Annotated in this window: 47 protein-coding genes (2 of these 47 running past the window's edge); 11 read left to right on the plus strand and 36 right to left on the minus strand. The window is 42.8% G+C overall.

Going from position 1 to position 57,671, the window contains the following annotated elements; translation table 11 throughout:
- The 14 genes from GGR07_RS05035 to GGR07_RS05100 all read right to left on the minus strand — a co-directional run.
- Positions 1 to 119, minus strand: the beginning of a protein-coding gene (locus tag GGR07_RS05035; protein ID WP_021645617.1) for an endonuclease/exonuclease/phosphatase family protein. 733 nt of this gene lie to the left of the window's left edge; 119 of the gene's 852 nt are visible here — the first part of the coding sequence; its start codon is at positions 117 to 119; the stop codon falls past the left edge of the window.
- A 72-nt stretch (positions 120 to 191) separates the two neighbouring features.
- Positions 192 to 1,922 carry a RagB/SusD family nutrient uptake outer membrane protein gene (locus tag GGR07_RS05040; RefSeq protein ID WP_021645616.1) on the minus strand — a complete coding sequence of 577 codons (1,731 nt, stop codon included), beginning with the start codon at positions 1,920 to 1,922 and terminating at the stop codon, positions 192 to 194.
- Between the two features lie 17 nt (positions 1,923 to 1,939).
- A complete protein-coding gene (locus GGR07_RS05045) occupies positions 1,940 to 5,335 on the minus strand; it encodes a TonB-dependent receptor (protein WP_039972643.1) in 3,396 nt (1,131 codons plus the stop codon).
- Between the two features lie 35 nt (positions 5,336 to 5,370).
- Positions 5,371 to 6,306: a FecR family protein gene (locus GGR07_RS05050; protein WP_021645614.1), complete on the minus strand. Its 936-nt coding sequence runs from the start codon at positions 6,304 to 6,306 to the stop codon at positions 5,371 to 5,373.
- 64 nt (positions 6,307 to 6,370) lie between these two features.
- A complete protein-coding gene (locus GGR07_RS05055) occupies positions 6,371 to 6,976 on the minus strand; it encodes a sigma-70 family RNA polymerase sigma factor (RefSeq protein WP_021645613.1) in 606 nt (201 codons plus the stop codon).
- A 230-nt stretch (positions 6,977 to 7,206) separates the two neighbouring features.
- A complete protein-coding gene (gene galE / locus GGR07_RS05060) occupies positions 7,207 to 8,241 on the minus strand; it encodes a UDP-glucose 4-epimerase GalE (RefSeq protein ID WP_034542483.1) in 1,035 nt (344 codons plus the stop codon).
- 112 nt (positions 8,242 to 8,353) lie between these two features.
- Complete coding sequence (gene rsxA, locus GGR07_RS05065; RefSeq protein ID WP_021645611.1) at positions 8,354 to 8,926, minus strand: electron transport complex subunit RsxA; 573 nt, start codon at positions 8,924 to 8,926, stop codon at positions 8,354 to 8,356.
- 34 nt (positions 8,927 to 8,960) lie between these two features.
- On the minus strand, positions 8,961 to 9,545 hold the full coding sequence (gene rsxE, locus GGR07_RS05070) for an electron transport complex subunit RsxE (RefSeq protein WP_021645610.1): 585 nt from the start codon (positions 9,543 to 9,545) through the stop codon (positions 8,961 to 8,963).
- A gap of 17 nt (positions 9,546 to 9,562) precedes the next feature.
- Positions 9,563 to 10,279 (minus strand): RnfABCDGE type electron transport complex subunit G, encoded by a 717-nt coding sequence (locus GGR07_RS05075; RefSeq protein WP_021645609.1) that lies wholly within the window; start codon positions 10,277 to 10,279, stop codon positions 9,563 to 9,565.
- The gene (locus tag GGR07_RS05080; RefSeq protein WP_021645608.1) at positions 10,276 to 11,268 is read right to left on the minus strand and encodes an RnfABCDGE type electron transport complex subunit D; all 993 of its coding nucleotides are present in this window, start codon (positions 11,266 to 11,268) and stop codon (positions 10,276 to 10,278) included. The genes GGR07_RS05075 and GGR07_RS05080 overlap by 4 nt, the downstream gene beginning before the upstream one ends.
- A gap of 6 nt (positions 11,269 to 11,274) precedes the next feature.
- Positions 11,275 to 12,612 carry an electron transport complex subunit RsxC gene (gene rsxC, locus GGR07_RS05085; RefSeq protein WP_021645607.1) on the minus strand — a complete coding sequence of 446 codons (1,338 nt, stop codon included), beginning with the start codon at positions 12,610 to 12,612 and terminating at the stop codon, positions 11,275 to 11,277.
- A gap of 76 nt (positions 12,613 to 12,688) precedes the next feature.
- Positions 12,689 to 13,567: a Fe-S cluster domain-containing protein gene (locus GGR07_RS05090; RefSeq protein WP_034542395.1), complete on the minus strand. Its 879-nt coding sequence runs from the start codon at positions 13,565 to 13,567 to the stop codon at positions 12,689 to 12,691.
- A gap of 12 nt (positions 13,568 to 13,579) precedes the next feature.
- Positions 13,580 to 14,002, minus strand: coding sequence for a SoxR reducing system RseC family protein (locus GGR07_RS05095; protein ID WP_021645605.1), 423 nt, complete (start codon positions 14,000 to 14,002; stop codon positions 13,580 to 13,582).
- A 10-nt stretch (positions 14,003 to 14,012) separates the two neighbouring features.
- On the minus strand, positions 14,013 to 15,443 hold the full coding sequence (locus GGR07_RS05100) for a DUF3078 domain-containing protein (protein WP_021645604.1): 1,431 nt from the start codon (positions 15,441 to 15,443) through the stop codon (positions 14,013 to 14,015).
- A 185-nt stretch (positions 15,444 to 15,628) separates the two neighbouring features.
- Here GGR07_RS05100 and GGR07_RS05105 point away from each other — a divergent pair, with 185 nt between their 5' ends.
- The 7 genes from GGR07_RS05105 (at position 15,629) to GGR07_RS05135 (ending at position 27,599) form a co-directional block, all read left to right on the plus strand.
- Positions 15,629 to 17,251, plus strand: coding sequence for a CTP synthase (locus GGR07_RS05105; RefSeq protein WP_021645603.1), 1,623 nt, complete (start codon positions 15,629 to 15,631; stop codon positions 17,249 to 17,251).
- Positions 17,252 to 17,270: 19 nt separating this feature from the next.
- A complete protein-coding gene (yidC, locus tag GGR07_RS05110) occupies positions 17,271 to 19,136 on the plus strand; it encodes a membrane protein insertase YidC (RefSeq protein WP_021645602.1) in 1,866 nt (621 codons plus the stop codon).
- A 482-nt stretch (positions 19,137 to 19,618) separates the two neighbouring features.
- Positions 19,619 to 20,527, plus strand: coding sequence for a HEAT repeat domain-containing protein (locus GGR07_RS05115; protein WP_147298153.1), 909 nt, complete (start codon positions 19,619 to 19,621; stop codon positions 20,525 to 20,527).
- 129 nt (positions 20,528 to 20,656) lie between these two features.
- Complete coding sequence (locus tag GGR07_RS05120) at positions 20,657 to 22,078, plus strand: glycosyltransferase family 2 protein (protein WP_021645599.1); 1,422 nt, start codon at positions 20,657 to 20,659, stop codon at positions 22,076 to 22,078.
- Between the two features lie 14 nt (positions 22,079 to 22,092).
- A complete protein-coding gene (locus GGR07_RS05125; protein ID WP_081724004.1) occupies positions 22,093 to 24,918 on the plus strand; it encodes a YaiO family outer membrane beta-barrel protein in 2,826 nt (941 codons plus the stop codon).
- Entirely contained in the window at positions 24,860 to 27,067 is a 2,208-nt protein-coding gene (locus GGR07_RS05130) for a DUF4838 domain-containing protein (RefSeq protein WP_081691766.1), read from the plus strand. Before GGR07_RS05125 ends, GGR07_RS05130 begins: the two co-directional genes overlap by 59 nt.
- Before the next feature lie 7 nt (positions 27,068 to 27,074).
- Complete coding sequence (locus GGR07_RS05135) at positions 27,075 to 27,599, plus strand: DUF1573 domain-containing protein (protein ID WP_021645596.1); 525 nt, start codon at positions 27,075 to 27,077, stop codon at positions 27,597 to 27,599.
- A gap of 20 nt (positions 27,600 to 27,619) precedes the next feature.
- Here the strand turns inward: GGR07_RS05135 and GGR07_RS05140 are convergent, their stop codons facing one another.
- The 5 genes from GGR07_RS05140 to GGR07_RS05165 all read right to left on the minus strand — a co-directional run bounded on the left by GGR07_RS05140 (position 27,620) and on the right by GGR07_RS05165 (position 32,761).
- On the minus strand, positions 27,620 to 28,669 hold the full coding sequence (locus tag GGR07_RS05140; protein ID WP_021645595.1) for a mannose-1-phosphate guanylyltransferase: 1,050 nt from the start codon (positions 28,667 to 28,669) through the stop codon (positions 27,620 to 27,622).
- Between the two features lie 710 nt (positions 28,670 to 29,379).
- Positions 29,380 to 29,799: a RipA family octameric membrane protein gene (locus GGR07_RS05150; protein WP_021645593.1), complete on the minus strand. Its 420-nt coding sequence runs from the start codon at positions 29,797 to 29,799 to the stop codon at positions 29,380 to 29,382.
- Positions 29,800 to 30,138: 339 nt separating this feature from the next.
- Positions 30,139 to 30,894 carry a phage Gp37/Gp68 family protein gene (locus tag GGR07_RS05155; RefSeq protein WP_021645592.1) on the minus strand — a complete coding sequence of 252 codons (756 nt, stop codon included), beginning with the start codon at positions 30,892 to 30,894 and terminating at the stop codon, positions 30,139 to 30,141.
- Positions 30,891 to 32,009, minus strand: coding sequence for a three-Cys-motif partner protein TcmP (gene tcmP / locus GGR07_RS05160; protein WP_034542398.1), 1,119 nt, complete (start codon positions 32,007 to 32,009; stop codon positions 30,891 to 30,893). Before tcmP ends, GGR07_RS05155 begins: the two co-directional genes overlap by 4 nt.
- Positions 32,010 to 32,416: 407 nt before the next feature.
- Positions 32,417 to 32,761, minus strand: a complete 345-nt coding sequence (locus GGR07_RS05165) for a hypothetical protein (protein WP_021645589.1) — start codon at positions 32,759 to 32,761, stop codon at positions 32,417 to 32,419.
- A gap of 506 nt (positions 32,762 to 33,267) precedes the next feature.
- Here GGR07_RS05165 and GGR07_RS05170 point away from each other — a divergent pair.
- From GGR07_RS05170 to GGR07_RS05185, 4 genes are all read left to right on the plus strand, one after another.
- Positions 33,268 to 35,610 carry a DUF3987 domain-containing protein gene (locus tag GGR07_RS05170; protein WP_122056610.1) on the plus strand — a complete coding sequence of 781 codons (2,343 nt, stop codon included), beginning with the start codon at positions 33,268 to 33,270 and terminating at the stop codon, positions 35,608 to 35,610.
- Positions 35,611 to 35,999: 389 nt separating this feature from the next.
- Entirely contained in the window at positions 36,000 to 36,497 is a 498-nt protein-coding gene (locus GGR07_RS05175; protein WP_034542487.1) for an HU family DNA-binding protein, read from the plus strand.
- 150 nt (positions 36,498 to 36,647) lie between these two features.
- The gene (locus GGR07_RS05180) at positions 36,648 to 36,746 is read left to right on the plus strand and encodes a smalltalk protein (protein ID WP_148727201.1); all 99 of its coding nucleotides are present in this window, start codon (positions 36,648 to 36,650) and stop codon (positions 36,744 to 36,746) included.
- An 11-nt stretch (positions 36,747 to 36,757) separates the two neighbouring features.
- The gene (locus tag GGR07_RS05185; protein ID WP_039973022.1) at positions 36,758 to 37,216 is read left to right on the plus strand and encodes an N-acetylmuramoyl-L-alanine amidase; all 459 of its coding nucleotides are present in this window, start codon (positions 36,758 to 36,760) and stop codon (positions 37,214 to 37,216) included.
- Here the strand turns inward: GGR07_RS05185 and GGR07_RS05190 are convergent.
- From GGR07_RS05190 to GGR07_RS05270, 17 genes are all read right to left on the minus strand, one after another.
- Positions 37,198 to 37,422, minus strand: a complete 225-nt coding sequence (locus GGR07_RS05190) for a DUF4248 domain-containing protein (RefSeq protein WP_027324879.1) — start codon at positions 37,420 to 37,422, stop codon at positions 37,198 to 37,200. The two genes, GGR07_RS05185 and GGR07_RS05190, sit on opposite strands and share 19 nt — an antisense overlap.
- Before the next feature lie 146 nt (positions 37,423 to 37,568).
- Entirely contained in the window at positions 37,569 to 38,510 is a 942-nt protein-coding gene (locus GGR07_RS05195; protein WP_034542405.1) for a BsuBI/PstI family type II restriction endonuclease, read from the minus strand.
- 1 nt (position 38,511) lies between these two features.
- A complete protein-coding gene (locus GGR07_RS05200; protein WP_034542489.1) occupies positions 38,512 to 40,068 on the minus strand; it encodes an Eco57I restriction-modification methylase domain-containing protein in 1,557 nt (518 codons plus the stop codon).
- 151 nt (positions 40,069 to 40,219) lie between these two features.
- Positions 40,220 to 42,595: a GumC family protein gene (locus tag GGR07_RS05205; RefSeq protein WP_122056611.1), complete on the minus strand. Its 2,376-nt coding sequence runs from the start codon at positions 42,593 to 42,595 to the stop codon at positions 40,220 to 40,222.
- A 20-nt stretch (positions 42,596 to 42,615) separates the two neighbouring features.
- Positions 42,616 to 43,410, minus strand: coding sequence for a polysaccharide biosynthesis/export family protein (locus GGR07_RS05210; RefSeq protein ID WP_034542406.1), 795 nt, complete (start codon positions 43,408 to 43,410; stop codon positions 42,616 to 42,618).
- A 12-nt stretch (positions 43,411 to 43,422) separates the two neighbouring features.
- Positions 43,423 to 44,574 (minus strand): DegT/DnrJ/EryC1/StrS family aminotransferase, encoded by a 1,152-nt coding sequence (locus GGR07_RS05215; RefSeq protein ID WP_034542409.1) that lies wholly within the window; start codon positions 44,572 to 44,574, stop codon positions 43,423 to 43,425.
- Positions 44,575 to 44,608: 34 nt separating this feature from the next.
- Complete coding sequence (locus tag GGR07_RS05220) at positions 44,609 to 46,474, minus strand: hypothetical protein (RefSeq protein ID WP_218567090.1); 1,866 nt, start codon at positions 46,472 to 46,474, stop codon at positions 44,609 to 44,611.
- A complete protein-coding gene (locus tag GGR07_RS05225) occupies positions 46,471 to 47,538 on the minus strand; it encodes an NAD/NADP-dependent octopine/nopaline dehydrogenase family protein (RefSeq protein WP_172545194.1) in 1,068 nt (355 codons plus the stop codon). The genes GGR07_RS05220 and GGR07_RS05225 overlap by 4 nt, the downstream gene beginning before the upstream one ends.
- Positions 47,535 to 48,776, minus strand: a complete 1,242-nt coding sequence (locus GGR07_RS05230) for an ATP-grasp domain-containing protein (RefSeq protein WP_034542416.1) — start codon at positions 48,774 to 48,776, stop codon at positions 47,535 to 47,537. The genes GGR07_RS05225 and GGR07_RS05230 overlap by 4 nt, the downstream gene beginning before the upstream one ends.
- Before the next feature lie 11 nt (positions 48,777 to 48,787).
- Positions 48,788 to 49,399, minus strand: a complete 612-nt coding sequence (locus GGR07_RS05235) for a sugar transferase (protein WP_034542419.1) — start codon at positions 49,397 to 49,399, stop codon at positions 48,788 to 48,790.
- A gap of 8 nt (positions 49,400 to 49,407) precedes the next feature.
- Positions 49,408 to 50,613, minus strand: a complete 1,206-nt coding sequence (locus GGR07_RS05240) for a glycosyltransferase family 4 protein (protein WP_034542421.1) — start codon at positions 50,611 to 50,613, stop codon at positions 49,408 to 49,410.
- Positions 50,614 to 50,617: 4 nt separating this feature from the next.
- Positions 50,618 to 51,802, minus strand: coding sequence for a non-hydrolyzing UDP-N-acetylglucosamine 2-epimerase (wecB, locus tag GGR07_RS05245; protein ID WP_034542424.1), 1,185 nt, complete (start codon positions 51,800 to 51,802; stop codon positions 50,618 to 50,620).
- A 12-nt stretch (positions 51,803 to 51,814) separates the two neighbouring features.
- Positions 51,815 to 52,960: a capsular polysaccharide biosynthesis protein CapF gene (locus GGR07_RS05250; protein WP_034542427.1), complete on the minus strand. Its 1,146-nt coding sequence runs from the start codon at positions 52,958 to 52,960 to the stop codon at positions 51,815 to 51,817.
- Positions 52,961 to 52,966: 6 nt separating this feature from the next.
- Complete coding sequence (locus tag GGR07_RS05255) at positions 52,967 to 54,022, minus strand: polysaccharide biosynthesis protein (RefSeq protein WP_034542429.1); 1,056 nt, start codon at positions 54,020 to 54,022, stop codon at positions 52,967 to 52,969.
- Positions 54,009 to 55,316 (minus strand): glycosyltransferase family protein, encoded by a 1,308-nt coding sequence (locus tag GGR07_RS05260; protein WP_147298154.1) that lies wholly within the window; start codon positions 55,314 to 55,316, stop codon positions 54,009 to 54,011. The genes GGR07_RS05255 and GGR07_RS05260 overlap by 14 nt, the downstream gene beginning before the upstream one ends.
- A gap of 4 nt (positions 55,317 to 55,320) precedes the next feature.
- Positions 55,321 to 56,451, minus strand: coding sequence for a hypothetical protein (locus GGR07_RS05265; protein WP_218567091.1), 1,131 nt, complete (start codon positions 56,449 to 56,451; stop codon positions 55,321 to 55,323).
- On the minus strand, positions 56,435 to 57,671 hold the 3' portion of the coding sequence (locus tag GGR07_RS05270) for an oligosaccharide flippase family protein (protein ID WP_034542436.1). Its footprint extends 83 nt past the window's final position; only the last 1,237 of its 1,320 coding nucleotides appear in the window; its start codon lies beyond the right edge, outside the window — the gene reads right to left on this strand; the stop codon is at positions 56,435 to 56,437. The genes GGR07_RS05265 and GGR07_RS05270 overlap by 17 nt, the downstream gene beginning before the upstream one ends.

Here is a 57,671-nt window from a genome sequence, read left to right on the forward strand (position 1 = left end):
ACCTTTTCCTCCGGATCGTCATCCCAACCGTTTCCGCCTGGAATCTCTTTGTCATTACCGCTTCCGCATCCAACCAAAGCACAACAAAAGTAAGTTACTGCTAATAAAATCTTTTTCATAGCTGTTTGATGTTTTAAATCGTCAAGCCTACATTTCTGCAGACTTGACTCTTAAATTTAATAATATACATTTTATTCCTCCCACCCGGGATTCTGTCCCAAAAGAGGATTTTTTGCCCGTTCTTCATAAGGTACAGGCCAAAGATAATGCTTCTTCGGATCAAAATAACGGACTCCACCCTCGGCTGTCGATTTTTCATGGATAACATCTCCAAATTCATCCAAGCCGGTATCCGGATACGGATTCTTGCCCAAGTCATTGAGACATACAGTTTCACTGGGACCGGTAATGGCACGTCCAAAACGAAGTTCTCCTTCTTTCCAACGTATAATATCGGCGTAGCGCATACCGTCAAAAGTCATCTCGATACGGCGTTCACGCTTCAGCTCTGTCCAAAGATCCATATTCCAACGTTTTAATTCATCCAGATTCATGCGATGCATTCCCACACGATCTCGCAACTTATTTACCGTATTATCAATCTCAGATTGTGTAAGAGTACCATTTAGTTTATAAAGCGCTTCGGCATACGTCAAGAGAATTTCCGGAAAACGTATCACATTCAAGTTATTATGTGCTTTATTGACCCCGGTCATACCCATTACACTGTATTTTTTAAAATAAAAACCAGTATAAGAATTAGCTCCATTTCTATTATTTCCACTCAATGAAGCAAATCGAGGTAAATTGAAAATTGTATTTATTTTATTAATATCAGGGTCTCCGTCATCTCCACCCGGCCATTTGTTACCTGGAGTATAAAGAGTCATTTTCATACGCGGATCCCTATTCTTAAAATAGTCTGCATAATGATTTTCAGGATATGTATACAAATCGGATGTAACTACATTGTCATTCTTGTAATACTCCAATCCTGTTTTCGCCGGTTTGCCATCAATACACAAATAAGCATCTACCAATGTTTTAGAAGCCATAAAGCGCACATAGTCAACAGGTGCGCAGATTTCCCTTGACGCATTATGCATACGCACATCTTTTATATATAGACTATATATAATCGATTCATTGTTGGAAGGATTAATTTCCACATCTCCTTCAGATTGATAAAGCTTTGCATAATCATACAACCCATAAGGACTATTCTTGATAATTTCTTCACAAGCAGCTTTCGCCACTTCATAGCGTTCGTTCTGAAGGGCAATACGCGCTTTCATCGCCAAAGCTCCCCAACGGTCAATACGCCCCACATTTCTGCCCGACTGTCTTTCAGCAGGCAATTTTTGTACAGCCCAATCCAAATCAGCTAATACATAATCTATGACTTGCTCTCTCGGATTACGTGGAACATAAGCTTCGTCCGCTGTAATGACGTGATCTACCCAAGGCACATCACCGAAAAAAGTAGTTAGCATAAAATATTCAAAAGCGCGAATTACCTTCACTTCAGCAGCATATGTATCTTTCACAGACTGATTGACTTTCGCTGTATTATAATTATCTAAAAAATTGTTGCAGATATAAATATATTCATATGCGTTCCTCCAATAAGAAGAAAACGGAAATCCGTCGGTATAAGTATGCTTTCCTCCCGACACTTTGCTCAGTCCGCTCGTAATATTGCCCCACATCACAGTTTCAGCAGTAGATTCTGCCCACTTGATCAATGTTTCATAATCGAAAGCGTTGTAACAAGGATATAAGGCAGCTCGCAATTGTTCCTCATTTTTCCAATAAGTTTCATTGGTCACCGAATCCTGAGGATATTTGTCCAAGAAGTCCGAACACGACGAACTTATAAACAAGCCCATCAATAATACTCCTATACAACTATATTTTTTCATAATATTCTGATATTTAATTAAAACGTTACAGACATACCAAATACATAAGTTTTCACCTGAGGATAAGAGGCTCCTGATGTTTCCCGTACCTCCGGGTCGTAAGCGCCGAAATAATTGGTAAAAGTCAATAAATTATCGGCAGAGACGTATGCCCTCAAATTAGAAATACCCAAACGGACCAGCCATTTTTTTGGAAAAGTATAACCTAACTGTATATTTTTCAGACGAAGGTAAGAAGCGTCTTCCAACCAATAATCGCTAAATAATAAATTGTGGGTCTGCCCCTGATAAAGTCTTGGGTAAGAAGCGCTCGGATTGTTGGGTGTCCATCTGTCCAAGTGTTCAACCTTCGGAGTAGAATAGTCATTAATAAAGCAATGGCGTGCCTCTTCTTCCAAATACCCGTTTACCTTTCCCACACCTTGCAAATAGAAGCTGAAGTCCCATCCTTTCCATGATAGATAACCTTTGAAAGAGTAAGTGTAATGAGGAAACGGATCACCGAATACAACCTTATCGTATTCATCAATTATTCCATCAGGAATATTTTCCGGACCACTGATATCTCTATATTTAATATCACCCGGTTGTACGATACCTGTGCTCGTTTTAGGAACTACAAAGTTCGGATTAATATATTTACCGTCATCGTTCTTTCCTTCAAAATCTGAAATTTGAGCCAATCCATCAGTCAGATAGCCATAATAAGCACCGATCGCATCTCCTATTCTACGGATCTTATTGCCTAAAGTCGGCTCACTGGATCCCAAATCCGTAATTTTATTTTTTGAATCGGATATATTAAAATTGGCGCCATATTTTACCTGTCCTATGCGGTCACGCCAAGCGAGGTCGATCTCCCATCCCCTATTTTCGATTTTACCCATGTTTTCAAAAGGCAGAAAAGCAGATTTAGTCACACCCACAATGGTAGGATATACAGGTTTTACCAAAGCATTCACATTCTCTTTCTTAAACCAGTCAAACGACATAATAAGTCGGTTATTCATAAAATTCAAGTCCACACCCGTATTCAGCATACGGATTGTTTCCCACTTGATGTTTTTATTACCGAGTTTTTTCTGCACGAATCCTACATTGTTAAGTCCACCTATAGGATATGACTTTTCAACACGTTCAATTGGAGTAAGATACGGATAGAAACTATCACCTACATTCTGGTTACCCAATTCACCCCATGATACTCTCAGTTTTCCCGATTCCAGAACAGGTTTGGCAAATTGCATAAAACTTTCTTTGGTAAAGTTCCATCCTGCGGAGAATGAAGGGAAATATCCCCAACGGTTATTCTTCGCAAATCGAGAAGTACCATCTATACGCATATTAGCTTCAAATAAATACTTTTCATCGTATGCATAGTTGAAACGTCCAAAATAAGATTGAAGTGCCCAATCTTTTTTATTACCTCCATTGGTCAGATCCTCAGTCCCGGTATCCAGAACAAAAATATTGTCTAATAGAATATTCTTGCGACTTCCATCCAACTCGCTATAGTCATACCACTCTTGGGAGTATCCCAACAAAGCTCCAAGTTCATGTTTCTTGATGTTTTTTTTATAGTTCAGTGTCAGTTGCAGACTTTGTGTCAATGCGTCTTGATGACCTTGATACACATAATTTTTCATTGCCTCATTATCCGGATCAGGCACCCCGTTCGGATCGAATTCCGGCAAAGTAGGACGAAATTGGTCGGTCTCCCGGAAGTAATAATTGGCTGAATATTGACCATTCAGATAAAGATCCTCAATAATCTTGAGATTGGCTTCTACGATAGCGTTTAATGTTCTTGACTTTCTGCTTTCTGTTCCACCTTCATAAGCTACATATAGGGGATTTATCACAGAACCGGTCGCCCAATAAGAAGTATCATGCCACACCCCGTTTTCATCTTGCTTTTTCCACTTAACGGGCAACAATGGCGACATACGTTGGGCCAACCTAAACACCCCGGATGTTCCGGAAAATCCGGATGTAGTCCGATAATAATCCACAAAACTGACTGCCCCATTCAAATTCAGCCGATTATTCAATTCTGTATTTACGCTGATGCGTGCATTATGGCGTCTCGACTTAAAGGCATCCCCTACTACTAAACCGTCTTGATTCAAATAACCGTATGACATGAAATAGCCGCTTTTCTCGCCGCCTCCCCTTACACTGACAGAATGTCCCGTCTGCAATGCGTTCTTTTTAAAAAGTTCATTTACCCAATCGGTATTCGAATATTCATTGGGAGATTCTCCCGAATCGTACTTTGCAAAAGCATCTTCACCGTAAGGTTTAGAGAAACCCGCAGCGCTCATCGCCTCGTTGTATAATTCCATATATTGTCTTCCGTTCACCTCCTCCGGTAATGCGGTAGGTGCTTGGAATCCCACATAGCCTGTATAGATTATCTGCGCTTTCTCCTGTTTGCGACCTTTCTTGGTTGTTATCAAAATCACGCCATTGGCTGCACGAGCTCCATAAATAGCTGCCGAAGCCGCATCCTTGAGTACCGATATACTTTCAATATCGCTCGGATTCAGCAGGTTCATATCCCCGCCGGCTATTCCATCAATTAAAATCAAAGGCGAGGTACTGCTATTAATGGTATTTACGCCGCGAATCTTAATATCCGGAGCAGCACCGGGTTGACCGGATGAAGAAGTAACGGTTACTCCCGGCAGAAGACCTTGCAAACCCGAACTCAGATTGGGCACCGGACGGTCTTCCAGGGCATCGCCCTTTACCATTGATACGGCGCCTGTCAAGTTTACCTTCTTTTGAACGCCATAACCCACTACGACTACATCATCCAGTGTCACAGCATCCTCTGTAAGAACGACATCCAACACTCCTTCTTCACGAACTTCCCGATTAAAATCCGCATATCCTATGTAAGAAAATGTAACCGTACTTCCCAAAGGCACATTTAGTGAATAATTACCGTCAATGTCGGTTGTGGTGCCATGCGATGTTCCAGGCACAAAAACGGTAACTCCAATAATAGGTTCACCTGTTTGTCTATCGGTTACCCTGCCTTTAATACGCACCCTATTCTTATCATCTAATCTACCCTTCTGTACCACCTTGTTAAAAAGTAAAATGCAACTCTCCTGAAAGCGGAATCCCACATTTGTGTTTTGAAACAAATCCCGAAGCACTTTCTCAAGAGTTTTATTTCTCACATTCAAGCTAACCTTAAGGTTAGGATCTACAAACTCTTTACTGTAAGCCACATCCATCGAAGATTGTTTGCCAATAATTTGCATGGCCTTTTCCAAAGAAACATCCCGCATTTTTACAGAAATTTTCTGGCTCTGAGCCAAGGCGGAAAGCGGAATGAAAAAACAAAATCCGCCTACCATACACCACAATCGGATGTATGAAAAAAAGTGTTTTTTTTCCATGAATAAAAATTTTGTAATTATTAGATTTATGGACTTTATTTTATCACATACGCGTATTCTGATTTTTTTATGATTCGAACAGGAGTAATAGACTCCATCATCTTCAACACATTGCTAAGATCCCCTCCTTTGGTTGACAAATTATACGTATAGCCTCGTATCTTATCGTTTTCAATCTCGAACGAGACATCAAACTGTCTGGAAAGCACTTTCAAAACAGATTCCAAGGTGGCATTTCGAAATGTCAGGCGATTTTCCTTCCACCCAGAAGCTTCCTTATAATATTCATTCTTTGAAATCTTACAGCTACCATGCACTCTGTTGTATACTGCAGTTTGTCCGGGCCTCATGATATGCAAAGCCGCATTCTCCATAAAACGCCCTATACTGATTTTCCCCTCATCCAAAGTTGTAATAACCTCCTCATCGCTTGGGTAAGCCGAAATATTGAAGCTTGTTCCTGTCACCTGCACTTGCAAATCTCCGGCAGTTACATAAAAAGGATGTTCGGGATCACTCTTTACTTCGAAATAAGCCTCGCCTTCGAGAGCTACCCTCCGCTCATTTCCCACAAACTGTTCCGGATATGTCAGCTTGGTATCCGAATTCAGCCACACACGACTTCCGTCGGTCAACATGACTATTATCTTATCTCCTTTCAAAACTGCTACTTCCCGGCTTAGAGGCTTTTTCGAGCGACCCGCAAAGTTGTAAGTAAAATACCCGACATTACCGACCACCAGCAAAACAACTGCAGTCCATTTCAACAGAAAAGCCAACGAATGACGCTTCCTTTTTTTCATCCGTGCATAAATATGGTCGTACGCCTCAAACTCGTCAAATTCCGGCAGACTCTTTTTGCCCAGATCCAAAGGTTTGTTTTCCAATATCAAATTCACATCTTTGTCAAGATAACGTTCGATGTAATCTATGATTTCACTGTCTATACTATATTTCTTCCCTCTCTGCATTTTATCAGCTCTTTATACATAATACACAAAGGAAACTCAAAAGTATGATATGAAAATAAAAAAATTATAGAAGGAGCAAACATAATGTAGCGGCTTCCCGAATCCAAAACTTAATTTGCTTGAGCGATTGGCTGTATTGAAATTTAATTGTGTTCACCGAAAGTCCCAGTACATCGGCAATTTCCTGATTAGAATATTTTCCGGATATTTTCATAAAAAAGATTTTCTTTCTCTGGGGCGAAAGTTTATCCACTACATGCTTAATCAACTCCAGTTGTTCTTGTTCCAGCTCTTGCTCTTCAACATCGCCGCCATCAATATAGTTCAACATCTCAAGGCAGTCTTCCAATACAAAAATGTTGGTTTTCGAATCACGTAAAATATTCAGCAAATCATTCTTTAGCATAGTAAACAGCAGATGGTTGATAGGAATATCCTCTTGCAGATCTTCCCGCTTAAGCCATAACTTCATAAATAAGTTTTGAACGGCATCTTCCGCCAATGTCTTATTACAAAGATACTTAAAAGACAAGATGTAAGCCTGCCGGGCATATTTCTTGTAAATCACAGTAAAAGCAAGGCAATTGCCACGCTTCAGCTGTGCCACTAACGCTTTTTCCTCTATCGATAACATCTCTTTCATATCCAAGCCACTATCAAACCAACTCATTTGCTTTCTCCACAAAGATAATGAATATCTCCCTACAAAAAAACGATACTCCGATTCACATCGGAGTACCGTCACAACACAAACACAAAATAAAACACGACAAAACTACTACTCAATCGGGACGTTCGTGCCGGGGAGGCACAGCTACCTTCAACACATATTCACATACACACTGACGGTCCGATCCCGATCGGTTACAAGAGCCAAGGGCTCTTATTCTGCTGAAATTATTATTGTATACCTCTTTCACGAAGTTTCAATTGCCAATCCCACGCAGACCGCAACGTATCTTCCAACGTTTCTACCGCTTTCCACCCGAGCTCGTTATTGGCAAAGTCCGGATTGGCCCACACCTTCTCGATATCTCCCGCACGACGGCCTACAATCTGATAATTCAGTTTTACTCCGGTAGCTTTCTCAAATCCCCGGATCAACTCCAATACGGAAACTCCGCGTCCCGTACCGATATTGAAGACTTCCACTTTCTCTTTCTGGGCCTTCTCCAAGATGCGGCGGATAGCTATCACATGTGCTTTTGCCAGATCCACCACATTGATGAAATCGCGGATGCAAGACCCGTCGGGGGTGTTGTAATCATCTCCGAACACACTCAGTTTTTCACGGATACCGATCGCCGTTTGAGTGAGGTAAGGAACAAGATTCTGTGGCACTCCACTGGGAAGCTCGCCCAGCAATGCCGTGGGATGCGCGCCGATCGGATTGAAGTAACGCAGCATGATCGCGTTTATCGGAGCCCCCGAAGCCACCGTATCGCGAATAATTTCCTCATTGATCTGTTTCGTATTTCCGTAGGGAGATTCCGCTTTCTTAATCGGCGCTTTCTCCGTTACCGGCAATTCATCAGGCTGACCGTATACCGTGCAGGAAGAAGAAAAAACAATTCCTTCCACTCCATGTTTGGGCATCAATTCGAGCAGGTTGATCAGAGAAACCAAATTGTTTCGATAATAAAGCAGCGGTTTCTCGACCGATTCGCCCACCGCTTTGCTGGCAGCAAAGTGAATGATTGCTTTGATCCCTTTATATTTGGCAAACAAAGCATCAAGTCCGGCAAAATCCAGACAGTCCAGCTTTTCGAAAGCAGGGCGGATACCTGATACCTTTTCAATGTTGTCAACCACGTCGGCACTTGAATTCGACAGATTATCTATAATTACGACTTCGTATCCGCTGTTTTGCAGCTCTACAACGGTATGAGAGCCGATATATCCTGTTCCCCCCGTTACTAAAATTCTTTCTTTCATATTATCTCCGGCGATTGGTTCATCGTTTCCTTCCGTTCGATTCACAAAAATATAGAATTAAAACGAAAAACCAATCATATTATGTAAAAAGTTATAAAATAAAATCCTTTTTTTATACGACGCCCGAAAAGCCCATGAATGCCATTGCCAGCAGACCGGCGGTAATCAGAGCGATAGGGGTTCCCCGCATGGCTTTCGGCACTTTTACCAGACTCATCTGCTCGCGCAGCCCCGCAAAAAGAATCAGAGCCAGGCCGAATCCCAGAGCGGTGGAAAAAGCATATACCACACCGGTCAGCAGATCATAGTCTTTCTGAATCACCAGAATGGCGACACCCAGGATACAGCAGTTGGTCGTAATCAATGGCAGGAAAACTCCCAGCGCCTGATACAGGGCGGGCGACACTTTCTTCAGGATAATCTCCACCATCTGCACCAGAGCGGCAATGACCAGAATGAACGTGATGGTTTGCAGATATCCTAATCCGAAAGCGTCCAGCACGAACTTCTGAATGAGGAAAGTCACAATGGTAGCGATTGTCAATACGAATGTAACCGCAGCGCTCATGCCCATTGCCGTTTCCACTTTCTTCGAAACTCCCAGAAACGGGCAGATTCCCAGAAATTGCGACAATACGATGTTGTTCACAAAGATTGCCGAGATAAAAATCAATATATATTCCATAATGAATTCCTAATTATCGAGTTATCAATTACATTCAGGCTTTTTTCAGGCTGTTGATCACCGCGATGAGGTATCCCAGTGCGATGAACGCGCCGGGAGCCAGTACGAACAGCAGCATGCCGTACTCTTCGGGCAGAATCGCCAGATTGAACACCTTGCCTGTTCCCAAAAATTCGCGCACAGCTCCCAGCAGCGTCAGCGCGAATGTGAAGCCGAGCCCCATCCCTATGCCGTCGAACATCGCGGCCACCGGATTATTCTTCGCGGCGAAGGCTTCGGCACGGCCCAATACGATACAGTTCACCACGATCAGCGGGATAAAAAGCCCCAACGTAGCATACAGTTCGGGCACATAAGCCTGCATAATCATCTGAAGCAGGGTCACGAACGAAGCGATAACCACAATAAACGAAGGAATACGCACCATATCGGGAATCAGTTTCTTCACCGACGAAATCACCACGTTCGAGCAAATAAGCACAAACATGGTAGCCAGCCCCATGCCCATGCCGTTGATGGCGGAAGAGGTCGTACCCAACGTAGGACACATACCGAGCAGGAGCACAAAAATGGGATTTTCTTTAAGAATCCCGTTTATCATTACTTTCAAGTTATCCATAGCTGTCTTCTCCTTTCTTAATAAATAGAATCATTAGCCGTCTCTTCGCCCGCAGGTGCGGCGGAAAGCTCGTTTTTCTGCGACGCTCCGGTAACTGCGTTCACATCCGATTCACCTTCCCGGTAAGCCTGGTAAGCGGCATTCACAGCATTCAGGAAAGCGCGTGAAGTGATGGTCGAGGCCGTGATGGCATCCACTTGCCCCCCGTCTTTGTTCACTTTCAGTTCTCCTTCTCCCGGGTTCAGGCCCAGAATCGACTTCGGACTACTTCCGTGCAGTACTCCCTTCTCTCCTTTCGACGGAGAATACGCTCCGAACCATTTGTCGGCTTTCGAGCCCAGTCCCGGCGTTTCGGCGTGGGCCAGCAACGAGTAGTTGTAAATCCTGCCTTCGGCATCGAAGCCCACCAGCACTTTCAGTTCGCCGCCGAATCCCATCGACTTCGACTCCACCGCGCTGCCTATCCATTCTCCGTCTTTCTTGGCGGGATACACAATGAAGTTCACTATTTTCTTTCCGTCTTTTTCACCGAAAAGAGTATCGCTTTCTTCCACCGGATTGTTCGTAAACTCCGGAAGCACCTCTTTCAGGGCTTGATTCAGAGCCTTGGCATTGGCTTCGGCTATCGGTCCTTTCGTCAGCTCGTTCACCCAGGCAAGCAGAGACACCGAAACCACCGTGACGCCCGTCAGCACGAGCAACATATTCTTTAAAGATGATTGTAACTTTTTCATTTCTTCTTAGCCACCTCCCCGAAGCGTTTAGGTTTACAATAAGTATTAATGAGCGGAGTGAACGCGTTCATAATGAGAATCGCGAACGACATCCCTTCGGGATAAGCGCCAAACAAACGAATAACGACTGTCAGCAGACCGATGCAAACACCGTAAATCAGCATTCCTTTCTTGCTCATCGGCGAAGTCACGTAATCGGTAGCCATAAACACCGCTCCCAACATCAGTCCTCCCGAAAGCAACTGCATCATCGGCGATACGTATTTCACGGGGTCAGCCAGATGCATCAACCCTGCAAACACAAATACGGTAGCAAAGATAGATACGGGAATATGCCAGGTGATAATCTTCTTCCAGAGCATGTAAACGAGCCCGAATAGCAACGCCAGCGCACTCACCTCGCCGATACATCCGCCGCTCTGCCCGATCAGCAGGCTGAAAGCATCGGGTAATTCGGCCAAAGCGGCCGTATTTCCGTGAATGGCCTGCTTCATCAACGCCAGCGGAGTGGCCGCCGTAGTAGCGTCGGTGTAAGCCGTCAGTTGTCCCGCTACGGGCCAGCTGGTCATCTGCACGGGAAACGAGAGCAGCAGGAACACACGTCCCGCCAACGCCGGGTTGAAAGGATTGCAACCCAGTCCGCCGAACGACATTTTCCCTACGCCGATAGCGAACAGAGCACCCAGAACGATGATCCATAGAGGCAGGTTCGACGGCAGGTTGAATGCGAGCAGTACGCCCGTAATCATGGCCGAACCGTCGAGTATCGTCGTTTCCGGTTGTTTCATTAAGAATTTAACGATCGCCCATTCGAACAACAGGCAGGCCGCCACCGAAGTAGCCGTTACGATGAGGGCTCCCAGCCCGAAAAAATAGAGAGACACCAGAAAAGCCGGCACAAGCGCGATGAGCACCCCGTACATGTTTTTCTGTATGCTGTCTCCGCTATGCACGTGGGGCGACAGTGATACGATCAATTTATTTTCCATATTCCTTTATTTTTTAACTTGACGTGCACGAATCATCGCTCCCACCTTTCCTTTACCCAGACGGCAATAGTCCAGCAACGGCCGATTGGCGGGACAGGTAAACTGGCACGACCCGCACTCGATGCAATCCATGATCTTTTCTTTTTCCATTCTTTCAAAATCTCCGTTTTCCGACAAAGCCCCGAGCAGATAAGGCTCCAGCCCCATGGGGCAAGCGTTTACGCACTTCGAGCAGCGGATGCAAGTCTGCACCCTGCCCCGCTTCGCTTCTTTGCGGTTCATGATCAGGATACCCGAACTTCCTTTCGCGATGGGAACTTCGACATTCATCAAAGCCTTTCCCATCATCGGGCCGCCTCCTATCACCTTTCCGGTATCCTCGGGCAGTCCGCCGCAAGCGTCTATCAGCTGGCTCATCGGCGTACCTACGCGCACCAGGAAATTCGAAGGTTTCGCCACCGATTTTCCCGTCACCGTAATCACCCGTTCGAACAGGGGTTTGTTCTTCTGCACCGCTTCGTACACGGCAAAAGCCGTTCCTACGTTCTGCACCACCGCGCCCGTCGAGATGGGTAGCGCGCCGCTAGCCACCTGCCGCTTCGTAATGGCGTCTATCAGTTGCTTCTCACCGCCTTGAGGATATTGCACCTTCAGCGGAATCACCTCGATGCCCGCATACGTCGAAGCCACCTTTGTCATTAGCTTGATGGCGTCCGGCTTGTTGTTCTCAATTCCGATGAACGCCTTGTTCACTTTCACCGCTTTCATCAGAATGGAAACGCCCACCATGATTTCCTCCGCATGTTCCAGCATCAGCTGATGGTCGGCAGTCAGGTACGGTTCGCACTCCACCGCGTTGATAATTAAGCATTCCGCCTTGAACGACGGCGGCGGAGTCAGCTTCACTTGAGCAGGGAAACAAGCCCCTCCTAATCCCACGATGCCTGCATCGGCAATTTTTTTCACAATTTCTTCGGACGACAATTCGCACTCTTTCACCAATGTCGTGCTCCGGTCTATCGTCTCTTCCCACTCATCGCCTTCCACATCTATATAAATGGCAGGCTTCGCATAGCCGCTGGCATCTACCACCGTATCTATCTTCACCACTTTCCCGCTCACGGAAGAATGGATGGCAGCCGAAACGAAACCGGAAGGTTCGGCAATCTTCGTGCCCACCTTCACCATATCCCCCTTGCCTACCACAGGACGGGCAGGAGCGCCGATATGCTGTCCCAGCAGGATGATTGCCTTTTGGGGAACCTCCGCCGCGATAATGGGTTGATGTGCCGACAGTTTATTTTCGTGTGGATGAACTCCACCGATTGAAAATGTCTTTAGCATACAATTCTGTATTATAATTCTGTTGATTTCTTCTTTTTTTAAAAAAAGCCGGAGTTTTTCCGAAGCCGGCCGTTCACTATGCCCCCGCGCCTTGATTTGCCGCCTCTCCGGCCACCATCTCAACTTCCTTCGGCTTACGCGGAGGGAAATTCAGTTCGATGATCGTATGCTGCGGGCAAACCTCCACGCACTTGCGGCACGATTTGCATTTGTACGGATCGATATAAGCCAAATTGCTTTCGAGAGCAATCGCCTCGAACGGACAAGTCTTTACACACTTGCCGCAACCGATACAACTTACCGCACATGCCTTGCGTGCCGTCGCTCCCTTGTCTTTATTCACGCAGGATATGTACACGCGACGCGATTTCTTCCCTTTGGGGCGTATTTCTATAATCAATTTCGGACAAGCTTTCACGCAAGCCTCGCAAGCTGTACACTTCTCTTCGTCGACTTCCGGCAACCCTGTTTCGGGATTCATGTGAATCGCGTCGAACTGGCAGGCATCCACGCAATCTCCGCATCCCAGACAACCGTAGCTGCATCCCGTCTCGCCTCCGTACAGCGAAGCGGCGATCGCACAGCTTCTGGCACCGTCGTATTGGTTGATACGCGGGCGATTGGCGCAAGTTCCGTTACATCTCACCACCGCCACCTTCGGTTCGCTTTCAGTAGCCGCCAGTCCCAGAATGTCTGCAATCTGTGCCATAACAAGCTGTCCGCCTACGGGGCAGTACTTTCCCTCCAGCGAACCCGCTTTCACACAAGCGTCGGCAAAACCGCTGCATCCGGGGTAACCACATCCGCCGCAATTGGCCTGAGGCAATACTTCCCCTACCTGCGCAATCCGCGGATCTTCATACACAGCAAATTTCTTGGAGGCCGCATAAAGCACGGCAGCCAGCACCAGCGCTATGGAACCCAACGAAACCACTGCAATCAGAATCAAATTCATAATGTTTGTTAGTTATTTATTTGGTTTTACAGTAAATGAAAATTTTCGCTTCAAACGCGATTTGTTCAGCCACAAGATAAGGTAGTAGGGCAACAACACGGCCAATGCGCCGATTCCTGCGTACATTTCGCTCCCCGTCCATGCCATAAGCAGAAACAGCGAAACAACCAGAAGTGCCAAAGGAATTACAAAAGCCAGAATCACCGCCATCACCCCCATCGATGTGGCAGCTACCACTGTCACCTCCTCGCCCGTATGGTACGAAGCTGCCGCGGGATCGAAAATATCGATTACCTTTTCCTGACTGTCGGCGGAAGAACAATGTCCCTTTATGCTGCAAGAAGCGCATGCCGATGTTTGGACAATCCTCACCGACAGATGAGAATCTTGTATGTTTTCCACAACACCCGGATGAGTTATAGTATCATTTGTCATTTTGCCGGACTCACCATTTATAGTTGATGCCGAAACTCAACAATTCTTTTAACTGGAAATAACTGTTGCCTTCATTAGGTTTCGCACTGTCGTCGAAGCGCGCATGGATATAAAGTTTAGTAGACAAATAACGGTTCAGCACGAAGTTAAATGTATTTTCCCATTCCACACGAGCCCAATGATAGTTCGTCAGATAGTTGAGACGCGACTCCAGCGTCACCGAACGCATGATCACCCAATTGAGCGTAGGCTTAATCTGCGAACCGAAGTCGTTTTTCGAGCATTTTCCCTCTTCCAGACCGAACTTCACCTCATCCACCTCTTTATTTCCCACATAGCGCAGATTATACATCAAAGGAGCAACAAATACCGAAAGGTTATATTTCTTCTTCTTCACCTTATAGTCCATACCGACGCTGACCGACAAATCCGCCGGAGCCAGAAAAGCCGAAATCAGCTCTTCGCTGTTGGCCTTATACCCGTGGCAAAACTGCGTCTTGAATTCCGACGAAATGGTATAATACCAGTTCTTTACCGCCCGCAGCCCCAACTTGTTCGTCATTCTGAACTGGTCGGTGGTGATCAGGTAATCGTGAAACTTGTCCGAAGGCGTAGAGCTCATGCCCAACTTCGCTTCCACCTGATTTTCAAACAGTATCTTCTCATTATCGTTATAGTTGGCAAAAAGCTGCAAGGCAGCCAGTCCGGAATAGTTGCTCTCCCCTCCTTTGTACCAGTTGTCCGAAACGTGATTCTGGCTAATCTGTAAAGATCCGACACCCCCGGTTATCCACCAGTTGGGTTTCCTGATCAGCATATCCGCCTGTCCCACATCCCCATTCATCTCTTCGGGTTCGAACAGGTGAATCACTCTGGCTTTGGAAGAAATTTTCGGCTTCAGATCACTGCGAAACACATCCCTGCTCATAATGCGGTCTTCGGTAGTGACCACCAGTTCCGGGCGGTTCAGATACAGGTTCATCAACGCCTTGTCCACCAGCTCGTTCACACGCTTATATCGGGTGAAGGGCGCATCGTCGAAAGCCAGCAGGCTGTCGGCAAAGCACTCCCGTTCGGTGCCCGGGCGAAAAGGCGCCCACTCCACCGTCGAATAGCGGGCTATGGGCGAACGGTAATAAGCGGGCAGGGTAAAAAGCCGGTAATAAGCGGGATCGGAAGCGATATAACGCTCGGGTACCGAAGGGTCGTTCAGGTAATCCAACTGTCCGATATATTTATTATATAATATAGAGACGGTATCCGGTTTCGAAGTATTTCCGTGCGTATTCAGCTTCAGCATCAGATATCGGCTCAAACCTGTGGAAAGCGAATCCGTTCTACTTACCCCCGTTTCCGCAATATTCATATTTATGGCCTGTACGGAAAATGCCGAAGCAAAAAGCCATGCAAAAACCGTCGGCAAAAAAAAACGTCTCCTCATGATATTTCTAAATTTTGGCACAAAAATACATTATTTTGTTTAGAATTCATAGCAATCTTTTAAAATTGCATTTTTTAATAATTTTGTAAGGGCGAAACTCTCCGACTTCCTCTTTTTTTTATAATTTTGCAGTTTTTAATTCCGATCATACTACATAAGTAAACATAATTTAAACAGTTACAGCTGTGGGAGAAACAAAGTATATTTTTGTTACCGGCGGTGTGGCCTCTTCACTCGGAAAAGGCATCATTTCATCGTCCATCGGTAAGTTGCTGCAAGCAAGAGGTTATAAGGTAACCATTCAAAAGTTCGACCCGTACATCAATATCGATCCGGGCACATTGAATCCTTATGAACACGGAGAGTGCTACGTCACCGTAGACGGCCACGAGGCCGATCTCGACCTGGGACACTACGAGCGTTTCCTGGGCATACAGACCACCAAGGCAAACAACATCACTACGGGGCGTATCTATAAAAGCGTCATCGACAAAGAGCGCCGGGGCGACTATCTGGGCAAGACGATCCAGGTGATTCCCCACATCACCGACGAGATCAAGCGGAACGTGAAGCTGCTGGGCAACAAATACAAGTTCGATTTCGTGATTACCGAAATCGGAGGTACGGTAGGCGATATCGAATCGCTTCCTTATCTCGAAAGCATCCGTCAGTTGAAGCGCGAGCTGGGCAAAAACGCTCTTTGCGTGCACCTCACCTACGTACCCTATCTGGCGGCTGCCGGAGAGCTGAAGACCAAGCCGACGCAACATTCGGTGAAAGAGCTTCAAAGCGTCGGAATCCAGCCCGATGTCATCGTCCTTCGCGCGGAGCATCCGCTGAACGAAGGATTGCGCAAGAAAGTGGCCCTGTTCTGCAATGTGGACGAGAAAGCGGTAGTGCAATCGCTCGACGCGTCCACCATCTACGAAGTGCCTCTGCTGATGCAGGAGCAGGAGCTCGACTCCACCATCCTCGAAAAGATGGGACTTCCCTTGGGCGAGACTCCCGAACTGGGACCCTGGCGCACTTTCCTCGAACGCCGTCATGCCGCCCGGACGAAGGCTCCGGTAAATATCGCACTAGTGGGGAAATACGATTTGCAGGACGCTTATAAATCCATCCGCGAGGCGCTGTCGCAGGCGGGAACATACAACGACAGGGAAGTGGAAGTACACTTCATCAACAGCGAAACCCTCACCGACGAAAATGTGGCGGAAACGCTGAAAGGCATGGCGGGCGTCATGATCGGTCCGGGATTCGGGCAACGGGGCATCGACGGCAAGTTTGTCGCCATCAAATACACCCGCACGCACGACATCCCAACCTTCGGCATCTGTCTGGGCATGCAGTGCATCGCCATCGAATTCGCGCGCAACGTGCTCGGTTATGCCAACGCCAACTCGCGCGAGATGAATGAAAAAACGCCTCACAATGTCATCGACATCATGGAAGAGCAGAAGGCCGTAACCAACATGGGCGGAACCATGCGTCTGGGAGCTTACGAATGCGTGTTGCAGAAAGGATCGAAAGCTTTCGAAGCCTACGGGAAAGAGCACATTCAGGAACGCCACCGCCATCGCTACGAGTTCAACAACGACTACAAGGCGCAATACGAAGCTGCCGGCATGAAGTGTACGGGCATCAATCCCGAATCGGACTTGGTGGAAATCGTCGAGATACCCGCGCTGAAATGGTTTGTCGGAACACAGTTCCATCCCGAATACGGTAGTACGGTACTCAACCCTCACCCGTTGTTTCTCGCTTTTGTAAAGGCAGCTATCGAAAACGAAAAAACAAGTATTAATTAATTCTCTATAATCAACAAAGATGGATAAAAACACCATTACAGGTCTCGTGCTGATAGGCATATTGCTGATCGGATTCAGCATACTGAGTCGCCCGAGTCAGGAGCAGCTTGCCGCACAAAAGAGATACTACGACTCTATCGCTCTGGTACAGCAGCAGGAAGAAGCGCTGAAAGCCAAAACCGAAGCCGCGCTCGCAAGCCAAAAGCAAACGGCGGTCGCCGCCGATTCTTCCGCCTTATTCTTCAATGCGGCAAAGGGAGCCGAATCGCCGGTCATCATCGCCAACAATCTGGCCGAAATCACACTCACCACCAAAGGCGGACGGGTACGGTCGGCTATGCTGAAAGAATATAAGGGGCAAGACAAAAAGACGCCTGTCGTTCTTTTCAGCGAAAACGACGCCGCCATGAGCTTCAACTTCTACAACAAGCAGGGGGCCATACAGACCAAAGACTACTACTTTACGCCTGTCAACAAGACCGACAGCAGCGTGGTGATGCGTCTCGAAGCGGATGCGCACAGCTATATCGACTTCATCTATACGCTCAAACAAGACAGTTACCTGATGGATTTCCGCATTCAGGCCACCGGCATGGCGGACAAGCTGGCGAACACGGAATATGTCGATATCGAATGGAGCCAGAAAGCGCGCCAGCTCGAAAAAGGGTTTGGGTTCGAAAACCGCCTCGCCGAACTGACTTATAAGCTGAGCGGAGGAAAGGTGGACAATCTCTCCGCTGCCAAAGACGACGAGAAGCAACTCGAAGGACGCGCCGACTGGATCGCCTTCAAGAACCAGTTCTTCTCCTCCGCGCTCATCGCCGCACAGGATTTCGACAAGGTATCGGTACGCTCCAAGTTACAGAAAGAGGGAAGCGGATACGTCAAAGACTACTCCGCCGAGATGAACACCTTCTTCGATCCCACCGGAGCCAAACCTACCGAATTGTTCTTTTATCTGGGTCCGAACCATTTCAAAACGCTCAAAGCGCTCGACAAAGGACGCGAAAACAAATGGCAACTGCACCGGCTGGTCTATCTGGGATGGCCTGTCGTGCGCACCATCAACCAATACATCACTATCAATGTGTTCGATTGGCTCACCCGTTGGGGACTGAGCATGGGTGTCGTTCTGCTCATCCTCACCATTCTGGTCAAGGCGGCAGTATATCCCGCCACATGGAAAACCTATATGTCGTCGGCCAAGATGCGTGTGCTGAAGCCTAAAATAGAGGTAATCAACAAGAAATACCCGAAACAGGAAGACGCCATGAAGAAACAACAGGAAGTAATGGCACTTTACAGCCAGTACGGGGTGAGTCCGATGGGCGGATGCCTGCCGATGATACTGCAATTTCCCATCCTGATGGCGTTGTTCATGTTCGTACCGAGTGCCATCGAGTTGCGTCAGGAGAGCTTCCTCTGGGCAGACGACCTTTCCACCTACGACGCATTCATCCATTTCCCATTCCACATCCCGTTCCTGGGCAGCCACCTCAGCCTGTTCTGCGTGCTCATGACGGTGACCAATATTCTGAACACCAAATACACCATGTCCATGCAGGACACCGGTGCGCAACCGCAGATGGCGGCGATGAAATGGATGATGTACCTCATGCCGGTGATGTTACTGTTCGTGCTCAACACCTACCCTGCCGGTTTAAACTACTACTATTTCCTCTCGACGCTCATCAGCGTAGGAATCATGATCATGCTCCGCAAAACGACCGACGAAGAAAAACTCCTCGCTATTCTCGAAGCGAAAAAGAAAGATCCGAAGCAAATGAAAACCTCCGGATTTGCCGCCCGTCTGGAAGCGATGCAGAAACAGCAGGAGCAACTGATGAAAGAACGTCAGCAAAAGCAAAACCGAAACAAGAAATAAGAGTACCGACCGACGGTTTCTCAAGCAAAATAGCCGGGCGATTTCGATCGTCCGGCTATTGTTTTATATATGATAAAGTCATCCCAAACACATTTTCCCAAAGCAATCGATGCTTCATTCGGCATCATTCTTAGCATTTTCATATTTTTAACTACAAAAGTTGTAGATTTCATCCGTTTATTGACCATCTTTGCAAAAAAAATAAGCGGTATGATGACTTCCTCTTATGTCACGTATAGAAAATACCACAAATGGATACTCTGAGATTTTATTTTTATTATTTCGATTCTCTTTTTACAGGATTTGCGCCGATCATTCGTATTACTGTTTTCGCAGTAATGCTTCTGAGCCTCTTATATATAACTTTTTTATTCCGGCTTTTTATCATTCAAAACAAAATAAAAAGAAAAAAGAAAAGATGGGAGCATCTTAAACAAACGTACCGGCAAAAAATCAACCGGATAATCTATGCCCCTTACAATATGGACCAAGAGGAAATCGCAGAAGAAATGGGTATCCGCATAAACACTTTTAAAAAGAGATGGCAAAAAGAAAATCTGTCCAAACTGATTTTATATGTAAAAAACGAAGAAGAGAAGAATAAAGAAGAAGATATTTCCTCTCTCAACGACAATAATTACAGGACATTACTCGACCTCTTCCGGATTAATAAATACTGGCTAAAAGAGCTTTCCAACCGGAATATCCGGCGTAAAAAGAAGGCCTTGCGAATGTTAGACGAACTTAGCTACACCCAAATAAGCAGTTATCTTACTCCTCTTCTCCAGCATAAAGACGAAGAGCTTCGTAAGTTATCAAGAAGCGTTTTTGTAAAATTCGACAGTCACGATCCATACAAATTTATGGAGGATAATTTTGACAAGAAGTTCAACCGCTTAGACGAAATACGGGTGCACGATGCTCTTATACAAAAATCAAAAGAGCATAAGCTACCCTTATTGACACATTGGATGCAGGAAGCTCAAAATATAGCTTACAGGTGCTTTCTAATCAAAGAGATTGCAATATTTAAGCAATACGACAGTATACCATATCTATTAGCCCTTTTCAAAAAAAGCAAAGACAATAAAGAAAAGGCCGAAATCGTAAACACCATCGGAGCGTTAAACCATACGGAAGCATTGCCCTTTTTTATTTCGGAATATGCTTTAAACCCAAAGGTTGTACAATTGAGCATCATCAAAGCTATCGGAATATTGGGAGAAAGAGAGAATATTCCTTTCCTGCATAAAGAGTATAAAGAATCTTACAACAATGAACTTCAGGAAGAGATAGCGAAAGCTATTCGCCGACTGCAAGAGAAAGAAGAAAACGAAGCAACAGAGGAAAACTCAAAATTTAAGCCGATGTATCCTTTCCACGCCATATAAAGCGAAATAGAAAAATAACATAAGGATATCATTCCTGAAAATCAAAATAAAAAATGTAAAATAAACTGTGTCATCAATGAAATAAAATACTAACTTTGCTGACACCGTTTATTTTACACCCCCGGAATTATGGAATCAATCATACTGTTTTACCAATATATAATCTATTTTTATGCCTTAGCTATCACCATTATTTATATAGCATTGGCCATGTTGGGGTTCATCAATATCCGTCGGAAAAAAGGTAGTTATACCCTGAAGGAAGAGCAACTTTTTACCCAATATCCCGATATGGCCCCTCCCATATCTATAGTTGCCCCGGCTTTCAACGAGGAGGTTATCATTATCGACAACGTCAGTTCGCTACTGAATTTGGATTATCCTAATTTTGAAGTTGTGGTAGTTAATGATGGAAGCAAAGATAAAACCCTCGAACTGTTAATCGAAAGATTTGAGTTGCAAGAGATTCCTTTTGAATACCTTTACAAGGTTCCGTGCCATCCGGTGAAAAGAATATTCAAATCTACCAACCCGGCATATAACAGACTTACCGTCATCGATAAAGAAAACGGAGGGACGAAGGCCGATGCCATGAACGCCGGCGTAAACTACATTAAAAACGACTATTTCATCAATACAGACGTTGACTGCATCCTTGCAAAAGACACCCTGAAGAAGATAATTCTGCCGGTATTAGACTCCGACATACCTGTGATAGGAGTCGGAGCAACTTTGCGTATGGCTAACAGTTGTATTGTAGAAAACGGTGAGATAAAAAGAGTCTCCCCCCCTTCCAAATTTATCCCTACATTTCAGGAAACGGAGTATTTGCGCTCTTATGTAGTAGCCAAAATGGGATGGGGCTTAATCAACTGTATCCCGAACATATCCGGAGGATTCGGGCTGTTCAGTCGAGCAGTGGTAACCAGCATAGGAGGGTTCGACACCCAATCACATGCTGAAGACATGGATATGACCATACGCATGAGCATGTATATGCATGAACAGGGAAAAAAATTTAAAATCGAGCAAATCCCCGACTCCTGCTGCTGGACAGAAGGACCGCCTAATATCAAAGTATTAAAAAGACAGCGTACAAGATGGGGAAGAGGATTGGCTCAAATCTTTTTTGTCCACCGGAAACTAATATTAAATTATAAATATGGGAAATTAGGATTGGTGGTATTGCCTTACGCACTGTTTTTCGAGTTCATCGCTCCGATAGTCGAAAGCATAGGAGTAGTGTTTATGATATATCTGCTTGTGAGCCAACAGATCAATTTCGCGACTTTCTGGCTGATGCTGTTATTCGTATACCTCATCGGCATCACAATTTCAATTATTACGATTACGTACGACCTCACAATCAAAAAGCAGTACAATACTTTCAAAGAATACCTGCGACTCGTGTTTTTCTCTTGCTTGGAATCTTTTTTTTATCACCCTTTTGTCGTGGTTTTCAGCCTGCTGGGATATTGGCAGTTCATCAGCGGACGAAAGATCAAATGGGGAGAAATGAAACGTCAAGGGTTCAATAATCCGAAAAAATAAAAACAATCAGCTTTATGCGCAAAGTAACCGATATACGTACAATCTTCATATCCATCCGGATATTAACCGTTCTGTGTCTTCTATTGTGCCATACGGCATACCTTCCGGCTCAGACCAAAGACAATCCGGAAGACAGTTATATATCCAGAGTCAAGCATGAGTTCGACAAGGAGAACTGGGAGGCCGGTAAAAAAATCGCGGAAGAAGGCCTGAAAGATTCTCCCAACGATTCTTATTTAAGAATGCTTCTCGGAAAATACTATTTCCATAAAAAGCAATACAATCAGGCGCGCTACGAACTTAAAAAAGCTTTGGAGAAAAATAAAGACAACGTAGAGGCCAAACAGATATTAGTCAATGTAGAGATGGCTACGGAAAGATATTCAAGCGCCATCTGCTACGTAAACGAATTATTGGAAGTCAATCCCTACTGGAGAGGACTTTGGAGAAAAAAAATAGAACTTTACCGCTTGCAGGGAAACACCGTAGAGGCAAACCGCCTCTTTAAACGGATCAGCCAAATCTATCCGGAAGACACGGTTCTTCAAAAAGACTATGTATACGGCTTGGAAATGGAGGCTCTCGAAAGTCAAAAAAAAGGAAAAACGGACGAAGCCATTGCTTTACGGATGGAGCTGCTCAAAAACGATCCGAAAAATCCGGAACACTATATCGAAATTGCCAATAGCCATATCAAAGCCGGTGATTTCCAACAAGCCTTGTCCTATATAGAAAGAGGACTTTCTCACACCCCTGACAACCACACACTGATCGAAAAGAAAATAAGTTTGCTGGCCGAACAAAAACAATACAACCAATTGTTAAGCTACCTACAAAAGCAAAAGTCACCGGCTTTTCAGGCACAATACAATTATTACCTGTCAGAAGCTGCCCGAGATGCCAGGGAGAGCGACCCCGTGACACTTTACGGAAAAATTCTGGAAAGAAATCCCGGAGATGAAGAAGCCTTCAATTATGTATTCACATATCTATACGGAGCAGGCCAATACGAAGAAGCACTGCATATTACCGGCAAATACCGCAAAGCGAAAGGAGAGTCGAAGAATATACTGATGAAAGAGCTTTCGGTATATATCAAATTAGGCAACAGAGGTAAGGCCCGCCGGTTGATGCAACAGCTTCTGACGAAATATCCCGACGATTACGATTTAAAGGAAGCGTACGCGAAACTGCTGTTCGAAGAAGCCAAAGAAAAAATTTCCGAAGAGAACTACAGTGACGCTGTCACAGATCTGAAAGAAGCGCTCGTATATGCAGAAAGCGAAACGGCGGAAGAACTCAACAACGCATTATATAGTGCAACCATGCTGCAGAAAGATTACGAAGCAGCATTGGAAATAATTCGCGATATGATCGTTTCCGCCCCCCAACTGCCCGAGTTGTATGTAAAAAGGGCGGATACGCATCAGAAAATGAAGCAATACGACAAGGCATTGGCCGATTACGAGACGGCTGTCTCGATGGCCGCAGAAAAAGAGAAGGCAATTCTTTTAGAAGGTTATTCCGAAATGATAATCCCCATTATAAAAGACTTAAATGAAAGTTATCGGTATAAGGAAAGCATGGAATATATAAAGAAATGGCTTGCAAACGACCCTTCCAATATCGAAGCAATCACGCATGCCGTCAATCTTTCTTACAGAATGAACAAAAATCAAGACGCATACACGTATGTCCGGCAAGGCAGCAAACTGCATCCGGACAACTTGTTTTTCAGAATAAAAATGGCGGAAGAAGAGATGGCGCAAACAAAAAATTATCACACCGTCTATCACCTGCTGTCGGAGGAATTAGAGAAAGAGCCCTATCATAAAGATTTAATCAATACGTTTACGCAGGCAACAGAAAAGTACGGCAGGCAGTTAATAAAAGAAAAGAAGTTCACAGAAACATTAGATGTATTGAATCGGGGACTTCGATATGCTCCGGCAGACAGAACCATGAAATACCTCAAAGGAATTGCTTACGAAAAAATGAACCGGTTCGATTCCGCCTTCTATTATCAATCGTTTTACGATCCCGCCGTGATAGAAGCCGCCGAATTCAGGCAACATTTGAAATATCTGCAATACAGAGGATTCCCGAACGAAGTAGGCATATATCATTTATATAGCCGGCACGGAGATCAAGATGTGCTCAACACGGTTTCTACCATAGAATATAGCCGCAGGCAGAATAAAAACGTATACACCGGAAGAGTGAACTATTCCGGCAGAGAAACGGGAAAAGGATATCAGTTGCAAGCCGAATGGACGAAAATTTGGAATGAAAGTACGTACACCAAAGTCGATGCGGCGTGGGCTACAAGGTTTTTTCCCAAAATAGCTATCAACGCCTCTGTGTATAAAGACATCAACCCCTTAGGCGGTCTGGAAGCGGAAATCGGAATCGGTTACAAGCGGCTTCCCGGAAAAGAGAATCTGAGTAACCTGAAGTTAGGGTGCTCCAAAGAACTGGACACATGGAGATTGAATGTTATATTCAACAATTTTCTGCTGAGCAACTCCGTCGACAACGGCCTGAAGAAAAACAAATGGCTATACAGCCTGTCAGGCCAAGCGCGTTATCATTGGGATTCTCCGAAAAATTACCTGATGGGAATGGCCGGTGTCGGAACCTCTCCGGATGTAGATCTCATCAACTTCCAGCTTTATGAAGGCTTTTCAAAAGTCAATACAATGGTAGGAGCCGGAATGGGATATCTAATTTTCAAGAATGTATCCGCAGGGGTCATTGGGACTTGGTACAATTATAGCGTAAATGAAAACAAGTATAAAAACCTTTACACTGTTTACCTACATGCCAACATCACTTTTTAAGAAATACATGAAAGCCTGTGTTTTCTCGCTATCTCTATTATCCGCCGGCTGCTCGGCGGGCAATCCGGAGCTGAAAGCGGAAAAGTACGTTATAACGGCAGAAGAGAACGCACAAAGCGAGCGCTGGGCGGAATACCTGTTCAATCACCTTTCCAAAAGAAGCGCCGACAAAGGGTGTGTAGCCTTATATAAAGGAGCTCCGCAAATAAAACTGTCCGGAGACACTAAAAACATTCATTTTGAAGTCGATCCCGAACTGGAGAACGATTACGTGATCATACACCTCCCCCACCGCCTTCATTTGCGCGCACGCGACGGCCGCACCGCCCTTTGGCTGGTATATCAGCTCATAGATAATCTGGCACAGGCAGATCAGCGTTTCGACGCTTCCGATATTCCTCCCGCCGTCATCTCTTTCGAATCGGCGAACAAAGACTTCGACTTTACATACCGGGAGCCTTTCTGGAGGCCAAACCTGAATACGGACTATTCGCTTCTTATCGGAACAAACAATGTAGAAAGCGATTGGGGTGTCTGGGGGCACATGCTTCCCCAAATAATGAAAAATGCAGATTCGGAAGAAATCTACGCCCTTTCGGGCGGAGTACGCAGCAAAGATCAATTTTGCTTTTCTTCTCCCGTTCTCTTCGACCGGCTTAAAGAGTATATCATTGACAATTTCGGCTATGGAGACGAGAAAGGATACTCTTTTACTATCATGCCCAACGATAACGACATTGCCTGCACATGCCCTGCTTGCGCAAAATCGGGCAATACCGAAAAAGACGCTTCGCGAAGTGTCTCGCAGCTGATACGCAAATTATCGACGACCTTTCCGTCGCATTCATTCTTTACCACAGCCTACCGGACCACCTACGCCGCGCCCATCGAACCGCTGCCTTCAAATGCCGGCGTACTTTTCAGTACCATCAAACTGCCGAAAGGCGTAGCGCTCGAAGATCAACCCGCTGCGGAAGAATTTACGGAAGCCTTACACGAATGGGGGGTACAGACAAACAATATCTATTTATGGGATTATGCCGCGAATTTCGACGATTATCTTACCCCGTTGCCTGTATTGTACGGATTGCAAAAACAATTGCGTTTTTTCAAAGAGAAAGGCGTCAGGGGCGTTTTCCTGAATGCAAGCGGATATGACTACTCGCCTTTCGACGATGTAAAAACCTATGTCGCGGCAGCCTTAATGATGGACACCGAATGCGACGTAGATTCACTTACTGAAAAATTCTTTAAAAAGACATATCCCGACACCCATCAGCTGTTATCCGGCTACTATCTGTCACTGGAAAAGAGCTATGAAAAACGGGGAAAAGCGTACAACCTTTACGGAGGAATCAGAGAAAACATAAAGACTTATCTAAACGTCGACGACTTTATCGCCTTTTACAATGAGCTGCGCACCCGGCTGAAAAAAACGCAAAAAGCAGAGCGCGAGAAGCTGGAAAAACTATATACAGCCCTCACCTTCACTCGTTTGCAGATAGCCTACATACAAGGAACCGGAAAATGGGGATATGGCACCAAAGAGGGCGATCGGGTTTTAATAAAACGGGAGATGAACACCCTGATCGAAGATTTGGAACAAAGCGGCAAATATTCCGATCTGAATAGCTATAAAGAGTCGGGCGGAGATATTCCAAGATACATCGACGAATGGAAAAAGATGATACAAGCCGGATATTACGAGAACGGCCTGATAAACGGTTCGGTAAAAGTGGTATCAAAGCCGGACGAAGGCTTCGAAAACCCCCGTTTGCTGAACGACGGAACCTGCGGCTTCGCACAAGATTACCATCAAGGATGGTATCTGAGCAGTACCGACGATTTGGAAGTTGAATTTTCCACCGCAAACATACAAAACACAAATCGGATTCAGATCCGATGCTTGCAGATAGAGAAGCATGGCATTTTCGCCCCGGAAAAGATCGAACTGCATATGGATGGAAAGCCGGCTTCCGCATCGATCGGTAAAGACATTCAAACTTCACCCGGTTCTCCTCATTCTATCGTAACCTACTCTTTACGCACGAATCTGGCGGGAACTTCAAAGGTAACTCTGAAGTTTATACGGAAGCAGGCGCCTAAAAGTATTTTAGCCATAGACGAAATACAAACTTTAAACAAATAGAAGCAGCATGAAGATTAATATAAAAAACTTGGGCAGACTCCTCTTTCTTTTATTATCCCTGACTGCGTGTTCTCCTTCGAAAAACGATAAAACGACCATTGAGATCAAAGATAATTACCGGCACTATTATCCTATTCAGGCAGGACAGCAGCTGGATATTATGTTCGAAATACGCAATACGGGCAAAAAAACGCTGGTATTATCGGATATCCTGACCTCCTGCGGATGTGTCGTAGTTAAGAAATCATCTGTAAACACCATTCCGGCAGGCAAAACCGGGCATCTCATATTGCAATACGACAGTAGTAAGAATATCGGGTACGTAAAACATTACATCACCCTGTACGGCAATTTTACGAACACCCATATCAAAGAAGTCGTTTTCGACGTGAATGTAGTGCCCAATGCTCTTTATACCAAGGATTACGAAGAGTTGCACCAAGAAAAGAAAAGCAAAAAAGGAAACACCGAAAGTCTGGTTGATGGGGATGCAAGCCAGAAAGGATATTACATGGACAGCGATCTGTTATAACCCGGTCTCTTACGGCAGCCTCATTCCTCCGAAAAATCCTTGATCCGTTGCTCCTCATCCAGACGGCAAATGAGGAGCGTGCCGTCTTTTTCGGCAACGATGTATCCGTCGAGCCCCTGCACTACTACCCTCTTTTCGCCGGCGGCATGCACGATGCAGTTCTTGCTTTCGTACAGGCGGATGTCGGGACCAACGGCGGCGTTCCCCTCTTTGTCCTGCGGAAGCAGGCCGCGAAGAGCGCCCCACGTACCCAGATCCGACCATCCGAAAGAGGCGGGCAGCACGTAAATCTCCTGCGCCTTCTCCATCACGGCGTAGTCAATGGAAATCTTCTCGCAAGTGGGAAAAAGACGGTCTACCAGCTCCTTCTCCTGTCCGGTATAGAAAGCCGGGAAGATACGGTCGAATATCTGCGCGATGCCCGGAGCATACACGCGCATCACCGCCGTGATGGTGCGCACGTTCCATACGAATATGCCCGCGTTCCAGAAATAATTGCCTTCCGCCAGATACTTCTCCGCCGTCTCCCTGTCGGGCTTCTCCTTAAAAGCGTCTACCGTGCATATCTCCTTGTCGGTGGCTATCGGATGCGCGGCGGCGATATAGCCGTATCCCGTTTCCGGACGCGTGGGACGAATGCCCAGCGTCACGATGGCGCTGCTGCGTTGCGTAAAGGCGAGCGCCTTGTTCACCACGCGGCGGAACTCCGTGGTGTCTATCACCAGCGCGTCGGCGGGAGTCACCACAATGTTGGCGTCGGGATATCGCTTCTTGATCTTCCAGCAGGCGTAAGCGATGCAGGGCGCCGTATTCCGCGCGCAAGGTTCCGCAAGGATATTCTCCTCCGGTATTCCCGGTAGCTGCTCCTTCACCAGCGCCGCATATCTCTCCGCAGTCACCACCCATACGTTTTTTTCGGGGCATATCCCCGCAAAGCGGTCTACCGTCAGCTGGATCAGCGTCCGTCCGCATCCCGTCACGTCGATAAACTGCTTCGGGCATTCGGGCGTGCTCATCGGCCAGAAACGGCTGCCTACGCCGCCCGCCATAATTACAATGTGATTCTCCATCTTTACAGAAAATTAGAAATGGTTTTACCTGCAAAAGTACGCTTTTGAAAAACAAAAAGCAAGCCAATGCGAATCAACTATCGTTGTATAAGAAGTTTATTAAATACCAGACACTTGCCAACCAGTGTATTGAAGATATTGCATTTCACGACATGAACATATCAACTCAAATAAATGTGGCTAAAAACTTTTTACACATAGAACAATATAGAAAATCCTATGAGTTATTACATTCAATAGAAAATTCGATCGGCAAAAACAATATCCATAATAATGAGATTAAACGCTTACAAGGCATTGCACTGTTCAGAATGAAGCAAAGATATACTCCGGAATATGCATTTTTTTGAAAAAAGGAAAAATTGCCTCAAAATGGCGTAAGTAATAGATTTTTCGACTACTTCTCCTCAAGTTCCTGTTAAAGAGTAAAAAAAGATCCCTTGCGAAGCGAAAGAACCTGTTAATCAATAAAGGTATCAGTTAATTGTTCTTTCCCTAGTACATTCTTTTCTCGTACGGAGGTTTAAGAGAAACCTTTTCTTCCGGTTTTCCTGATATCCCGTATTTGATAAGGACAACTATGAAAATAAGAGTTACAAAAGAAAATATAGGGAGCAGCCAACTGCCAAATAAGGAAAATGTGGAAATGCAGAGAACTTTATAACCAGAAGAGCATAAGAATATGAACCATATTACAGTAATAAAAAGGCTTATAATCTGATTAATTCTTGATACGGAGAATCTATACGATATGTCAGTTCATACCACTTGTTATTATTCTTTATATGCCTTTTCATCAAGTTTCCTGTAAATTCATCTTCTAAATCATCTATAATCTTCTCCCAATTGGTTTGCCAATGTTTACTGGCTCTATTGACAAGATACCAACTAAAAGAAAAGATGAGACCAATGCATGTTATAATGAAAGCATAATTGTCCTTATCCTCAAATGCTTCGTTTTTGGAAGATATAACTGCAATATAAGCGACAAAGGCAGAGGCTATAAAGGCCCAAAAATAAGTGGCTCGTTTCCAATAAAGCCCTATTTCAAACTTTCTAATCTCGTGGGCTTTTTCAAAAGCAAGTTTCCTTTTCTCCTTTTCGATTTTTTTAAATTTATTCTGACGCATATACTTCGTATTTGGAAGTTAATGTAAATATTAAAAATCACGTTATATGTTTCACGAAGAATTGATATTAGACAACAACTCAAGCAGCTTTTTACAACTATTAGCTGGTGTGTATCAGAATGGCTTCGCTTGATACTTTTTTTATCTTTGATTGCCCCTATTTACAACATGGCAGAAACCTGTGGGGGCAACCCAAGCTCATAAAAGATCTAATTGCTTGTAATATACCCGATAGATTTGCAGTTCTTTACAAAAACACGTGTGTCATAACTCTCGAACTCAATCTTCCTCTTTGTCATTACACTTTGTAAAACTTGCCATGTTCGCCTTCGCCCTGTTCTACGTTTTGACAGTTCCTGGCAATGATGATTTAACAGGCATTTCCTGATATATTTTTCCTTTTATCGTTTTGCCATTCAAATGCTTATTCCGTTTTATGCCATCACTCCCCCATGTACCCCACTGTTTAAAAAAGAATGCGGTTTCTTGTCTTTCACATTGTTCCTTAATCGAAAGAACCCATTCCTCAAGCATTGGTCGCGCATTTACTCCACTTTCTCCGCCAACAATAACCCAGTCAATATTATTTAAATCAAGATTTCCCAAATCTTCTAAAAGAGGTTCGCAAGATAGAAAACGAATAGGAGCATCAAGGTTTCTAAGAATATTTATTCTGCTTTTTGATGCTATATTTTCTACTGTAACTCCTAACCAAGCATTCTTGGGAATCTCCCGATTGCTAAAATACTCATTCATTCTCTCTGCTCTTTTTGTGAGAATTTGGTATCTGTGTTGAGGTGTTTGTTTGATAATATTCATGACCTTATCAATAAATTCGATAGGAACATCTTTATGAAACAAGTCACTCATCGAGCACACAAAAATTGTATGAGATTTTTTCCATAATAAAGGTTCTTGCAAATTAGCTTCATGTAGAGTAAGAGCAAAGCCATTTTTATATTTTTCTTGCCTCATAGCCTGCAATCTACGAGCCATAACTTCTGCATAACAATGTTGACAGCCTGCCGAGAACTTTGTGCAGCCAGTTATCGGATTCCAAGTTTTATCCGTCCATTCTATTTTGGTTGTTTTCATTGCTTCCTATTTACAATCTCAAAATTAATAATTCGTCTGTTTTTGTACACTTGTTCATAATTAACTAACGGACTTTTCCCCTCAAATGTTATCAATTTATCCTTTTTTAATTGTAGTATTACCTCTGATGCATGTTTGTCGATATGTCCTTCTTTTAATGTAAAATCGTATGCTTTTTTATTATTATCGATTTCACCCTTTAAAATCGTATCTCGTAATTTTATTGAAAATTCTTCTATTTTATTATATATAGGTTTTCCAAAAAGATCTTGCTGATACAGAGATTTTTCTTCATCATTATTAATGTCAAAATTCGCTTCTCCGTTCAATTCGTTACGTTTCCATGCTGTTTTCAAAAATTTATCGACGGCACGAGGATGCGTGGCTCCAAAAATTATTCCGTATATATTAGTTCCTTTTTTTATAGTGAATGGGTATAAAGATAGTTTTGTATTTTGAGGCAAACGACTCTTCAGCTGTTCTAAGATACTTTTATGTATATACTTATAAGGGTCCTTTTTGGCTTTTTCAATATCTATATTGATATTCTCTTTAAATTCTGGTTCATTCCCAAATCTCAGAAAATACGATGAAGCTACATAGTATAGAAAGTCTGTCGTGTTTATGCTGGCCAATTCTAAAAAATATTTATCGGACAAAAATTTAACACCATTTTGATCTATATAAACAAGAGATGGTTTGTTTTTTATGGTTGAAATTTTCTCGAAAAATAAAACTTCAAAGTCTTTATTGCAATATTCAATATGAACATTAGCTCTCCTAAGTTCCGGATTGTTTTGCATATATGTTTCACAGGCTTTTTTAAGTTTTTCGAATTTAGTCTTATCAAACTCATTAAAACATAAATTGATTTTTGTATTCTTTTGAAAAATATTTCCTATTTGATTTTTAATCTGCCTCAAAATACGTATTGGGCTGCCTTCAACACACTTTTTATCATAACCTGGACCTGCGAAGAAGTCAAAAATCCATAATTCTTTGTATCCACCCATTACAAAAGTAGGTATCCACTCTTTTGCATAATCCTCAAATATTATGAGTTTCGTTAAAGTAGCCTCATCAAATGCTTTGCTGTGATGGTCTATACTCGCCATAGTTATTTCTCCTTATCTTTTAAAAATTCAACATTCTTCCTTGAATTACCGCTTCCATCATTGCAATGGCTTCCTGCTCTTTCAGGTGAGCCTCGTAGCGGAGAGCGTCGGCTTGTAATATCATTATTCTAGGCTATTTTGAACTTTATTGCTCCAAATCCTTACAAAAGTATGTTTTTTCGTGTTTTCGCCAAAGAAAACACGAGCTTATTTATATAAAACATCTCAACACTCTTTATATCGTAACGTTTTCCCTTGACAAGGTTTACCTCTTGGTAAAAAGAAGTTTAATCCGGGGGTTACAAATTATCCATTATCATGTCCCAATCCTCAGGCAGTCCGTCCGTTATGGCAAAGACCATCATTGGGCATGTTGTTTATCTGTGAGAGGCCTGCTCTGTCGGGTTTCAAACATCCCGCCATTTCATCATCACCTCCCAGTCGTCGGGCTGGCGATTGCCTTTTTCGTTGGCGGGAACAGTGCCTACCACCACATTGCGACGCTCTGCCAGCGCTTTGCGCATCTGCCGCACCAGCACGGGCATAAGCAGGGTGATCTGAACGGTTTCCGCCATCAGGCGAATGATACGGATGTATTGACTGATGTACAGGTCGTCTCCTTTCTTCGCCGCACTCACGGTAGCTTTGCGGATATGAAGCTCGCCTGCCAGATAGTTATACGTAATCAGGCGGTCGGCGTTCATGAAAGCCACCACCAGTTTCGAAATCGAATCGTAGCGAAAAAGTTTCATTGTTTATGTGTGTTTGTTCGAAATATATGTGTAAAAATACGACAAGTTTTCGAAACTTACAAGCACGTCGGATGATTTTTTATGCAATTCATACTTATTTTTCAATACAAGCTTCGATCGGGTTTGACAGGAACTTTGCTTGGTGTTAATGCTCGATATTGCTGATTTTCTTATTAGCAGCCCCGTGTTTGACAGGAACTTCGCTTGGTTTTAATGTCAGATTCATTATAAACTCTAACTGATTGTACGTCCGTTTGACAGCAGCTTCGCTTGGTTTTGACGGAATTCACCCTTTTTCTGCACAAAAACCTCCCCGAAAAAGCCCCTCCCATAATAAAAAAATAAATAAAAACAGTTCCACACGCCGGAACTGTTTTTAAAAACCGCCGACTTATATTTGCCGCCGGAAAACGGGAAACGCCCTGCCCGCAGGCAAATGCGGAGAAGGGCGGACTCCCGTGAGGAATAAATTATTTAACCTTATTATTAAAAAAAATCATCGTATTATGAAAACTATTGATGAGATTTTCGTTTCCGTATACGGAAGCGTGTATTCCCGCGAACCGCGGACGAGCTCTTTCCGGCAAGTGATGAGCGACTGTATCCAACCCGTACATGCTTCGGCTGTGGAAACCATCCGGAGGTATCACGCCGAAGGCGACAACGAAGCGGCGCAACGGCTCAAGCGCGCCCTGCCCTGCTTCACGCCCGCCGGCACGTTCGAGGGGGCGCATGCCGTCCGAAACTTCCGCAAGCCCAGCCACATCGTGGGGCTCGACTACGACCATGTGCCCGACCGCCACGCGCTCATCCGCCTCTGTGCCGACGACCCGCACACGGTAGCCGCGCTCGAAAGCCCCACCGACGGGCTGAAGGTGTTCGCCTACGTAGACAACATCGAGGGCCGATACCGCGAAGCGCAACGCCTCGTGAGCCGTTACTACGACCGCCTGCTGGGAATGGAGAGCGATCCCGCCTGCAAAGACGAGAGCCGCCTCTGCTATTTCACTTACTCGCCCGGCGGATACCTATCCACGTGGTTCGAACCTTTCGTGCTGCCCGAAGCCGAACCTTGCCTGTGCCCGGAAGGGCCTGCCCTACCCCAAACGGGTGGCGCCGGCGAATGGCCGGAAAAAGAAGAGGCGACAGCCGACCTGAAGCAGTTCCTGATGTCCTATATTTTCTTAAATCCGCTGACACCCGGAATGCGTCATACCAACCTCTTCAAACTGGCCTGCGAAGCCTCCCGGAGAAGGTATCCCGAAAAAGCCGTTTTCCGTGAAATTTTGCCCCGATTCAGCGGTACGGACTTCTCCGAAAACGAGATTAAAAGGGTTCTTTCGGCTGGTTATCAGAAAGTTAATGAATCGAAAGAGGAACAGAACGCCCGCCAAAAGCACGTTTTTGAAAACGTCAAAACGCCAAAACGCCCCTATGACTGTTTTACAAACGATGAAAACGAGTCGGAACGTTACTGGGAAGGAGAAGAACTTCGGAAAACAACCCCTTTCTTTCCCGAAGATTTGTTTAAAAATCTTCCCAAAATGCTCAGCGAATGCATCGTGGAAGAAGAGGACCTGAGGCAACGCGACATCTCTTTCCTTGCTGACCTCACTGCGCTCAGCGCCGCCCTGCCTTGCACTTTCGGCGTGTACAACCACAAGAAATACTCGCCGCACCTCTACAGCGTCGTCATCGCCCCCGCAGGCAGCGGAAAGAGTATCGTGCAGACCGGGCGTTACCTCATCGAAGAGCTGCACCGCGACATCCTGCGCCAGAGCGACCGGGCGATGAAAGCCTACGAACAGGCGCACGACGCATGGCTGGCGAACGTACGGAAGCGCAAGAAGAAGACGGAGCAAGCGGAACAGCCGGAACCCGAACACCCACCCTTCAAGATGTTCATCATCCCCGCCACCACCAGCTACACGCGCATGCAGATGCAGATGCAAGACAACGGCAGCATGGGAAGCATCATCTTCGACACCGAAGCCCAGTCGCTCTCCACAGCCAACCACCTCGATTGCGGCAACTTCGACGATATGTTGCGCAAAGCTTTCGAACACGAGAATATCGACTCCTCGTTCAAGAGCAACGGCATGCGCCCCATCTGCATCTCGCACCCCAAGCTCGCCATGCTGCTCACAGGCACACCGGGACAGCTCGCCACCCTGCTCAACAGTTCCGAGAACGGGCTGGCAAGCCGCATCCTCTACTACACCTATCGGGAAGCGCCCCGCTGGAAAGAGATGGGCGACCAGAGCGAATCGCTCGAAGACCGTTTCATTCCCCTCGCCCGGCGCGTCAGCGAGCTATACCGTTTCTGCCTCGAACATCCCCTGTTGTTTCATTTCACGCCCAGACAGTGGAAACGCCTGAACCGCACCTTCGCCGGCCTGCTCGAAGACACCGTGCTTGCCAGCAACGACGATTTGCAGGCTGTGGTGAAGCGCTATGCCTTCATAGTGATGCGTGTCAGCATGATTCAAACCCGGATACGGCAGTTCGAGAACCTCGATACGGCCCCCGAAATCTACTGTTCCGACGTCGACTTCGAGCATGCGATGCAGCTCGTGCTCTGCTGCTACGAACACAGCCGGCTGCTACTCTCGTCCATGACCTGCGAGAAAGCAGAACCTTTGAATAATCCTGACAAATATGCGGATTTTTTCAACTGTCTCCCGTCTGTTTTCACCACCGAAGAAGCGTATGAAGTCGCTGCAAACACCCAACTGAGCAAACGCACTGTCACAAGGCTGCTAAAGGGGTTAAACGGACTGAAAATCAACAAAATAAAGCATGGAGTCTATGAAAAGTTGCAAAAAAAAGGGGACATAGTGGCGTTTTGACGTTTTGGCGTTTTCAAATCCTCAAAAAATCCCCGGGACGTTCGGAGAAGCGTCCCGGGGAAAGCCTTTGATAAATAGTAAACTATTATTACATCATGAATGCGTTTAAACGTTTTGTGAAAAGCTCCGCCGCCTTTTTTTTCAAAACCCGTCGTGTTCGATGCCAAAGCCCGCCATGTTTTTTTCAAAGCCCGCCGTGTTCGATGCCAAAGCCCGCCGACTTTTTTTCAAAGCCCGCCGGCTTTTTCCCATCCGCAGCCTCCGGTTTTTCTTTTTCCCACCCCGTCAATGAACGTCATTGAGCGTCACGCCCGCATTCCGCTATGCTATCTTTGCCATGTAATCGATTACCAACGTACTCAAAACCAATGTTTAACCAAAAACAAATCATTATGCAAAATTACATTGTCGTATCCCGTAAAAACCTGCAAAAACCGCAGGAATCCCCCAAGTTCTACGCCATGGCACGCAGCGGCCGCAAAGTGAGCGTCAAAGATGTCTGCAAACGCATCTCCGAACGGTCGTCGTACTCGAAAGGAGAACTCGAAGGCTGCATAGGCGAATTCCTTATCGAAATACTGAACGTGCTGGGCGAAGGAAACATCGTGCAACTGGGCGACTTGGGAAACTTCCGCATGTCCATCAAAACCGGAACACCCACCAAGACCGAGAAAGAGTTCACCACCTCGTGCATCAAACAGGGACGGGTGTTGTTCCATCCGGGCAACGACCTCCGCAAACTCTGCAAGACGATGGACTTCGTGCTCTACAAGCCCGACACCAAACCCGAAACGGAAGGAAAACCGAAACCGCCCGCAACAAGCGGTGACAATGCGCACGGAGGCGGCGGAAGCGGACTTCCCGAAGCTCCCGATCCGGGATTATAATCCCTCTCTTTCGCATTAACCTTCGTCCGTCTATCTCTATATTCTCTTTATCGACGAAGATTATAATCCCTCTCCTTCGCCTTGACCTCCAAAGTCGAGGCGAAAGAAAAAAGTACAGAACACAAGTAAAAACTTAATCTTAAAAAAATCATGAAAAAACAAGTCGTCAAAAACATTCTCCAATTCATCATCACAGTAGCCACAGCCATCATCTCCGCCATCGGAGTAGTCTCCTGTATGGGCCATTAACCGTTCGTGCCATGAAACAGTCCGCAGAACAATATCTCCCCCGTGAGATCAAGCTACTGGTCATCCATTGCAGCGCCACGCGCTGCAATGTTCCCTTCCCTGTCGAGCGTCTTCGTGAAAGTCATCTCGCACGAGGTTTCCGCGACATCGGCTACCACTTCTACATCACCCGCGACGGCAGGCTGCACCACTGCCGGCCCGTGAGCGAGCCCGGAGCGCATGTACGCGGATTCAACCGCCACAGCATCGGCATCTGCTACGAGGGCGGGCTCGATGAGCAAGGACGCCCCACAGACACCCGCACCCGCATGCAACGGCTGGCGCTGGCCGACCTTCTCAGCATCCTGACCTATCAATACCCCGATGCCCTGATCGTGGGGCACAACCAGGTCACCGCCGACATCCGCAAAGCCTGTCCCTGCTTCGACGCCCGGAAAGAGTACGAATGCCTTCAAGGCTCCCCCAGGTAGCGGGTGATCAGCCTCACCTCCCTGGCCGTGAAAGCCTTTGTTTTCGGATGGTAATTCGTTTGGCGCATCTCCTGCATCAACGGTTCGCACCGGCGCATCCACCGCCTCAGCTTGTTCACCGCCACCCCCGCTTCGAGGTCGGGGAAATACATCCTCGCCAGTTCGTTTTTATCATAACATTTTACTACAAAATCATTCAATTCCATACTGTCTTTTCCATAGGTTTTACCCTATAAAGATAATAAATAAGCGGCTGAATCCCAAGAGATCAGCCGCTTATTTATCAATTATTTTCGCTATTCGTCAGGTCGTTTTTCTTATCCGAAAATGCTATGCTCCTTTAATCCATAAACTAATTTCTTGGTCCGATAAACCGATCTCCATTGAAGTGAATCATATGATCCGGATTTTCTGCGATCCAAACTTCTGTTTCCCATGCAATGTCTGCCACATGTTTCTTAAATTCAGTCTTATCAGGGAAAGCTGTAACATACACTTTCCCCGCTTTACATTCTTTTGTGAAATCTTCCAACTCAATTACACGTTTCGGAGATACCGGACCGTGTGAGGTAACCACCTCAATTAAAAACAGCCACTCTTTATAGCTATCATAAATAACAATATCAGGCAATTTGCTATGTTCGGTTATTGGAATGCCGATTTCTTTTAAAAGCTCCTTGTTGCAATAAAGATCTTTATTGGCCGTATCACCGATATAAAGAACCTTCGAACCTGACGCAAAACGAGGGGCAAACTCATTAATGACCATTGCTTGTATTTCATTATGCTTACCCGGAGATAATTTAAACTCCACACCTTCAATGGTAACCGGTATCATTTCCATCATACGATTTTTCTCATATTCCTCAATCAATCGTCCGACAGCATTATTAAAGCTCTGAGCTTTAGTTTTCCATTCTCCGGTATTATATGATTTTATCACTTCACAAGCTTCTTCTGTCAATTTATAATGGGCATTCGGGCTATTTACCGGTAAAGCCGGATTATCAGGATTGTAATCTACAATACGTGCTTGCAAAAACTGATGAAGCACCTGGCGTCTGAAAGTTTCCCGTGTGTTGGGAGCATACGGTTGTTCCTTTTTATAGTTCCTATTGACAAACGCCATAATATCCTTACTGATTTTTAAGCTGTTGCGAGTAGTATCTGTCCACTTATCCTTCTCCTTCAGTCCGCATAACGCAAGTAAAGTCAGAGCGGAAATTTCATTCTGCTGTGCGGGTGGTAACCCCAATACAGACAATATTTCTTGTGCTTCACTTATCTTACTCATACTACATGAAATATTTATTTACAATTTTATTTACGTTCACCATAGAATAATCATTCGTGGCAATTAAGTCTTTCCCAATACTCTTAATAACTTCAAGAGGAGGCATGGGCATTTCTCTCAGTTCCGTAGCACTGACATTTACATTCCCGTTGAATGTCCTGAAATAATTATCAAACAAATCACTATTCAATAAAGCGGCTATTCCCATTACCTCCATACGATTCAAATGTCCTTTAGGACGATAAATATAATTCAGTTTGTTTTCTATTCCTACGTAGCCGCAAGAAGTCATATTGCCAAAATAAGGTGCGGCAATTAACCGGCTGCTATCGTCTTTAGAACTAAAACGCCGCAAAAGGACATAATTCTTATTGGGCAATAAAGTTGATACAGAACTTGCATTTATACGGATAAATTGCGGTTTTCCTTCTTTTACAACAGGATGATCTGCCAACATCTTTACCACATTATGCAGCCAATATAATGAAGTGGTCTCCTCTTCGGCAGTATCACATAATTGTTCCTTTGACCGAAAAGCCACTACCGGACCGGTAGAAATCTGAATATGGTATTTATTCAAGTTACCATTCCATGACTTGAATAGCTTAATAATTTTCTCGTCTCGAAGATTGACGGGCAAATGCAATATCTGTTCTTTTGAAGTAAGGTCAATAATTTCTTTCTGCCGTACAGTTCTAATTACAGAAGCAGCTAGATCAAAAAGTCCTTCGCTATATGATAATATAATATTATAATCCGTTTCCTTTTTAGGGGAACACTTCATTATAAGTGTTTCCTGAAGAACATTATCTTTTGAGAATGTATCTTTCCTTGTATTGAAGAGATGAATAAAGTCTATCTGCACATGCTCGAACAAAAAATTACGGAACAAACGGAAATATCTTCCCGAAGTAAAACTTCTTGGAGTGATATATATCATCTGACCTTGTTCAGTAAGCAGCAAGGCCGACACAGCCATAAATATCGAATAAATATTGGGTTGTCCGTCTATAATGCGTTGAGCTGCCTTTGCCCTTTTATCTTCCTTAGAAAGTTTGAAATAAGGGGGATTCGATATGATTAAATCAAATTTCTGTAAGTTGTCTACTTTTTCGTAAATCGTATCAGCATATAACACTGAATAATTGGACAAAATAAAGTCCTTACAAGATGAATGACAATCAATGCGAACATTATGACGCTCTCCCCATGTTGTCAGATATTCCAGCACCCTTTGTAATGCCGGCATAAGATTTTCATCGGTTTCGTATGCAACTAGCTCTATTCGTTTTACCTTTGATTGCAAAACCAGACTCTCAATTGCCGCACAGGACAACAAAGCAGTTCCGCATCCCGGATCTAATATGGTAATGGAATCTTTGTCACAATCGATTTGTTTGCTCATAAAGTGACCGATAGATATAGGCGTAAAAAACTGACCATTACTTTTTTTGAAAGTAGCGCTAACCGTATCAGCATATAGTTTGCCTATTCTATCGGCATAGTGGGTAGGTAATTCATCCTGATAAGGCTTTATTTCAGACCAGCTTATATTCATAATTGCAAAATTATAAAAAAACTTTGTATTCTTCTTATGAATGTATTTTTTCTTCGTAAGCATCCGATAAAGACAATAAATAAGCGGCTGAATCCCAAAAGATCAGCCGCTTATTTATCAATTATTTTAGCTATTCGTCAGGTCGTTTTTCTTATCTTTCCGATTCTTGTCCGTATCCGGCATGACGGGCATATCCGTACTTGCCATACCCGTAATAATAGCCGTATTTCTTCTTTCTCAGATCGATGCCGTTGATCACCGTACACAGTTTCGGCAGCTTCTGCTCTTTCGCCAGATCGTTAATCAGCATGAACTCAGCCTTGCGGGTATAGTCGGCACGGCACACGTACACCGAAACATCTGCCACACGGGCTATGAGCAACGTATCCGTCACCATGCCGATGGGAGCGGTATCCAGAATCACGTAATCGAACTTCTCTTTCAGGGTAGCTATCGCCTCGTCCAGTCCCTCGCGCGCCAGCAGCTCCGTCGGGTTCGGCGGAACCATCCCTCCGGGCAAAATATACAAGTTCCCGCTCACGTCCGAAGGCTGTACCAGCTCCATGATATCCATCGACGGGTTTGCCAGATACTGCGTGATTCCCTTTTCTTTGGTCGAGAGGCGGAACACCTTGTTTAACCCCGGTTTCCGGATATCCAGCCCCACGATTACCACCTTCTTACCCAGATAAGAAAGGCTGAGCGCCAGATTTGCCGAAGTAAATGATTTTCCCTCGCCGCTCACCGTCGAGGTAAACAGAATCACCTGCTTGTCTTGCAGCATAAACTGCAGGTTCGTACGGATGTGGCGGAATGTCTCGCTCATCATATCATTCCGGTTTTCGAACACCGCGATCGATCCCTGCCTGCCGTTCTCGTCCGTCAACGGGATATCTCCTATGATGGGCACCGAGGTTAATTTCTCGACATCCATGTGACCTTCTATCTTGTACTTCGTGAGGTCGATGAGGTAAATGACTCCCACAGGAAGCGCTATGCCGAGCATCAGCGCCGCCAGATAAATCAGCCCCTTTTTCGGAGCCACCGGCGTGTCTTCGGCAATCGCCTCGTCAATCACCTTCGCATTGTTTGCCGTAGCCGCCAGCGTGATAGCGTTCTCTTCCCGCTTCTGCAACAACATCAGATACAACCCCGCTTTAATTTCCTGCTGACGCGAGATGCTTACCAATTCGCGTTCCTGTCCCGGCGCATTGCTGATGCGTTGGGAGAAACGTCCCGCTTCCCTGTCCAGATCCGCTTTCGTAATCATCAATCCCTGCAACGTGCCGTCCAGCGTAGCTTGTACATTCGCCTTCATCGCCTGAATGCTCGTGTTCAGATTCACAATGGCGGGGTTATCTTCCGTCGATGTGCGCAACAGCCGTTTCCTCTCGATGAGCATCTCGTTGTAGCGGTCGATCGAAGCTGTCAGCGAAACGTCTTTCAGCCCTACATTGCTGGGCAACACCTCGTACTCGTTACGCAGCATATATTTCCGGAGATCCTGCACCAGATTGATCTGTGTACGGTTTTCCGCCCGCTTCTTCTCATATTCGGCACTTCCTGTCAACGCTATCTGCGCATCGCTGCTCAGGTCGGTAATCCCCGCGCTCCGCTTGAACGCTTCCAGATTCGCCTCCGTACTCCCCAACTCCTTCGAGATAATACCGATGCGCTCGTCGATAAACTGCGCCGTCTTCTGCGCGATCTCGTTCTTATCGTTGTTCGTGTTGCGATTGTACATCTCCACCAACTTGTTGATAAAGTCCTTTCCGCGCTCCTTGCTCGTATTTTTCAGTGAAATCACCGCCACCGAAGTCGTTTTTGAAGTGGGAGCAATGTTCAGGTTTTTCCCATATTCTTTCGCCACCTGCATCGGGCGACTGATGACCGCCGTAATATGCCGCTTTTCCTTCTTCAGCGAGTCTCCCGAAGCGAAAAATGCCAGTGTGCCTTCATCCGTAGGGAATACGGCGGGCAGCTTGTCGAACCGCTTTTCATACCGTTTTTCTTCCACTTCCACATTCACATCCAAAACGCCTTCCGGATACAGTACCATATACACCTCCATCGGCTTCTTCAATTCGGCGGCTTCCTGAGGGGTCAGGCTCACCTGCACCGGCGATGTCAGATACAAATCTTCTTTAGGGAACGGATCCTCGTCGCGGTAAGTCACGTAAAGGTTGAGTTGCTCCACCACCTCCTTCACCAGGCTTTTGGAGCGTAGCACCTCCATCTCGTTGTCGAGGCTCTGCGACGAGCTCATGATCCCCGTCAGCCCCAAGCCTTCCAGCCCCGCCATCGCGTTATTTCCCCCACCTTTCTTATCATCCTTTATCAGCACCGTGGCGGCCACATTGTACACCGGCGAGGTTACGTACAGATACGCATAAGCGACGATCAGACAGGTCGCCACCGCCGCCACGAACCATCGCCAGTGGATGATATATTTAAACAGTATCTCCCGCAGGTTGATCACTTCCTCTTCCTTCTCCCGTGAATTTCCGTTCGAAATTTCTTTCTTCATAAATTCCTTCTCTTCCTGTTTTATTTTAAGATATTAAACAACAAGCTTGCCACCGATACCAAAATCGAAGTAGCAGAGAACCACAGGCTTGTGCTCGTCCCGATATCCGAGCTCTTCGCTTTCGCCTTGTTCGGCGTCACATAAACGATGTCGTTCTGTTGCAGGTAATAATACGGCGACAGTATTGTCTCCGCCTTGTTCAGGTCGAGCGTGACAATCTCCCGCTTCCCGTTGGCGTCTTCCCGTATCAGCTTCACGTTGTCACGCTTTCCGTACACCGTCATATCCCCCGCCATCGCGAGTGCCTCCAGCAAGTTCACCTTTTCGTTGTTGATAGTGAAAGTGCCCGGGCGGGCCACCTCCCCGATCACCGAAATCTTGTAGTTCACCATCCTCACCGTCACGATCGGCTCCTCCTTCATATACGGCTTCAGCCGGTCTACAATCATTCGTTCGGTCTCCTTTTTCGTCATGCCTCCCACGTACAGTTCGCCCAACACCGGAAAGTTTATTTTCCCTTCATTGTCCACCAGATACTGCTGCAACACCGGCTGCGTGGTCGTATAACTCAGATTTGCATTCGCCTGTGTCGCCACCGTCAGGTTGAAAGGCGCGGCCAGTTCCGGGCTTGTGCACGACACCACGATGGTAAGCAAATCCTTCGGCATGATCTTCGCGTCGTACATCTCCTCCCCCTGCGCTTCGGGGTCCAACGCCTCCGCATTTTGCAGGTAAGGCACTTTCTTGTACGAGTGGCAGGCTGTGAACAACACCAGCATCAACAAGCCGCATAAGGTTCGGTTTACTGTCTTCATATTATTATCGTATTAGTTATTTTTTATAAACTTAAACTTCTTAATCTCATCTATAATGTATGCCACATCTTCATCTGTCACACAAGGCCCTGCCGGGATACACAACCCCATATTGAACAAACGCTCTGAAGTTCCGTCCACGTAACAAGGATTACCACTGTATACAGGTTGCAAGTGCATAGGTTTCCACAACGGACGCGTTTCAACCCCCCTCCGGTCAAGATACACACGCAATTCCTCATAATCAAACCCCGCCACTTCCTTCTCTACAAGGATGGTGCAGAGCCAATAGTTCGCATCGAAGCGTTCATCCGGATTCGATTTCAACTCGATCCCCTCCACTCCTGCAAACCCTTTTTCGTAAAGCGTATGCACATGGCGGTGATGAGTGATATGATCTTTGAGCACTGTCATCTGCCCCCTGCCTATCCCCGCACAAATATTACTCATCCGATAGTTGTATCCTATCTCTTCATGCTGATAGTATGGGAACGGTTCTCGCGCCTGCGTTGCATAAAACATCGTTTTCTTCTTCGCCTCCTCATCAGCACAGACTAATGCTCCCCCTCCGCTGGTCGTAATCATCTTATTACCGTTGAAGCTCAATGCCCCGAACGTGCCGAACGTACCGCACTTCCGTCCATTGTACTCTGAGCCCAATGCTTCCGCCGCATCTTCCAAGACGGGAATTCCATACTTTTCAGCAATGACACCAATCTCGTCCATTTTAGCAGGCATTCCGTAAAGATGTACCGGAATAATTGCTTTCGGCTTTTTTCCTGTCTTTGCTATCCGGTCTTTAATTGCCTCTTCCAACAGCATCGGACTCATGTTCCACGTATCTTCCTCACTATCTACAAAGACCGGGGTCGCCCCCAAGTAAGTCACCGGATTGGCGGAAGCACAGAATGTAAACGACTGGCAAATTACCTCATCTCCCGCTTTCACTCCCAATTGAATCAATGCCAAATGAATGGCCGCCGTACCGGCAGACAAAGCCACCACTTCTTTCTGTTGCCCTAAGAACGTCTTCAAATCTTCCTCAAAACCATTTACGTTCGGTCCCAAAGGCACTACCCAATTGGTGTCGAACGCTTCTTTTATAAAGTCTTGTTCTTTGCCGCTCATATGTGCGAGACAAAGATATATTTTTTCTTGATTCATCTTAAAAATATTTATATAAATTCACACAATACAACTAACTGTTCCTGCTTATAATTTTTTTATATCTTTCAATTGTATTTATAATATTTCCCTCTTCATCTACCACACGAATGCCTCCATTCTTTATTGCAGTGGTGTAGTTTGTAGCATTTCTAAATTGTTGTTTATAATCCATTAAGTATGGCACAGGGAAAAAACCTTCATCAAAAACTCTATATAATCCTTCCGGTGTATATAGATTAGGTATATAGTTTTCTAATAATCTTATAGACTCTTTTGCTTCATAGAACAGCTCATCTACTCTATTTTGAACATCTTTATCGTGTTTCATATTAGGTATTTTACCTACAGAACGAGCTGTTCTGTATGAATGCAATGCGGATAAAGTTATCTGAATACTCTCTTTTATAACTGATGGGGTTGCCAACCTTACAGCTTCGGAATAGCTAACGACATGAATAATCTCTGGACTGTTAATATTATCAGGCTCTAAATCATCCATTAGAGCAGTGACGGCTGCCAATTGAACTTTAGCTTTTTCCAGATCCGGAGAAAAATAGTCTAAGCCTGCCCTTGCTTGTAAGCTAACATGAAAAGAATCATCTTCCAAATCTCTTACCAATTTCATCATAACTCGTCCCTTTGCTAAATCTTGGACTCCCCAAGTGTACTTAGGGGTATTCAGCATGTTTTGCAGAATAAGATGTTGAATACCCAATTTCTTGGCAGTTTTTGCAGCAAGGAATCCAGAAATAATATATGTTAAATCATCAGCACCTCTAAAAGCAAAGTGATGAGGTACATTTGGCTCCATTGGTTTTCCAGTAAATGCAATATACTTAATTGTTTCAAGATGCTCTCTAAGGTTTTCCAACAAAGAATTTTCTCCTCTTCCGTCAATCTCACAGAACCACCACAAAGATAAAGCATGCCATGAAATATTCAACGCTCTCTCATGTATTCTGGCCAATTTAGGAACATCTTTAGTCCCAGAATATGTTCTCACAAGCATTGGCGATGCTGCTTCCTTTATCAATTGATATTCTATCTCCGAGTTAATAGGAACCCCACCACCATTCGGTAATCCTTCCCAATCCTCACCAAATTTTGACTGAGTCAATTGTGAGCTTCCTATAGAGAGGACATCTAATAATTTAGATGAAGCCAAAATTTTCACCCACGATTGAAATTCTTTTAAAGCTTCTAAACGATTGGGATTATAAGGACCTACATGAGCCCTTATAAGAGGTAAACTTCCTTTAGACTTTGCATAATTCAATCTATCAATAAAAGTATCATTATCTTTTCCACAAGAGGCATATCCATAATGATCTTGTGGGATAATTGTTTTATATCTTTCTGAAGCAATTAACTCGCTGGCAAATTTCCACCTTACATTATCATATTCATTATCTTGCAATAAAGTATTTGGTAACCTCTCCTGTGGAACACCTAGTTTAAGGAGAGACTCTAAAGGAGTTTCGTCTCCTTCAAATACCAAAACAGAATGATTGGTTTTTTCACTAACCAGTTCACAAGTATCCGGTAGACCTGCAAAAAAAATCTGCCTTAACCATCCTTTTCTTTGTACAAAAACATTATCTTGTTGCAAAAGAGAAAATAAAGACATAAAATAATGACAGCCTTCTTGAGGATCTAAACGATAACTAAATCCAAGATTAGTAATACCTTTCTCTTGTAACCATCTTTTTACAAGACCATAATTATTCAATTTATTAATATTTAGTAATGCTTCATTTACTTCATCAGGAGCTATATAAGATTTATATTTACAGTCTTTCAATAAATTAGAAATTGTAGAAACCCCTAAAGTGTGTACATCTATTTTGGGTTTTACAAAACCGAAAACTTCATCACCCACTAATTTACCTTTCATCATTGTATATGATTTAATATTTGATCTATAGAAAGATTTTCCAGACCTAAATGTTTAAGTGTTCTTCCTTCTTTTCTAAAATTAATATTTAGTAATTCACAGCATATGTTTATAACGGATTCAAACAAAGTCATTTTTAACCCAGCTGCTTTACCTAATTCCATAATAGGAAGTACTCCAGTAGGAATATCTTCCATAAGTTGTCGGGTATATATAGAAGAGGGAGCCAAGATATCATGATAAGCAGGATTATTTCTCATTTTCTCACATAATGTATTTCCCTGTATACCTTTATAAGCAAAGGATATCCACTCATTAACACTAAGTAAATCTATTCCATAAGCTTTTCCGACCTCGATTCTTTCTGCATCAAACTTTTCTATAAAAGAAACAATATTAGGCGTTATATCTCTATAAAAATAGAATTCTTCCCCTCTTTCTATTGTAGCTGCATTAAATAATATAACACAAGGATGAAAGATGGCTCCAATATTCTCAAGACTAGTTCTTAACACATTAGAGGTGGGAGTAAAGCATGTAAAGACCTTCCCTATCCTGCTAATAATAAAGTCGGTATCAATAGAAGGCAAAGCTGATATCAGCACATCATCTTTAATACCTATTATATTGACTATTCCTACTTCTTTTGCTCTGCATGCGTATATCAGTGTTTGGGCCTCCGCAATATACAGACGTTTATTACAGTGAGCTCTATTCAAAGCCCACTTAAATTCTAAAGCTCCACAAGTCCTACCTGGGTTAAGAATAATGATTTGATCGTTTTGTAGAAAAGGGCTTAGCTGTATTGCCAATTCCCGATGGGCATTAGCAATAGTTGTTATCATAATGATATCCGTACCAGTCACAGCTACCGACAAATCATTTGTAATACAATTGACATTGCCAAAACCATTTATTTTCCCTTCTAATTTTATACCACCTTTATTTTTTATTTTTTCAACCTTTTCAACATTACGATCGTACAAATTCACATGATATCCTTTTAACCCCAAATATCCGGCAATGGCTTGTCCTCCATTCCCGGCCCCTATTACAGCGAATCTCATAAGCATTCCTCAAACAAAAAATCATGCCTCATTATATCTTTTCCATCTATACCGAGTACTTGTAGCTTCGAATTGGCATATTTAAGTTTTAAGAGAGCTTCCTCTTCCGAATTTCCCACAATCAAAAAGCCTGCAACCCGATCGCTACTGGTATTAGATTTTTCTATCTTAGAGTTTGACATTTTATAAACAAAATAATCATAAATGTTTTTTTCTTCCAAAAGTTTATCAAAATTCTTCAATGTTGAAAATATTCCAGGCTGACAATAGACATAACTCATAATGGCATTATTAAACATCTTTTGTGGATTTACTTGTGGCCTATTTCCCATTAACATCTCAACATAAACTTTCATAATATCTACTCCGGACATTATTTCTATTAATTTATATTTTGATCCTCCTCCCATTCTCGCACTAAACTCAATGACATTATACTCATCTCCATTAACGATTAATTGAATCAATAAGGGCGTATCTTTCAAGTTAAAAGAGTTAACAATTTTTTGAGCAATATCCAATATCTGTTTTTCAACATAAGGAATGACAGGGGGGTAATAACTCTGTATAATGGTAAAAGAATCTTGATTCTCTTTTATTTTTTTTGAGGCAGTAACTAATAATAGTTTAGGAGTAGTACCTTCAACATATATATCCACTGATAACTCTTCTCCCTTTTTAAATTCTTCAACTATAACTTTTTTTGAAATAGAATATCTAAAAGCTTCTTCTAAAGCAGAATCTAATTGAGCATGAGAAAAAACTTTCTTTACCCCCTTAGAACCGTTACTATCTACAGGCTTAACAACTAACGGATATGATAAAAAAGAAAGTGATTTCTCATCATTCTTTTCATTTAGACATACATATTTGGCAGTTGGAATATCATTATCTACCATTTTTTTCTTCATAAATAGTTTATTCGTTAAATCACGAACATCCTTTTCTGTCAGATATGAGGGGATTCCTAATTGTGTAGCTACATATGCCATTGTAGACAATGGTTGATCTCCACAAGCAGTTAGGATATAGTCTATTTTTTCAGATCTTGCTATCGTAAGCACCGCTTGTTTATCCATTGTACTTACAGGAAAAAATTTATCGGAATACTCTATAGCTCTAACATTAGTTGATTGATCTACTAATAATATTTCGACCTCATTATTAAAAAAACATCTCAACTCTTTTATAAATGCGATCTGGTCATTCCCTCCAGCCAATACCATTACCTTTTTCATATCCTCTAATATTAATTTGTTCCATCAAAACCTATCGCACCAACTTTATTTTCAGCAGAGTTAATATTCTTGCATAAAAAAACATTTTTTATTGTCAAAAGTATTATCTTCAAGTCCAAAATAAAAGAAAGATGATCTACATACCACACATCTAATTCAAACTTTTTTGTCCATGTTATAGCATTTCTACCATTAACTTGTGCCCATCCAGTAATTCCAGGACGAACATCATGCCTTCTAGCTTGTTCTTTACTGTATAGCTCTAGGTAACGTATCATTAATGGTCTTGGTCCTATTAATGCCATATCTCCTTTTAACACATTTATTAATTGAGGCAACTCATCAATGGACATCCTCCGAATGAAAGAGCCAATAGGAGTTATTCTTTTTTCATTTGAAAGTAACTGCCCCTTAACATCTCTCTCGTTTGTCATAGTCTTAAATTTTATAACTCTAAATATTTTTCCTTTCTTCCCAGGCCTTTCTTGAAAAAAGAAAACACCATCCCCCCTATTAGCTATAAAAAGTAAGATAGAAACAAACAATAATAAAGGGGAAAAAACAATTAACATCAAAAAAGCTAAAAAGCAATCTAAGCCACGTTTTATACAGTTTTTATACATAATGAGAGCTATTTTAAGTGTTTTATAATTTTTTCATAAGTGTTCTTTATAGAATAATTATTTAACAGGAACTGATACCCTGCTTCTCCCATTGTTTTAATCTTAGCAGGATTACTCAAATATTGATCAACACATCTCGTAAAGTGGTTGACATCAACACTTTCACACCAATATCCATACCCATTCTCCTCAGCTATGATACCTATATCGGTATTGACGTCTGTAGCTGCAATAATAGGCATTTTACATTCCAAATAAGACAAAAGTCTAGATGGATAATTAGGTATTTTAAAACGATAATCAAGAAAGACCAACCCTATATCACATGAAGAAACTAAAGCATCATAATCCTTTTTAGATAGACGAGGAAAAAGAGAAATATTATTTATCTGATTATCAACAATCCACTTTTCTAATCTTGAATATTCCGTTCCATTTCCAACTATTAAAAAATGACAATCCTTTCTATTTCCATTATGTTCTAAACAATTAATTAAGAAATCAACACCTTGCGGCTTTCCTAAATTTCCTCCATAAATAAAGATAGGCCTGTCAGCAGGTAAATTATATTTTTCTCGAATCCTTCCTTTATCAACATCTTCTTTTTTTTCGACGATTTCAATACTATTGGGAGCAACCTCAACTCTCTCGGCAGAGATAAAAGAATTATGTTTTAATATATACCTTACATTCGCAGGTGACATACAGCCTATATAATCAGAGTTTCGATATAAGTTTTTCTCCTTTTTTCGAAAATAGGAATAAAAAAGATTACGCTTAGAAAGTATTCCTAAATCAACCGCATTCTGTGGAAAGATATCCTTTAGCAACAAATAAGAAATAGAATTAGGATTCCTCTTTTTTAGATATTTTACGATATTCGTAAAAGTAATAGGGGGTGTAGAGTATAAAATCAAATCGAAAGAAAGATCTGAAAAATACCTTTTAATGGCTAAACGATATTGAGTTTCAATTAGAATTGTGGCTATACCTTTTTCTACTACATTTGTTTTCTGAATATTTAAAGTTCTTACTCCTAAAATATGAATTCCGTCTACTTCTTTTAATGAAGTTAAAAGACCAAATTGTCGCTCATAAGGAGTCACAATATAAACATTATGCCCCTCATCTCTAAACTTTCGCATTAAATCAGTATATATTCCTCTTTCATTTATATCATTAATGCGACTGATTGTCAAAAATATTACATTCATGGAATCAATATTTCCTCCAAACCATTTTATTTACCACTCCGGTATAGCTCTGAATCAGCTTTACTACCTTAGTAGACACAATCTCGTCCGTATAATCGGGAACTGGCAAACCATGTTCCCCGTTATTATTCATATTCACAGCGGTAGACACAGCTTGTAACAGCGACTTTTCATCTATTCCCGCCAAAAAGAAACAACCTTTGTCAAGAGCTTCGGGACGTTCGGTAGAAGTACGAATACATACAGCCGGGAAAGGGTGCCCTACACTAATGAAAAAGCTACTCTCTTCGGGCAATGTCCCCGAATCGGACACAACAGCATAAGCGTTCATCTGCAAACAGTTGTAGTCATGAAATCCAAGAGGGGCATGTTGAATGACACGAGTATCCAAATTGAAACCTGTAGACTCTAGTCTTTTCTTGCTGCGTGGATGGCAGCTATAAAGAATAGGTATGTCGTATTTCTCTGCCAACGCATTGATGGCAGAGAAAAGAGAAAGAAAGTTCTTCTCCGTATCAATATTCTCTTCCCGGTGGGCAGAAAGCAGTATATATTTTCCTTTTTGCAATCCAAGCCGTTGATGCACATCGCTTGCTTTAATCTCTGCCAGATTTTCGTGCAGGACCTCTGCCATCGGTGAACCGGTAACATACGTACGTTCTTTTGCCACTCCCGAGGCATTGAGGTAACGACGTGCATGCTCGGAATAACATATATTGACATCCGAAATGATGTCGACAATTCGGCGATTGGTTTCTTCTGGAAGACATTCATCAAAACATCGATTACCTGCTTCCATGTGAAAAATAGGAATATGCAAACGTTTGGCAGAAATGACGGACAAACAACTGTTGGTATCCCCTAACACCAAAACAGCCTCAGGAGCTGTCTGTAACATGAGTTTGTAACTGCAGTTAATGATATTACCTACCGTCGATCCTAAATCATCACCTACGGCATTCATATATACTTCGGGATCTTTCAACTTCAAATCACGAAAGAACACTTCATTCAAATTATAATCGTAATTCTGTCCTGTATGGGCAAGAATACAATCAAAATATTTACGGCATTTATTAATTACTGACGCCAAGCGAATAATTTCGGGACGGGTTCCGACAATGATGAGCAGTTTCAGTTTACCGTTATCCTGAAACCGGATATCTGAATAATCTAATTTTATATCCATAACAATTATTTTTTATACTTTCTCAAAATAAGTATCGGGGCGGTTTGGGTCAAAACATTCGTTACACCACATAAAAGTAACTAAATCTTCTGTCTCGGAAAGATTAATAATATTATGCGTATATCCGGGTATCATTTCCACCACTTCTATCTTCTTACCACTCACTTCGAAGCCGATTACTTCCTCCGTTCCAATCTTGCGAAGCTGAATAAGCCCCCGGCCACTTACCACTACAAACTTTTCGTTTTTGGTATGATGCCAATGCTGCCCTTTAGTAATACCGGGTTTAGAAATATTTACGGAAAACTGCCCCCGGTCATCGGAACGAATGATTTCTGTAAAGCTTCCTCTATCATCCACATTCATCTTCAGCGGATAGCTGAATTTATCTTTCGGCAAATAAGACAAATAGGTTGAATATAGTTTTTTGGTAAAAGCATCCTTTAAATTCGGTACATTCAGATTTTCCGGCATCTGCCTGAATGAGTAAAGCAACTCAACAATTTCACCTAAAGTAATGGTATGTACGACAGAAACTTTACAATACTTTCCTTCCCGGTGCTCATTGCCGCTTAAAGCGCCAATCAGTTCATCTACCACATCGTCTATATACACCAAATTCATCAACACGCTCGGGTCATTCACCTGAATGGATAAATCGTTCGCGATATTATTACAGAAAGTAGCCACTGCACTGTTGTAATTGGGACGACACCATTTTCCAAACACATTGGGAAAGCGATAAACCAATACTTTTGCCCCTGTTTCTTTAGAATAGTTGAACACCAACTCTTCACCAGCCCGTTTCGATTCTCCGTACGGATTATCCAGCGCAGCCTGTGTAGATGAAGAAATCATAACTGGACAAGCATTTCGATGCTTCTTTAAGGTATTTAACAATGTAGATGCAAACCCGAAATTGCCCACCATAAACTCGGATGTTTCTTTCGGACGGTTTACCCCAGCCAGATTGAATACAAAGTCTGCATTTTTACAATACACATCCAACTCGCCAGGATCGCTGTCTACATCATATTCGAAGATCTTCAAATCTTCGGATAAATTATAATTCCGGGCTTTCCCCGCTTGAATGTTATGTAATTGAGAAACTAGATTTTTTCCGACAAACCCCTTCGCACCGGTAACCAAAATATTCATGCCCTCTTATTCACTTTTAATTTCAATTGATTTCGCTTTTTCTTCCATCCCCAAATCTTCACGAATAAATCGAAGTTTCAACAACAACCGCTTCATTCCTTCCACATCCAGACGAGTTGTGTTATGCGAATGGTAATCCTCTATCTTTGCAACATCTTCATTACCTTCAGTAAAAAACTTATCGTAATTCAAATCACGATTGTCGCAAGGAATGCGGTAATACTCACCCATATCAATCGCTTTCGCCATCTCTTCACGCGTCACCAATGTTTCATAAAGCTTTTCTCCGTGACGTGTACCAATGGTCTTCACCTCTGTATCGGTTTGATACAACTCTTTCAAAGCTTGAGCCAGCACACTTAAAGTAGCGGCCGGAGCTTTTTGTACAAACAAATCTCCATTGACTCCATGTTCGAAAGCATACATTACCAAATCCACGGCATCATCCAATGTCATCATAAAACGAGTCATGTTTGGATCAGTCACCGTAATCGGCTTGCCCGACTTAATTTGATCCACCCATAAAGGAATAACGGATCCACGGGAGGCCATTACATTCCCATAACGTGTACAGCAGATTGTTGTAACGGCATTATCTCCTAAAGCACGTCCTTTGGCAATAGCTACTTTTTCCATCATCGCTTTGGAAATCCCCATAGCATTGATGGGATAAGCCGCCTTGTCGGTGGAAAGCACCACCACATTTTTCACTCCATGTGCAATAGCTGACTCCAATACATTGTCCGTACCAATCACATTGGTATGTACTGCTTGCAACGGGAAAAACTCACAAGAGGGGACTTGTTTCAGCGCAGCAGCTGCAAATACATAGTCTACTCCGCGCATTGCCTCATCCACAGATTGGCGATCACGCACATTCCCAATGTAAAATTTCACTTTCGGATTTTGCAACTGATGTCGCATGTCATCTTGCTTTTTTTCATCACGACTGAAAATCCGAATTTCTTTAATATCCGAATTCAAGAAACGACGCAAAACAGCATTGCCAAAGGAACCTGTTCCACCTGTGATAAGTAAAATTTTGCCTTTAAATAGTGTCATAATCTATTCTTCTTTTCTTAATTATTTCATCCACTTTTTTCATAAACTGCTTTCGAACAAAGTCGGGGTTAAAAGCTGTCCAAGCATATTCATAAGCATTATTTGCTAATTCTTCCCTCAACGAAACATCTTTAATAAAACTCTTTAAATGTGTTTTTATCTTATCTTCTTGCCAATCACTTGATATTACATAGCCAATTCTATGATCACTCAACAATCTCATAGAAGCAACTTCAAAAGGGCCAAACCCTAAAATACTTCTACCTGTCGAAATATATTCAGGTAATTTCGTAGAAACAGATAATTTAGTCAAAGAGCGATAATAATCATCTGTACTTTCTACATGAAGTAAAATATCTGCTTTAGCCAATTCCATACGCATTTTATCGCTATTAACAAACCCAGCATAATTAACATTACATTCTTTAAAACAACGCTCAACTTCAGAAGAAAGAGTAGCAGAATAAACTTTCAATTGTATATTTGGCACATCTCCATCTTTTTGGATTAACGTAAGAAGTTTGCCTAGTTTTGCGATTTCTGCCCAACGCCCTAAATGTAAACCTCCAAAATATGATATTACAATTCCCTCATTATTAGCAGTAGGGAGTTTATGGCTCAATTCTGCTATATTCATGATAGGGAAAAAAGGTTTCTTAAAGTATACCTGATAATCTGACGCCATTAGTTCGCCTATAGCAAAACACAAAGAAGCACGGTTTATACTATGCTGATAAAAAATTGCCATCCTCTTTCTTTGCCAAACATCAATCCAATTCCGACATTTAGGATTTAATAAGTAATCATCTGTAAAAAAAAGTATTAAAGGAAGATTATATTTTTTAGATAAAAAATTTGCAACAGAATGTGAGAAACTATTGGGTCCTGCAACGTAAAATATACAATCAGGGTCATTAGATTCAATCCAATTGAATAAGGGTTTTATTTTCCATTTTCCACATTTCCATAAGAAATCACGTAAAAATGGTATTTTTTTAACATAACCTACGATTCTCTTCTTCTTTTCTAACGAAAAACTCATAATAGTAGAGACTTTCTCATCTTTAGAGAAAAAACTTTTATAATATTTCGTTGTAAAACTTAGAGTATTTTTTATTACATCTTTATCCGTTATACGAAAATAGTTCTGATTATAATCCAAGTCTGGCAACATTTCAGAAAAATAAAACATTGAAATATCCTCCGAATTATATTCTTGAAAGATTGTTTCAAGTGTTTTTCCATTATTTGATGTAGAGGAAAAAGGATTATGTGAAATTATTAGAATTTTCATGATATTATTTACAATAAAGAATTTTACCATTTATAATACCAAAAGAAAACATCATAATCGGCATAAAATAAGGATGATATATAAAACAATTGAAGAACACTAAGACAAATAATAAAACAACTGTAGCCTTATAAGCATTCGAATAACACTTATAAGAACAGCGCACTCGAAAAGTTCTAATAAGTAATTTTAGAATAGCTAATAAATAGAGTAGAAGTCCTATGATGCCGAAATCAACTAATAATTGTAAAAAATCATTATGTGCATACATATTAAACAAAGACAAAGTAGATTTTAATCCATGCCCAAACAGTAATTCTATATTAGATGACTTATAAAAGACCAAAGTCAAAATAGATTCATAAAGCTGATCTCTACCACTTCCACCATCCTGCTCTAAAGCAAGAAATCTTCCTAACAGAAGATTCACAAATTCTATATCTATTATATAAAGTATAAATACCAAAACCCCAATGATGATTAAAAATATTTTTCTTTTCTGCACTTCAAAGAAAAAAGCTAAAGACAAAACAAAAGATATTATAATGGTTCGCTTGAAGGAAAATAGAAATAGCAATGCCATTACACCTAATAAAATAGCTTTATAATAACCTCTCTCTAGAAGCAAAACATATGGGAGAAATATAATTAATAAAAAGTAGATATCCGGATTAATAAAATGTTCTTGACTTCTTAATAATAAAAAAACGATATATATACATAATGGGAGGAAAATAATTAGAAGAAATCGTTTAACTATGAATAAAACTGTTTCATCAGACATTGTTCCATAATGTAGCCCAAGAATAAACATTAAAAGCCACATAGTAATTTTCACAATTTCTAGTCCACTCTCACCTTTCACAAAAGAAGAAATGAGCAAATAAAAATAGAAGTAAAAAAAGGGAATTAAAATCCTTTTCTTATCACTCAAATTTACATTACAAATAATATAAATAAAACTTATTATATAAGCAAAAGCATATAACAGTAATATCTCAGGTTTTAAATATATAGTTTCAAAATTAGCATAAAAGATATGAAGAGTATCCACATAATTAATCAATAAATATAAAAAAATAAAAGCTATTACATGGATAAATATAAAATGGCTACTTCTATTTATGGTATTCACTAACATGGAATCTTTTATATAAGAAATATAGAACAAACAAAAACACAGAATTCATTACAAGACTAGATAATGACAGCCAAAAAGCTTGATTATCAGACATATTTAAAACTAAAGAGGCCCCCAAAAATAATATTAACACATCTCTTATTAAACGACTAGAAAAAACAAACCATGGCTTTCCTACAGATATAAATTCGTAACAATAGACTTCTGATAAACATATTGGAATTGAAGTTAAAACACTCACGAAAAAAACAGGAAATAATCCAATAAAACTCTCTCCGTAAAAGTTACAAATCAATTTAGAAAATGAAAGAATAATGAAAATAGATGCTACTGAAGAAAAGAAGTTAATCAATAGCATCTTATCAACCATTTTTTTATGATCAGAACTACTCATTAAATACGAAAACATTACATTTTTCAAAACACTAGGAATAAAAATAACAATACTTTGCCAAAGAGAAGCAGCTGAAGCAATTCCAACTTCTATGTAATTGGCATATTTTATCAACAATAATACACTTAACCAATGAACAATAGTATACAAACTTTCTTGCATAGCTATTGGTAAAGAGAAGAACAACATTTCTTTTACTTCCTGCGGTTGTACCTTAAAGCTGCTTGACAAATATTTCCTCAATTTCTTCCGTATAAAAACTTCATTCGAGATTACTTGATAAAAAAAGGAAATTAATAAAGAATAAACAGCACCATCTACTCCCCAAAAATAAGAAAACAAGATACTACTCAAAAAAGTAATCAAACCCGCAAAAATATTAATTTTTGCAAGTTCTTTAAACATCTTAAAACCCGATAGAATACCTATCTGTGCTGTATTAAGAGCATTAGTAATAACAATGATTGCCGAGACTTGTAAAATAAAAGATAAGTGTGGAGCATCTATAAATAAAGCAACTTGTTCGGCAAAAATAAACAAAAGTAATGCTAAGAAAGTACTAAATGAAATAGTGATTCTATAAATAGCCCCTACTAACGAAATTATCTTCTGTGGCTGTTTCAAAGAATATTCAGCTATATATTTAGTTGCTGTATAACCAAAACCTAAAGTAGATACTATGGCAATATAAGTTAATGTTACTTTTATAGTACCAAATTCTCCATATGCTTCACTTCCCAACAATCTAGCAACTATAATTCCAGCAACCAAAGATAATCCTTTTCCAAGCACACTACCTACCAAAGCCCAAAAAGAATCT

It is taken from the genome of Bacteroides pyogenes, from assembly GCF_014196225.1.
Taxonomy (GTDB): domain Bacteria; phylum Bacteroidota; class Bacteroidia; order Bacteroidales; family Bacteroidaceae; genus Bacteroides; species Bacteroides pyogenes_A.

Bases quoted from the DNA above. Each gene is read 5' to 3' on its own strand.
- GGR07_RS05170 (WP_122056610.1), top strand. From the start codon at position 33,268: ATGAAAACTATTGATGAGATTTTCGTTTCCGTATACGGAAGCGTGTAT.
- GGR07_RS05125 (WP_081724004.1), top strand. From the start codon at position 22,093: ATGCGCAAAGTAACCGATATACGTACAATCTTCATATCCATCCGGATA.
- GGR07_RS05250 (WP_034542427.1), bottom strand. From the start codon at position 52,960: ATGAATATTTTGGTTACCGGTGCGAAGGGGTTTGTCGGAAAAAATCTA.
- GGR07_RS05190 (WP_027324879.1), bottom strand. From the start codon at position 37,422: ATGGAATTGAATGATTTTGTAGTAAAATGTTATGATAAAAACGAACTG.
- GGR07_RS05255 (WP_034542429.1), bottom strand. From the start codon at position 54,022: ATGACACTATTTAAAGGCAAAATTTTACTTATCACAGGTGGAACAGGT.
- GGR07_RS05130 (WP_081691766.1), top strand. From the start codon at position 24,860: ATGAAAACAAGTATAAAAACCTTTACACTGTTTACCTACATGCCAACA.
- GGR07_RS05090 (WP_034542395.1), bottom strand. From the start codon at position 13,567: ATGAATTTGATTCTGATTGCAGTGGTTTCGTTGGGTTCCATAGCGCTG.
- rsxE (WP_021645610.1), bottom strand. From the start codon at position 9,545: ATGGATAACTTGAAAGTAATGATAAACGGGATTCTTAAAGAAAATCCC.
- GGR07_RS05155 (WP_021645592.1), bottom strand. From the start codon at position 30,894: ATGAAAACAACCAAAATAGAATGGACGGATAAAACTTGGAATCCGATA.
- rsxA (WP_021645611.1), bottom strand. From the start codon at position 8,926: ATGGAATATATATTGATTTTTATCTCGGCAATCTTTGTGAACAACATC.
- wecB (WP_034542424.1), bottom strand. From the start codon at position 51,802: ATGGATATAAAATTAGATTATTCAGATATCCGGTTTCAGGATAACGGT.
- rsxC (WP_021645607.1), bottom strand. From the start codon at position 12,612: ATGCTAAAGACATTTTCAATCGGTGGAGTTCATCCACACGAAAATAAA.
- galE (WP_034542483.1), bottom strand. From the start codon at position 8,241: ATGAAAGAAAGAATTTTAGTAACGGGGGGAACAGGATATATCGGCTCT.
- GGR07_RS05195 (WP_034542405.1), bottom strand. From the start codon at position 38,510: ATGAGTAAGATAAGTGAAGCACAAGAAATATTGTCTGTATTGGGGTTA.
- GGR07_RS05205 (WP_122056611.1), bottom strand. From the start codon at position 42,595: ATGAAGAAAGAAATTTCGAACGGAAATTCACGGGAGAAGGAAGAGGAA.
- GGR07_RS05185 (WP_039973022.1), top strand. From the start codon at position 36,758: ATGAAACAGTCCGCAGAACAATATCTCCCCCGTGAGATCAAGCTACTG.
- GGR07_RS05235 (WP_034542419.1), bottom strand. From the start codon at position 49,399: ATGTATAAAAACTGTATAAAACGTGGCTTAGATTGCTTTTTAGCTTTT.
- GGR07_RS05140 (WP_021645595.1), bottom strand. From the start codon at position 28,669: ATGGAGAATCACATTGTAATTATGGCGGGCGGCGTAGGCAGCCGTTTC.
- GGR07_RS05075 (WP_021645609.1), bottom strand. From the start codon at position 10,279: ATGAAAAAGTTACAATCATCTTTAAAGAATATGTTGCTCGTGCTGACG.
- tcmP (WP_034542398.1), bottom strand. From the start codon at position 32,009: ATGGCGAGTATAGACCATCACAGCAAAGCATTTGATGAGGCTACTTTA.
- GGR07_RS05040 (WP_021645616.1), bottom strand. From the start codon at position 1,922: ATGAAAAAATATAGTTGTATAGGAGTATTATTGATGGGCTTGTTTATA.
- GGR07_RS05260 (WP_147298154.1), bottom strand. From the start codon at position 55,316: ATGAAAATTCTAATAATTTCACATAATCCTTTTTCCTCTACATCAAAT.
- GGR07_RS05150 (WP_021645593.1), bottom strand. From the start codon at position 29,799: ATGCGTCAGAATAAATTTAAAAAAATCGAAAAGGAGAAAAGGAAACTT.
- GGR07_RS05135 (WP_021645596.1), top strand. From the start codon at position 27,075: ATGAAGATTAATATAAAAAACTTGGGCAGACTCCTCTTTCTTTTATTA.
- GGR07_RS05240 (WP_034542421.1), bottom strand. From the start codon at position 50,613: ATGAATGTAATATTTTTGACAATCAGTCGCATTAATGATATAAATGAA.
- GGR07_RS05180 (WP_148727201.1), top strand. From the start codon at position 36,648: ATGAAAAAACAAGTCGTCAAAAACATTCTCCAATTCATCATCACAGTA.
- GGR07_RS05210 (WP_034542406.1), bottom strand. From the start codon at position 43,410: ATGAAGACAGTAAACCGAACCTTATGCGGCTTGTTGATGCTGGTGTTG.
- GGR07_RS05200 (WP_034542489.1), bottom strand. From the start codon at position 40,068: ATGAATATAAGCTGGTCTGAAATAAAGCCTTATCAGGATGAATTACCT.
- GGR07_RS05230 (WP_034542416.1), bottom strand. From the start codon at position 48,776: ATGAAAAAGGTAATGGTATTGGCTGGAGGGAATGACCAGATCGCATTT.
- GGR07_RS05045 (WP_039972643.1), bottom strand. From the start codon at position 5,335: ATGGAAAAAAAACACTTTTTTTCATACATCCGATTGTGGTGTATGGTA.
- GGR07_RS05100 (WP_021645604.1), bottom strand. From the start codon at position 15,443: ATGAGGAGACGTTTTTTTTTGCCGACGGTTTTTGCATGGCTTTTTGCT.
- GGR07_RS05080 (WP_021645608.1), bottom strand. From the start codon at position 11,268: ATGGAAAATAAATTGATCGTATCACTGTCGCCCCACGTGCATAGCGGA.
- yidC (WP_021645602.1), top strand. From the start codon at position 17,271: ATGGATAAAAACACCATTACAGGTCTCGTGCTGATAGGCATATTGCTG.
- GGR07_RS05050 (WP_021645614.1), bottom strand. From the start codon at position 6,306: ATGCAGAGAGGGAAGAAATATAGTATAGACAGTGAAATCATAGATTAC.
- GGR07_RS05225 (WP_172545194.1), bottom strand. From the start codon at position 47,538: ATGAGATTCGCTGTAATAGGGGCCGGGAATGGAGGACAAGCCATTGCC.
- GGR07_RS05215 (WP_034542409.1), bottom strand. From the start codon at position 44,574: ATGAATCAAGAAAAAATATATCTTTGTCTCGCACATATGAGCGGCAAA.
- GGR07_RS05055 (WP_021645613.1), bottom strand. From the start codon at position 6,976: ATGAGTTGGTTTGATAGTGGCTTGGATATGAAAGAGATGTTATCGATA.
- GGR07_RS05095 (WP_021645605.1), bottom strand. From the start codon at position 14,002: ATGACAAATGATACTATAACTCATCCGGGTGTTGTGGAAAACATACAA.
- GGR07_RS05165 (WP_021645589.1), bottom strand. From the start codon at position 32,761: ATGAAACTTTTTCGCTACGATTCGATTTCGAAACTGGTGGTGGCTTTC.
- GGR07_RS05115 (WP_147298153.1), top strand. From the start codon at position 19,619: ATGGACCAAGAGGAAATCGCAGAAGAAATGGGTATCCGCATAAACACT.
- GGR07_RS05120 (WP_021645599.1), top strand. From the start codon at position 20,657: ATGGAATCAATCATACTGTTTTACCAATATATAATCTATTTTTATGCC.
- GGR07_RS05220 (WP_218567090.1), bottom strand. From the start codon at position 46,474: ATGATGAAAGGTAAATTAGTGGGTGATGAAGTTTTCGGTTTTGTAAAA.